The sequence below is a fragment of the Burkholderia sp. GbtcB21 genome, assembly GCF_019091065.1.
Lineage (GTDB): Bacteria > Pseudomonadota > Gammaproteobacteria > Burkholderiales > Burkholderiaceae > Burkholderia > Burkholderia pyrrocinia_C.
Map to the genome: position 1 here is coordinate 1 of NZ_JAGXKA010000010.1, position 57,671 is coordinate 57,671.

Annotated in this window: 44 protein-coding genes and 1 pseudogene (1 of these 45 running past the window's edge); 24 read left to right on the plus strand and 21 right to left on the minus strand. The window is 66.1% G+C overall.

Annotated elements, in window-relative coordinates:
* Window positions 1-381: 381 nt before the first annotated feature.
* Window positions 382-861, plus strand: coding sequence for a hypothetical protein (locus KVT39_RS21815; RefSeq protein WP_217590174.1), 480 nt, complete (start codon window positions 382-384; stop codon window positions 859-861).
* A 59-nt stretch (window positions 862-920) separates the two neighbouring features.
* Here KVT39_RS21815 and KVT39_RS21820 read toward each other — a convergent pair.
* Window positions 921-1,720: pseudogene (locus KVT39_RS21820) on the minus strand (IS5 family transposase).
* A 397-nt stretch (window positions 1,721-2,117) separates the two neighbouring features.
* On the opposite strand from KVT39_RS21820, the gene KVT39_RS21825 reads away from it, so the two are divergent.
* From KVT39_RS21825 to KVT39_RS21845, 5 genes are all read left to right on the plus strand, one after another.
* Window positions 2,118-2,624, plus strand: coding sequence for a hypothetical protein (locus tag KVT39_RS21825; protein ID WP_254640597.1), 507 nt, complete (start codon window positions 2,118-2,120; stop codon window positions 2,622-2,624).
* 57 nt (window positions 2,625-2,681) lie between these two features.
* Complete coding sequence (locus tag KVT39_RS21830) at window positions 2,682-7,220, plus strand: calcium-binding protein (RefSeq protein ID WP_254640598.1); 4,539 nt, start codon at window positions 2,682-2,684, stop codon at window positions 7,218-7,220.
* Window positions 7,221-7,322: 102 nt separating this feature from the next.
* Window positions 7,323-9,509: a type I secretion system permease/ATPase gene (locus tag KVT39_RS21835; RefSeq protein WP_217590175.1), complete on the plus strand. Its 2,187-nt coding sequence runs from the start codon at window positions 7,323-7,325 to the stop codon at window positions 9,507-9,509.
* The gene (locus KVT39_RS21840; protein ID WP_217590176.1) at window positions 9,506-10,849 is read left to right on the plus strand and encodes an HlyD family type I secretion periplasmic adaptor subunit; all 1,344 of its coding nucleotides are present in this window, start codon (window positions 9,506-9,508) and stop codon (window positions 10,847-10,849) included. Before KVT39_RS21835 ends, KVT39_RS21840 begins: the two co-directional genes overlap by 4 nt.
* The gene (locus KVT39_RS21845; protein ID WP_217590177.1) at window positions 10,821-12,278 is read left to right on the plus strand and encodes a TolC family protein; all 1,458 of its coding nucleotides are present in this window, start codon (window positions 10,821-10,823) and stop codon (window positions 12,276-12,278) included. Before KVT39_RS21840 ends, KVT39_RS21845 begins: the two co-directional genes overlap by 29 nt.
* 51 nt (window positions 12,279-12,329) lie before the next feature.
* On the opposite strand, the gene KVT39_RS21850 is transcribed toward KVT39_RS21845, so the two are convergent.
* Complete coding sequence (locus KVT39_RS21850; protein ID WP_217590178.1) at window positions 12,330-14,774, minus strand: DUF3772 domain-containing protein; 2,445 nt, start codon at window positions 14,772-14,774, stop codon at window positions 12,330-12,332.
* A 431-nt stretch (window positions 14,775-15,205) separates the two neighbouring features.
* Between KVT39_RS21850 and KVT39_RS21855 the strand changes: the two genes are divergently transcribed.
* The 4 genes from KVT39_RS21855 to KVT39_RS21870 all read left to right on the plus strand — a co-directional run bounded on the left by KVT39_RS21855 (window position 15,206) and on the right by KVT39_RS21870 (window position 20,767).
* Window positions 15,206-16,624, plus strand: a complete 1,419-nt coding sequence (locus tag KVT39_RS21855; RefSeq protein WP_217590179.1) for an MFS transporter — start codon at window positions 15,206-15,208, stop codon at window positions 16,622-16,624.
* A 390-nt stretch (window positions 16,625-17,014) separates the two neighbouring features.
* Window positions 17,015-18,352, plus strand: a complete 1,338-nt coding sequence (locus KVT39_RS21860) for a hypothetical protein (RefSeq protein WP_034180902.1) — start codon at window positions 17,015-17,017, stop codon at window positions 18,350-18,352.
* 161 nt (window positions 18,353-18,513) lie between these two features.
* Complete coding sequence (locus tag KVT39_RS21865; RefSeq protein ID WP_034180901.1) at window positions 18,514-19,626, plus strand: porin; 1,113 nt, start codon at window positions 18,514-18,516, stop codon at window positions 19,624-19,626.
* Window positions 19,627-19,714: 88 nt separating this feature from the next.
* Window positions 19,715-20,767: a nucleoside hydrolase gene (locus KVT39_RS21870; RefSeq protein WP_034180900.1), complete on the plus strand. Its 1,053-nt coding sequence runs from the start codon at window positions 19,715-19,717 to the stop codon at window positions 20,765-20,767.
* A gap of 27 nt (window positions 20,768-20,794) precedes the next feature.
* Here KVT39_RS21870 and KVT39_RS21875 read toward each other — a convergent pair whose 3' ends face one another.
* On the minus strand, window positions 20,795-21,706 hold the full coding sequence (locus tag KVT39_RS21875; RefSeq protein WP_034180899.1) for a LysR family transcriptional regulator: 912 nt from the start codon (window positions 21,704-21,706) through the stop codon (window positions 20,795-20,797).
* Between the two features lie 94 nt (window positions 21,707-21,800).
* On the opposite strand from KVT39_RS21875, the gene KVT39_RS21880 reads away from it, so the two are divergent.
* Together KVT39_RS21880 and add are read left to right on the plus strand one after the other, a co-directional pair.
* On the plus strand, window positions 21,801-23,150 hold the full coding sequence (locus KVT39_RS21880; protein ID WP_217590180.1) for an NCS2 family permease: 1,350 nt from the start codon (window positions 21,801-21,803) through the stop codon (window positions 23,148-23,150).
* Window positions 23,151-23,194: 44 nt separating this feature from the next.
* Window positions 23,195-24,295, plus strand: a complete 1,101-nt coding sequence (gene add, locus KVT39_RS21885; RefSeq protein ID WP_217590181.1) for an adenosine deaminase — start codon at window positions 23,195-23,197, stop codon at window positions 24,293-24,295.
* Between the two features lie 36 nt (window positions 24,296-24,331).
* On the opposite strand, the gene KVT39_RS21890 is transcribed toward add, so the two are convergent.
* Both KVT39_RS21890 and KVT39_RS21895 read right to left on the minus strand, forming a co-directional pair.
* Window positions 24,332-26,563: a transglycosylase domain-containing protein gene (locus tag KVT39_RS21890; RefSeq protein WP_217590182.1), complete on the minus strand. Its 2,232-nt coding sequence runs from the start codon at window positions 26,561-26,563 to the stop codon at window positions 24,332-24,334.
* 97 nt (window positions 26,564-26,660) lie between these two features.
* A complete protein-coding gene (locus KVT39_RS21895) occupies window positions 26,661-28,196 on the minus strand; it encodes a PLP-dependent aminotransferase family protein (protein ID WP_217590183.1) in 1,536 nt (511 codons plus the stop codon).
* 123 nt (window positions 28,197-28,319) lie between these two features.
* On the opposite strand from KVT39_RS21895, the gene KVT39_RS21900 reads away from it, so the two are divergent.
* Window positions 28,320-28,958 (plus strand): FMN-binding negative transcriptional regulator, encoded by a 639-nt coding sequence (locus KVT39_RS21900; protein ID WP_217590184.1) that lies wholly within the window; start codon window positions 28,320-28,322, stop codon window positions 28,956-28,958.
* Window positions 28,959-29,007: 49 nt separating this feature from the next.
* Here the strand turns inward: KVT39_RS21900 and KVT39_RS21905 are convergent, their stop codons facing one another.
* Window positions 29,008-29,589, minus strand: a complete 582-nt coding sequence (locus KVT39_RS21905) for a thioredoxin family protein (protein WP_217590185.1) — start codon at window positions 29,587-29,589, stop codon at window positions 29,008-29,010.
* Between the two features lie 219 nt (window positions 29,590-29,808).
* Between KVT39_RS21905 and KVT39_RS21910 the strand changes: the two genes are divergently transcribed.
* Entirely contained in the window at window positions 29,809-30,549 is a 741-nt protein-coding gene (locus tag KVT39_RS21910) for a response regulator (RefSeq protein ID WP_217590186.1), read from the plus strand.
* The gene (locus KVT39_RS21915; RefSeq protein ID WP_034180891.1) at window positions 30,546-31,868 is read left to right on the plus strand and encodes an ATP-binding protein; all 1,323 of its coding nucleotides are present in this window, start codon (window positions 30,546-30,548) and stop codon (window positions 31,866-31,868) included. The genes KVT39_RS21910 and KVT39_RS21915 overlap by 4 nt, the downstream gene beginning before the upstream one ends.
* Window positions 31,869-31,888: 20 nt before the next feature.
* On the opposite strand, the gene KVT39_RS21920 is transcribed toward KVT39_RS21915, so the two are convergent.
* From KVT39_RS21920 to KVT39_RS21930, 3 genes are all read right to left on the minus strand, one after another.
* On the minus strand, window positions 31,889-32,623 hold the full coding sequence (locus KVT39_RS21920; protein ID WP_217590187.1) for a metallophosphoesterase: 735 nt from the start codon (window positions 32,621-32,623) through the stop codon (window positions 31,889-31,891).
* A gap of 92 nt (window positions 32,624-32,715) precedes the next feature.
* Window positions 32,716-33,252: a GNAT family N-acetyltransferase gene (locus KVT39_RS21925; protein ID WP_175750112.1), complete on the minus strand. Its 537-nt coding sequence runs from the start codon at window positions 33,250-33,252 to the stop codon at window positions 32,716-32,718.
* Between the two features lie 12 nt (window positions 33,253-33,264).
* Window positions 33,265-33,897, minus strand: coding sequence for a LysE family translocator (locus KVT39_RS21930; protein WP_105390239.1), 633 nt, complete (start codon window positions 33,895-33,897; stop codon window positions 33,265-33,267).
* A gap of 303 nt (window positions 33,898-34,200) precedes the next feature.
* Here KVT39_RS21930 and KVT39_RS21935 point away from each other — a divergent pair, with 303 nt between their 5' ends.
* Complete coding sequence (locus KVT39_RS21935) at window positions 34,201-35,394, plus strand: porin (RefSeq protein ID WP_105390240.1); 1,194 nt, start codon at window positions 34,201-34,203, stop codon at window positions 35,392-35,394.
* Between the two features lie 100 nt (window positions 35,395-35,494).
* Window positions 35,495-35,926, plus strand: coding sequence for a GFA family protein (locus tag KVT39_RS21940; protein ID WP_217590188.1), 432 nt, complete (start codon window positions 35,495-35,497; stop codon window positions 35,924-35,926).
* Between the two features lie 167 nt (window positions 35,927-36,093).
* Here the strand turns inward: KVT39_RS21940 and KVT39_RS21945 are convergent, their stop codons facing one another.
* On the minus strand, window positions 36,094-36,273 hold the full coding sequence (locus KVT39_RS21945; RefSeq protein ID WP_217590189.1) for a hypothetical protein: 180 nt from the start codon (window positions 36,271-36,273) through the stop codon (window positions 36,094-36,096).
* 138 nt (window positions 36,274-36,411) lie between these two features.
* On the opposite strand from KVT39_RS21945, the gene KVT39_RS21950 reads away from it, so the two are divergent.
* On the plus strand, window positions 36,412-38,337 hold the full coding sequence (locus tag KVT39_RS21950; RefSeq protein ID WP_217590190.1) for an SMP-30/gluconolaconase/LRE-like region family protein: 1,926 nt from the start codon (window positions 36,412-36,414) through the stop codon (window positions 38,335-38,337).
* Between the two features lie 34 nt (window positions 38,338-38,371).
* Here the strand turns inward: KVT39_RS21950 and KVT39_RS21955 are convergent, their stop codons facing one another.
* From KVT39_RS21955 to KVT39_RS21980, 6 genes are all read right to left on the minus strand, one after another.
* Window positions 38,372-39,322 carry a c-type cytochrome gene (locus KVT39_RS21955; RefSeq protein WP_105390243.1) on the minus strand — a complete coding sequence of 317 codons (951 nt, stop codon included), beginning with the start codon at window positions 39,320-39,322 and terminating at the stop codon, window positions 38,372-38,374.
* Complete coding sequence (locus KVT39_RS21960; protein ID WP_034180883.1) at window positions 39,319-40,005, minus strand: c-type cytochrome; 687 nt, start codon at window positions 40,003-40,005, stop codon at window positions 39,319-39,321. The genes KVT39_RS21955 and KVT39_RS21960 overlap by 4 nt, the downstream gene beginning before the upstream one ends.
* A gap of 57 nt (window positions 40,006-40,062) precedes the next feature.
* On the minus strand, window positions 40,063-41,130 hold the full coding sequence (locus KVT39_RS21965; RefSeq protein WP_217590191.1) for a substrate-binding domain-containing protein: 1,068 nt from the start codon (window positions 41,128-41,130) through the stop codon (window positions 40,063-40,065).
* A gap of 8 nt (window positions 41,131-41,138) precedes the next feature.
* On the minus strand, window positions 41,139-41,930 hold the full coding sequence (locus tag KVT39_RS21970) for a transcriptional initiation protein Tat (RefSeq protein WP_034180882.1): 792 nt from the start codon (window positions 41,928-41,930) through the stop codon (window positions 41,139-41,141).
* A 208-nt stretch (window positions 41,931-42,138) separates the two neighbouring features.
* Window positions 42,139-43,413 (minus strand): MFS transporter, encoded by a 1,275-nt coding sequence (locus tag KVT39_RS21975; protein ID WP_034180881.1) that lies wholly within the window; start codon window positions 43,411-43,413, stop codon window positions 42,139-42,141.
* Between the two features lie 129 nt (window positions 43,414-43,542).
* On the minus strand, window positions 43,543-45,009 hold the full coding sequence (locus KVT39_RS21980; protein ID WP_217590192.1) for a mannitol dehydrogenase family protein: 1,467 nt from the start codon (window positions 45,007-45,009) through the stop codon (window positions 43,543-43,545).
* A gap of 158 nt (window positions 45,010-45,167) precedes the next feature.
* Between KVT39_RS21980 and KVT39_RS21985 the strand changes: the two genes are divergently transcribed.
* The 5 genes from KVT39_RS21985 to KVT39_RS22005 all read left to right on the plus strand — a co-directional run bounded on the left by KVT39_RS21985 (window position 45,168) and on the right by KVT39_RS22005 (window position 50,700).
* Complete coding sequence (locus KVT39_RS21985) at window positions 45,168-45,896, plus strand: GntR family transcriptional regulator (RefSeq protein ID WP_034181036.1); 729 nt, start codon at window positions 45,168-45,170, stop codon at window positions 45,894-45,896.
* A gap of 21 nt (window positions 45,897-45,917) precedes the next feature.
* Window positions 45,918-47,126, plus strand: a complete 1,209-nt coding sequence (manD, locus tag KVT39_RS21990; RefSeq protein WP_217590193.1) for a D-mannonate dehydratase ManD — start codon at window positions 45,918-45,920, stop codon at window positions 47,124-47,126.
* A 29-nt stretch (window positions 47,127-47,155) separates the two neighbouring features.
* Window positions 47,156-48,187: a Zn-dependent oxidoreductase gene (locus KVT39_RS21995; protein WP_072443811.1), complete on the plus strand. Its 1,032-nt coding sequence runs from the start codon at window positions 47,156-47,158 to the stop codon at window positions 48,185-48,187.
* Between the two features lie 82 nt (window positions 48,188-48,269).
* Window positions 48,270-49,286 carry a 3-dehydro-L-gulonate 2-dehydrogenase gene (gene yiaK / locus KVT39_RS22000; protein WP_175750119.1) on the plus strand — a complete coding sequence of 339 codons (1,017 nt, stop codon included), beginning with the start codon at window positions 48,270-48,272 and terminating at the stop codon, window positions 49,284-49,286.
* A 124-nt stretch (window positions 49,287-49,410) separates the two neighbouring features.
* Complete coding sequence (locus KVT39_RS22005) at window positions 49,411-50,700, plus strand: MFS transporter (RefSeq protein ID WP_175750120.1); 1,290 nt, start codon at window positions 49,411-49,413, stop codon at window positions 50,698-50,700.
* A gap of 36 nt (window positions 50,701-50,736) precedes the next feature.
* Here KVT39_RS22005 and KVT39_RS22010 read toward each other — a convergent pair whose 3' ends face one another.
* Window positions 50,737-52,926 carry a TonB-dependent siderophore receptor gene (locus tag KVT39_RS22010; protein ID WP_034180875.1) on the minus strand — a complete coding sequence of 730 codons (2,190 nt, stop codon included), beginning with the start codon at window positions 52,924-52,926 and terminating at the stop codon, window positions 50,737-50,739.
* A gap of 412 nt (window positions 52,927-53,338) precedes the next feature.
* Between KVT39_RS22010 and KVT39_RS22015 the strand changes: the two genes are divergently transcribed.
* Entirely contained in the window at window positions 53,339-53,785 is a 447-nt protein-coding gene (locus KVT39_RS22015) for a hypothetical protein (RefSeq protein ID WP_217590194.1), read from the plus strand.
* A 20-nt stretch (window positions 53,786-53,805) separates the two neighbouring features.
* Here KVT39_RS22015 and KVT39_RS22020 read toward each other — a convergent pair whose 3' ends face one another.
* The 4 genes from KVT39_RS22020 to KVT39_RS22035 form a co-directional block, all read right to left on the minus strand.
* A complete protein-coding gene (locus KVT39_RS22020; RefSeq protein ID WP_217590195.1) occupies window positions 53,806-54,900 on the minus strand; it encodes a porin in 1,095 nt (364 codons plus the stop codon).
* A 101-nt stretch (window positions 54,901-55,001) separates the two neighbouring features.
* Window positions 55,002-56,345, minus strand: coding sequence for an MFS transporter (locus KVT39_RS22025; RefSeq protein WP_217590196.1), 1,344 nt, complete (start codon window positions 56,343-56,345; stop codon window positions 55,002-55,004).
* Window positions 56,346-56,501: 156 nt separating this feature from the next.
* Window positions 56,502-57,563, minus strand: a complete 1,062-nt coding sequence (locus tag KVT39_RS22030) for an aromatic ring-hydroxylating dioxygenase subunit alpha (RefSeq protein WP_034180871.1) — start codon at window positions 57,561-57,563, stop codon at window positions 56,502-56,504.
* Window positions 57,564-57,611: 48 nt separating this feature from the next.
* Window positions 57,612-57,671, minus strand: the 3' portion of a protein-coding gene (locus tag KVT39_RS22035) for a PDR/VanB family oxidoreductase (protein WP_105390259.1). 906 nt of this gene lie beyond the right edge of the window; the window shows 60 of its 966 coding nt (coding positions 907-966); its start codon lies off the right edge, out of view; it ends in the stop codon at window positions 57,612-57,614.

A 57,671-nucleotide genomic window follows, 5' to 3' on the forward strand; every position in this document is an offset into this window, starting at 1 on the left:
TCGTAGACCATCACGTACAGGATCGGTGCGAACGTCTCGCGCTCGACCACCGCCGATTGCTTCGGCATCCGCACGATCGCCGGACGCACGTAGTACGCATATAAGTTTATGAAGTGCTTTTGAGGTATTGCCGTTACTGTCCGCGAATTTTTACTTTGCACATTTTCGGTGCGCTGATCGCATGGTCTGCTCCTGCTGATATCCTGACGGGATGCTGCATTGTTGAAAATTTTGCGTTTTGTGTTGGTCGAATATTTACGGTTTTGAATGAGGCGATGGAAGGGTTTGCTTTTGTTATTGATGGGAAGATTTACAATTTTATTTTGCGCATTGATCGCATTTACAATCTCGGCATGTGCCCCCCCCCTTTCCGTGAATGAGATGCCTGTTCGTGAGCGGCGGAAATTTATTCAAGATGTAAAAAATATCGTTGATTCAAATAATCTAGCCGACGTTGATGCGGTCGGCAGGATCTTGCGTGTCTATTTTTCACTGACGGAGGATGCTAATTATGTGGCGTCTGGAGCATCAACGGTTTCCGGGCGCCGGCTGGTTCGGCGAGCCGAACGTCAGGCGAAAGAATTCGAAAAAGATTCGGCGGTTTATCACGAAATGTTTTTTGAGGGTGCTGGTGAGCCGGTGAGGGTTCAAATTCGATTCAAATTGAATTCTGATGTGGTGTGCGTGATGGATGTCGATCTGCTGGATGTTTTTAATGGCAAGGATAGGTATTTGGTCGGTTTCGGCGGAGAGTATATATACCGCGGTGATTCGACGGCGATCGTTCAGGCCTATTTTAGATTTGGCGGCGATAGGTGCCTCATTGAGGTGGGATTGAGTCAGGGATTTATGGGGAGGTAGTGCTATGTTCATGATATCTGGTCGTGAAAAAATGTTTTCCAAGCTGCATCTTAGAGTCGCTAACACAAGTCATCCACGAAGCGCGAACAGATGACGGCGGCGGCTAGGAAGAGAAGCACGACATGAATATCGAGCCGCCGCTCGAAGCGAATACGAAGTTTGCCGAAACCCGCAAACCATGCGTGCGCTCGACGACCCACCGATGTCGCCCGAGCCGCTCACTGCTTTCCACGCCACGGCGGGCGATACGGGCCTTGATGCCACGGTGCTTCAGATAACGCCGGCAGCGAGCGAAGTCATAGCCCTTGTCTGCATGCAACTTGCCCGGACGTTTGCGGGGCTTGCCGCTCAAGCCCGGCACCGCCGGGATGGCATCAAGCGTGGGCTCGAATGCCATCGAATCGTGTCGATTGGCGCCCGTGACCGTGACAGCCAGAGGGATGCCGCGTGCGTCTACGACGATGTGCCGTTTCGAACCAAGCTTTCCCCGATCCGTCGGGTTGGGGCCGGTTTCCTGCCCCCCGGGGCTGGAGACACTGGCGCCATCGAGGCTTGCGCGCTCCCAATCAATCTGGTCGTGTTCACGTAATCGACGAAGCATCGCCAGATGCAATCGCTCCCACACGCCCGCGGCTTGCCAGTCTCGTAGACGTCGCCAGCATGTCATGCCACTGCCGAAACCAAGCTCCTGCGGCAAGTCTTCCCACGGGATACCAGTTTGCAGGACATACAAGATGCCATTCAAGGCTGCGCGGTCATCGACCGTTCGACGGCGACCGCCTTTGGGCGACGGTGTAAAAACCGGGACCAGCGGTTCCAGCGTTGCCCACAACTCTTTGCTAATTTTGCGTCTCGCCATTCCGCGAGGATATGGCGTGTGCAGCCTCATGACCAGGTTGTGTTAGCGACTCTAAGTAATCGTACAAGTACGGAATTTCCGAATTATTTTTAACGTTTCGTATGTGTATGAAAATAAGTGGATTTCTTGTTTTCTTTCAATTCTTTCTATATCTTCATAGCGATTGCATATCGCTGGCGGTTAGTGTGAATTGTGGATTTGGTTTGGTAACGTTTAGACACATTGATTAGGTATCCATATGGTAAGGCGATGGGGAGTAAGAGGGAGTGCTCGTGCTGACTGGCGAGAAAAGGAGAGAGCACATCGCAGGCCACTATTGACCGCGAAAGGAGACGGCAATGGGCCTCGCAATATCTTTGGATTCTTGATCGAGTTCTATCGACGGAGTCCTGCACTCATGGCTTTGCATCTCGCGGGCGCGCTGATCGCGTGGTTTGCACCTGATGACGCGCTGAAGCGTTGGCCTGTGCTGAAGCCAGTGGTGACCGCCATCGGAGAAGTATTTCCATTACTGCCTAAGGCAATCGAGAAATCTCTGTTTCCGGATGTCACCGAGCTCTATTTCGCACTGATGTTGGCCGCGATACCTCTCAGAATCTTTGAGGCTTTCCGTCTTTGCTATGCGGAGAGGGAGGAAATAGTTGCTGGGTACTTCGACTACTCATGGAAAAGAAAGGCTTTTGCATTTCTGGTTGCGATCTTGTTTTTTTCTGGGAGTGTGTTTCTTCTGATTTTTCATGGTCAATATTTTGACTGGAATTTCATGTCTGTTGGAAAGTCGAGATTCTGGCTTGGAATGGTTGGGCCATTGTTTGCTGGTGGATATTTGGTTATTTGCTTCGTTGTAGCGAGTGTTGCGATTATTTCTTTGTTGTACTGCATATTTTCTGATAATTGGAGATGAAATATGGCTTGGTATGAGCTCGATGAGTGGAGTGCATTGGGTGCGTCCGGAGAGGGAATGAGGGTAGCCTTGCAAAATATCGCTACCCAATTAGAGAAAGTCTCAGAAAGTTCCGCAAAGCTATCCACTGATGCCGCTGCGCGCGCAGAATATGCGCGAATGATGTGGAAAAATATCGACGCGCTCAGTGTTGGGGCGATCAAGGCGCTCGATAGCGTAGATCGTAGTCAGCTTGATGCTCAAGTAATTTCGCGAGTCGAAGCTATGCGAGCAGAATTGGGCAAGATGCGCTCATTTGCAGAAATTGCTCAGGAGAATGGCACATATGCGAAACGGATGACTGCTATTGGGGGGCAGTTGGGCGGTATTATTTCTGCCGTTCAATTGCTGTGGGTTGTCAAGAACCCAAACGCGTCCTCTTATGAGGTAGTTGACACCGCAGTTGGAATATTGGGCGGCCTTGTTGGTGGCGCCGTGGTCACTGCATTACTACCTGCCTCCATTTCCGGCTTTGCCGTGGGCGTCGCCACTGTGGGGGGCGGTATGTTTTTGGGAGCCTTGGCTAGAGGCGCTTGGGAGGAATATATCGCACCGAACGTCCTTGGCCTGACCGCTGACAACAGCCCGCTTTTCCGCGATGAAGTGTCGCGCACCATCGACCGTGTGATGGGAGTGTCGTCGTCCGGCATTACCGTGGCTAGCACTCGTACCGACGGAGACTGGAAGATCACGACGTACAGCAACGGTGTCGAGATAAAAATGTCCATGCTGCCGCTCGAAGATTATCGCCCGGGGTTCGAGCCAGGATACATTGCAATCGGGAATCAGTGGGAAGGATATTCGATCCAGGTCACCACGCCGAACGGAAGGGGCGGTCATACTGTCCAGTACATCGGGCAATCCGGCACGGTCACGAAAACCGACACGAACGGCGATGGCGTATTCGACCATGTCAAGAAAGAAACCCGCCTCGGCGACGGCGCCAGCGTAATCCGTGAAGACACCAACGGCGACGGCGTTGCGGACCGCAATTTCGTCGTGAACGGCGGCCAGCGTTACGACTTGTCCAACGTCCGCGATGCCGCCTTTGCCGACAGCCTGCTGTCACGATATCGTGCGACAGGGCTGCTGAGCGGCACGAGTTTCCTCGACCTGAGCCAGATCATTTCCAGAACGCTGACCTATGGCGGTCGAAACGACTACGGTTTCACGATGCCGTCCGGCTGGTACAACCCGATCGGTGCATTCTACGAAGCCAAAAGCGCCGCATTGGACAATGCCGCCCCCATTGCCGACAAGACACCTGTCCTGCTCGACGCGAACCGATGGGGTGTGGGCGTCAGCACGCTCCAGTCGCGCGACGCGAACCGCGACGGTAAGCTGTCCGGCGCGGAACTGGACGGGCTACAAGTCTGGATCGATGCAAACGAAGACGGTATCGGCGACGCCGGTGAATTCAGGTCGCTGGCGCAAGCGGGGATCACCGAGATCCGCGCAGTCGACTATGACGTCATCACGCGGGGTAACAACTACCACGCATCGGCACCGGTCGCGGCGCCGTGGAAGCCCTGGGAAGCATCGCAACCCGGCCGCATGTATCTGGCCCCGGCCGTTCCGCTGTCGAACTACCGAACGCTGCGCGATAACGACAAGGTCTACTGGATCAACTCCAGAGACTTCATTATGTTCGGGCCGACGCAGATCAAGGTCAGTCCTTCCAATCGGAGCTACCTCATCGGTACCGACGGGGACGACGTATTCGATGCGAATTACTACGCTGCATATGGCCATTGGATCGACAGCAGTCTGCTCGTCAACTTCCTCGCGGGCGATGGCAACGACATGATGGGCGGCAGCAGCCGCAACGACAATCTGTGGGGTGGCACCGGCAACGACACGCTGTTCGGCTATGACGGCGACGACAGGCTGTACGGCGAGGAGGGCGATGACGAACTCAATGGCGGTGCCGGCAACGACGTGCTCGACGGTGGTATCGGCAACGACAGGCTGTTCGGCCAGGTCGGTAACGACATCATGAACGGCGGCGACGGCGACGACATCATGATGGGCTTTACCGCATCGAACGAAAGCAAGCAAACCCTGGCCTGGGGCGAAACGGATGACGACGTCATGTACGGCGGCGCAGGCAACGACCGGATGTGGGGTGGCGTCGGCCACGACTACATGGATGGTGGCGACGGGGCGGACTTCGTGAGTGGCGGGGACGGAAACGATACGGTCTTCGGTGGCGCCGGGAACGACGAACTGCACGGTGATGCAGGCAACGACCGGCTTGTTGGCGACGCCGGTAACGATCGCATCTTCGGCGAAGCCGGCGACGATGTGCTCTGGGGCGGTGATGGCGATGACGTGCTGGTCGGCTTCACTGCCAGCAACGATGCCAAGCAAACGTTGTCGTGGGGTGAATCCGACAACGATACGCTGTATGGCGGCAACGGTAACGATGCGCTGTACGGAGGTCTTGGCAACGACTACCTCGATGGCGGCAACGACAACGATTTCCTCGACGGCGGCGATGGCGACGATCGGCTCTTTGGCGGCGCGGGCGACGACGAACTGAACGGCGGCAACGGCCACGACGCGCTTTCGGGGGAAACCGGTAACGACAAGATTTTCGGCGGCGCAGGCAACGACACGATCTGGGGCGGCGACGGCGACGATATTCTTGTCGGCTTTACGGCCAGCAATGACGCAAAGCAGTCGCTGGCCGCGTGGGAAACCGACGACGATACGATCTACGGCGGGGCCGGAAACGACCTGATCCTCGGCGGTCTCGGCAATGATCAGCTTCACGGCGACGCTGGCAATGATGAAATTCAAGGCGGGGACGGCCACGACAAGCTTTATGGCGGCGATGGCAACGACCGACTGTTCGGTCAGGTCGGGAACGACATCCTGTACGGCGGCGCAGGCGACGACTTGCTGGTGGGCTTCACCGGTGACAACGAGGCGAAGAGGACGCTGGCCCCCGGCGAGACCGACGATGACTATCTCTACGGTGGAGAAGGCAACGACACGCTCCTCGGCGGTCTGGGCGACGACTATCTCGACGGCGGTGCCGGTGCGGATCACATGGAAGGTGGCCAGGGTAACGACACCTATATCGTGAACAGCGTCAACGACGTGATTCTCGAATACGCGAACGAGGGTTACGACACGGTAATCAGCAGCGCAAACTACATTCTCAACGCCAACCTTGAAGAGTTGAGACTCGTCGACGGATTCAACATCAATGGCACGGGCAATGCGCTCGATAACCGGATCGTCGGCAACAGCGCAGACAACATCCTCGATGGCGTCACCGGCGCCGACACGATGATCGGCGGAAAGGGCAACGATACCTACTACGTCGACAATGTCGACGACCGCGTCGTCGAATTCGCTGGCGAAGGCATCGATACGGTGCAGAGCAAGATCAGCTATACGTTGGGCGAACACGTCGAGAACCTTAACCTGCTGGATTTCGGCAAGCCGGAGAAAGGGCTCGTCGATGGCGCGGCCGTTCACGTGTACGGGTACCCGAAAGCCAACGAGCTGGATTACATGCAAGGCGATGCGGTTCCGACGTTCCAGGGAACATGTGCGCTGACGTCGATCGCGAATTTGCTGACGCAGACCGGTACGCCGACGACCGAGGGTGACGTCGTCCGCCGCGCAATCGACAACCAATGGGCGGTCACCAGCCCTGCCGCAACGGACTACCAGCGAGGCGGATCGAATTACGTTCAGCAACAGGCACTGCTCAAGAGTTACGGTATTGCAAACAACCTGCTTGCCGGATACGACGAGCATGCGGTTGCGAATCTCATCCGCAGTGGTCGTGGCGTGATACTGGCGCTGAACTCGGGTCGGCTTTGGGAAGACAATGCTTATCTCGATGGCGGCGGCGTGAATCACGTCGTAACCGTGACGGGCGCGGTTTATGGAGACGCTGATGGCGAGCTCAAAGGCTTCTATATTGCCGACTCGGGCCGCCGGCGCGTCAGCGACATGACGCGCTACATCAGCCTTCAGGAGTTCCGGGCGGCCGCCAACGTACCGAATGCCTACGCGATCTACACGGCCGAGGCGCTGAAACTGTGGAACGAGGACATCGACGGCACGGGTAACGCACTCGACAACACGATCATCGGCAACCGGGGCAACAACGTGCTGGATGGCGGTGCCGGCAATGACATTCTGGTCGGTGGCCTGGGCAACGATACCTATCGATTCGGTCGCGGGTCCGGCCGCGACACGATCCGGGACGACGACGAAACGCTCGGCAACAGCGATGTGATCAGCATCGGCGCAGGCGTATCTGCGGATCAATTGTGGTTCCGTCACGTCGGCAACGACCTGGAGATCAGTATCCTCGGCACCAGCGATACCGCGACGGTTCGGGACTGGTACCTGGGTTCACGGTATCAGATCGAGCAGTTCCGGGTAGACGACGGTCGGACGCTCGTCAACGCCGATGTCGAGAAGCTGGTACAGGCCATGGCGGTATGGTCGCCGCCGGCCGCGGGGTCGGTCACGCTGTCCCCTGAGCATCAGGCCGCGCTTGCGCCGACGCTGGCGACGAGCTGGCGTTAATTCCGGTTCCCGAAGGTCGATCCGTCCGGTTGCACATTACGTGCGACCGGACGGCCTGCTGCCGGCCGTATCGCATTTTCTTCCTCGCCTCGCGTTCCCTTCATGGACAGTTCCATTCTCCGGCCTCCGGCGTCGTCTCCGACGCAGGATGTCGACTCCGGTCTCGCCGTCGTTCTGACGATGGCCAGCCTGCACGGCATCGCAGCCGACGAAGCCGCGTTGCGACATGAATTCGGCTTCGGCCGTTTCGATACTCAAACAATCCTGCGAGCCACGCGTTCCCTCGGCATGACGGCCAGGGCCGTTCAACAGAACATCGAACGACTGGATCGGGCGCCTTTGCCCGCGGTCGCGCGGGCGAAAGGCGAAGGTGGCTATTTCGTGGTCGCGCAGTACCAGGCCGCGGATGGAACACGTGCGCCTCGAATGCTTGTCCAGTTTCCGGGTGAGGCGCCTACCGTCCTGACCCGCGAGCGTCTTCTGGAGATCTGGACCGGCGAGCTCATCTATTTCACGAGCAAGAGCAGCATTGCGGGTACCCTGGCGCGCTTCGATTTCAGCTGGTTCATTCCGGCAATCGTCACGTACCGGAAGCTGCTGGGAGAAGTTCTCGCGATCTCTCTGGTGTTGCAGTTGATTGCGCTCGCCACGCCGCTCTTCTTCCAGGTGGTGATGGACAAGGTGCTGGTCAATCACGCGATGAAGACGTTGAACGTGATCGCCGTGGGGCTGATTTGCGCGACGCTGTTCGAAGCGGCGCTTTCGGGGATACGAACTTGGGTTTTTGCGCATACGAGCAGCAAGATCGACGTCGAGCTCGGCGCACGGCTCTTCCGTCATCTGTTGGCATTGCCGCTGGCGTGGTTTCAGGCGCGCCGTGTCGGCGATTCTGTCGCCCGTATTCGCGAGCTGGAGAACATTCGCGCGTTCCTCACCGGCAATGCCGTGACGCTGGTGATGGACCTCGCGTTTTCGTTCGTTTTCCTCGGGGTGATGCTCTGGTACAGCGCGTGGCTTACGTTGATCGTCGTTGTTTCGATTCCACTCTACGTGCTGTTGTCGGTCGTGTTTACGCCGATCATTCGGCGGCGTCTGAACGAAAAATTCAATAAGGGCGCCGAGAATCAGTCGTTCCTCGTTGAAACCATCAGCGGGATCGATACGGTCAAGGCGATGGCGCTCGAACCGCGCTGGACGGATCGATGGGACCGTCAACTGGCCGCTTATGTGAGTTCGGGCTTGTCGGCGACCAACGTTGCCACGATTGCAAGCGGCGGCGTGACGTTGATCAGTAAGCTGGTGACCGCGGCGATCATGTGGCTGGGCGCCACGCTGGTGATCGACGGCAAGTTGACCGTCGGCGAGCTCGTCGCGTTCAACATGCTGGCCGGGCAGGTGTCCAGCCCGATACTGCGTCTCGCTCAGCTGTGGAACGACTTTCAACAGGTAGGGATTTCGATGGGGCGCCTCGGGGATATCCTCAACACGGCGCCCGAAACCGCAGCCAAAAAGACGCGAGTACCCCGTCTCGAGGGCGCGATCGAATTCGACCAGGTATCGTTTCGCTACCGGCCGGATGCGAGCGATGTCATCCGGCAGATCTCCGTCAGGATCGCGGCGGGCGAGGTCATCGGAATCGTTGGCCGCTCCGGGTCGGGCAAAAGCACGCTGACCAAGCTCGCGCAGCGGCTCTACGTGCCGGATCGCGGGCGAGTGCTGGTCGACGGGCACGATATTGCAGTGATCGATACGGCGAGTCTGCGCCAGCAGATTGGCGTTGTTCTGCAGGAAAACACGCTGTTCAATCGTTCTGTGCGGGACAACATCGCGCTGGCTCGACCCACTGCGTCGATCGACGCAGTGATCGATGCAGCGAGGCTGGCCGGCGCACACGAGTTCATCTGCGAGCTTCCGGAGGGTTACGACACGCTCGTCGGCGGGCATGGCACGGGGCTCTCGGGCGGCCAGCGGCAGCGCATCGCCATTGCTCGCGCATTGATGACCGATCCACGCATCCTGATATTCGACGAGGCGACCAGCGCGCTCGACTACGAATCAGAAGCCGTCATACAGGCCAACATGCGGGATATCTGCGCGCGGCGTACGGTGCTGATCATTGCGCATCGGCTTTCGGCGGTGCGCGATGCCGACCGGATTCTCGTGATGGATCGCGGGCAAATCGTGGAAAGCGGCACGCACGACACACTGCTGCGCACGCAGAATGGAATCTACGCACACCTGTATTCGCTGCAACAGGGCGGTCGCGACGTAGCAAAGGCACGGATATGAGCATGCGACAGCAGGCAGGGGCCTGGCGTGAACTGGTCGGGCGTTACCGCGATGTCTGGCGTCACTGCTGGAAGCGGCGCCATCGGATGACGCTGCCGACATTCAATGCGAACGAGGCCGAGTTTCTGCCGGCGGCGCTGTCTGTCCAGGCGACACCTGTCTCGCCGGCAGGCCGGTGGGTCGCACGCATTCTCATCCTGCTCGTAATGACGGCGATCGTCTGGTCGTATTTCGGGAAAATCGACATTGTTGTCGACGGCGGCGGCAAGATCATTCCATCCTCCCGGACCAAGACGCTGGCGGCGGTCGAGGTTGCCAGCGTGCGAGCGCTGCACGTGCGCGACGGACAGGTCGTGAAGGCTGGCGACGCACTGATCGATCTCGATACGCGCGTAATCGACGCCGAACGTCAACGGGCGGACGGCGACCGGCTGAATGCGGTACTGCAAGCCGAGCGTGCGCGGGCGTTGATCGACGCGATCGACACGGGGCGACAGCCTCGACTGGCGGGTGTGGAGGGCGTGTCGCCCGAGCGCCGGCGCGAGGTCGAGCGGCACCTGCTGGATCAATGGCGCGATTTCGTCGCGCGACGGGACCGTCTCGACAGCGAAATACACAGGTACGGTCAGGCCGCTCCGCTTGCGGCGCGTCGTGCGGACGATTACGCCAAGTTGATGGAGACCCGTGACGTTGCGGAGCATGCGTGGATCGAGGCCGAGCAGCAGCGCATCGATACGGCGGGACAGCTTGCGGATGCTCGTCACCAACGCGCGGCTCTCGTGGCAGAGACGCGAAGGAATACCCAGGATGCGTTGAACGATGCGCAGCGTATCGTGGACGCGTCGTCGGGCGACATGCGGCGTGCGGAGGCACACGGGGAACTGCTGCGCCTGACCGCGCCGATCGACGGAACCGTCCAGCAGCTTGCCGTCCATACCATTGGGACAGCGGTGCCGGCCGCACAGCCGCTGATGCAGGTTGTGCCGCGAGAGGGGGCGGTAGAAATGGAAGCATTCGTCGACAACCGGGATATCGGCTTCGTCGAGGAAGGGCAGGCCGCCAGCGTGAAGATCGATGCATTCGAGTACACGAAATACGGCACGTTGTCGGCGAAAGTGAGTCATGTCTCGCGCGATGCGATAGACGACGACAAGAAGGGACTCGTCTACTCGGTCAGGATCCTGCTTGATCGTTCGGCGCTGGTGGTAGACGGTCGCGAGATCGCACTGTCGCCTGGTATGTCGGGTAGTGCCGAGATCAGAACCGGTACGCGGCGGGTGATCGAGTATGTGCTGTCGCCGTTGCTGCAGCATGCGCGGGAGAGTTTGCGTGAGCGCTAGGAGCTTGAAAGATGGCGTGTGTCCGTGGGTCTTCGGCCTGATGTTGGTTTCAATTGCATGCAATGCCGAAACACGCGGGATTCCGGATGGCCTGGCCGATCCGTTGCTGACCCGTCCACCGGTGCTGGATGCGGGGCAGCGATTACCGGGCGATGACATGCCAGTTGTATGCGCTTCGACGACTGGCCCGGCGAAGCCGCTGACGCTCGGTGATGCGGTTGATCTTGCGCTATGCCACAACCCCCGTATTCGAGCGGCGTGGGCATCGATCAAGATCCAGGCCGCTGCGGTGGGTGAGGCCAGATCGGCATGGCTCCCCACCGTCAACGGGGCGATCAGCCAATTGACGACTTATAACCGGTATTCCGATGCACCATCGATGAATACGCGCGGCGTCGGTCGAACGTCGAACGCGACGTTGAACTGGCGGCTACTCGACTTTGGTGGGCGAGCAGCAAACAGCGCGGCGGCACAGCAACTGCTGACGGCAGCGCTGGCGGGCCACGACGCAGCGATGCAAAAGGCGGTCGTGGATGTCATCGGGAGCTATTTCGATGTTCAGAATGCTCAAGCGGCGTTTGCAGCGCGTACCGAGTCCGCGACTTTGGCGGAATCGACGCTGCGTGCGTCGCGTAAGCGGCTGGCCATGGGCGTTGCATCCCGAGCAGACGTATTGCAGGCGGAAACAGCGTTGGCCAAGGCATTGCTCGCTGCACGACGAGCGGGCGGGGAGGTGGCTCGGGCCCGCGCCGAACTGGTCTTTGCGACCGGTCTGGCCGCCGGCACGCGGGTCGAGGTCGAGGAGGCAGTCGTACCGGTTGCGCTGGACGCGGAGCGCCAGCTAAGCGACTGGCTTCGCGCGGCCGAAGGTTCTCACCCCGAGATCCGGGCGGCGCGGGCCAAATGGAAGGCTGCGCAAGCGAAGGTCACGGCCGTGCGGTCCGACGGAATGCCGACCCTAGATCTAAGCGGCACGCTGTCGCGGAACGGATATCCGAATCAGGGATTGCAGTCAGTGCGGGCGACGCAAACCAGCATCGGCCTGACTTTGACGATTCCGTTCTTTGACGGCTTTTCTCGTACGTATCGGATTCGCGGCGCGCAGGCTCAGGCCGAACTGGCACAGGCACAGCTTCTCGATACGCAGCAGCAGATTCTGCGTGACGTGCTGAAGGCCCATGCCGACGCGGAGACGACGGCGGACAACCTGGATGCGTCTGCACGCTTGCTGGCTGCCGCGGAAGCGGCGCTGACATCGGCGCGCAATCGTTACGCGTTCGGCGCAGGAGATATTCTGGAACTGCTGTCGGCACAAGCCGCGCTTGCCGATGCCCGCCAGGAACGGGTGCGAACGCTGGCCGAGTGGGAGGCGGCACGGCTGCGGCTGTTTGCCAGCACTGGCGTCATCGGACGATGGGCATTTCGGTAGTACTGGAGACGGTCGTCGCGATAGCCGCAGTACGCGACCGGCCGTCTTTGTTCACTTCTCCACCGTCGGCATATTCTGCACGACCAGCATCTGCGGGCTCGACAGCGTGATCCCCGCCGCGCGCAACTGCTTCAGGATCTCGAACAGCAGATCGCTCTTCGTCGAACTCGCGATCCGCGGGCTCGACACGTAGCCCGTCACGCTCAGCGTGATCCCGTCCGGCGCGAGCTGGCTGAACGTCACCGACGGCGCCGGTTTCTCGAGAATCGCGTCATGCGTGCGGTACGCATCGAGCAGCAGGTCGCGCACCTGCTCGGGATCGGTGTTCAGCGGGAACGTCAGCACCAGCGTCGCGACGCCCTGCGTGCTGTTGCCCATCGTCACGTTGCGCAGGTTCTGCGAGATCAGTTGCGAATTCGGCACGATCACCGTCGAGCGGTCGCTGAGCTGGATCTCGGTCGCGCGCACGTTGATGCGGCGGATGTCGCCTTCGACGCCCGCGATGCTGATCATGTCGCCCACCTTCACCGGACGCTCGGTCAGCAGGATCAGCCCCGACACGAAATTCTTCACGATCTCCTGCAGGCCGAAGCCGATACCCACCGACAGCGCACTGACGATCCACGCGAGGTTGTTCCACCTGACGCCGAGCAGGCCGAGCGTCATCAGCACGAGCAGCACGTAGCCGACGTTGGTGAACAGCGTGATCAGCGACACGCGCATCCCCGTGTCCATGCCGAGCGCGGGCATGAACTCGCCGTCGAGCCAGCGGCGCAGCGAACGCAGCAGGTAGAAGCCGATCGCGAAGCCGATTACCGCGTTCAGGATCCGGTCCGGCATGATGTTCAGGCTCTGCAGCCGCTGGCTGCCGATCATCGCGACCGCGCTGTCGAGCAGGTCGCTCGGCGTCGTGCCGAAGCCGCCCGTCAGCAGCGCGATGGCCGCGATCAGCATCAGCAGGCTCGTGCCGAATCCGGACAGGACCGTGCGGGCCTGGTCGAGGTGCCGGTCTTCGAGCGCGAACAGGTTCTTGATCTGCTGGCCCGTCGACAGGCTCGCGGAGAACAGGCTTTCGCTCGCATCGCGCGTCAACTGGATCAGGATGTAGGTGGCGCACAGCACGATCTCGAACCACACGAGCTCGTAGGTGATGAAGCGCGCGACCGTGATGTAGCCGATCAGGAGTGCGACCAGCGACACGACGATTGCCAGCGTGACGCCGGCGTGGATCAGCCCGGCGAGCGTGGAGCGCTGCTCGGGCGCCTCGCCAGCCGCCGCGAGCGCGCTGCGCGCGCGGTTCGAGCGCAGCAGCGACGCGCCGACCGTCAGCGCGACGACGAGCGATACGATGCCGCGGCCGAACAGCGTGACCGACAGGCTGGTGTCGACGATGCGGTTGATCGATTCGAGCGTGCCGGACATCAGCAGCAGCGCGGCCAGGATGCCGGGGAACGGCTTCATCGCGAGCGCGACGGGATCGGCGAGCGCCGGCAGGCGCCACGACGGATGCTTCGTGCAGAGCAGCGCGCGGCCGAGCCCGGCGATCAGTGCGCAGGTCGCGGCAAGCTTCGCGAACTGGTCCCACAGATCGGTCAGCGACGGCGTGAGCTCGTAGTGGCGCGCGACGGCGAGGTAGAGGATCTGAACGGCAAAGGCGGTTGCCAGGAATGTCGACAACGCGGTCGATAGCGCCAGTGCGCTGCGGCGCAAGCGGGTGGGCGGCAGGCGGTTCAGGCAGATCCACGCGAGCCCGCGCTCGATGAGCCGGCGGCCGCCGAGCCACATCGCGAACGAGGCGATCAGCAGCAGCGTGGTGATCGCCCGTTGTCCGGGCACCCACGACGAGCGCAGCATGTCGCGCAGTTCGTCGTTGAAATCCTCGAGCCGCTGGATGTCGTCCGGCGACCGCTGAAATAGCGGCAGCCAGAATTGCGCGCTGAAGATGCCGCCCGAACGGAACGCGAGCTGGTTCTTCAACTGGCTGCGATGCAGCTTCGCGAACTGCTCGGTCAGGTTCGCGAGATTGGTCTTCTGGTCGGCGGCCTGTTTCAGTGCCGCGTCGAGTTGCGTCTTGCGCGCGGTCAGTGTCGCGCGCTGCTTCGCGACGGCCGGTGTTTCCGGCGCGGCGCCCTCGGCAGGCGCCGGGCCGAGCACGTCGAGTTGGGCCTGGACCTGCGTACGCTGCGGAGCGAGCTCGCTCTGCAGCTTCGCGACGTCGGTGCTCAGCTCCTGCGTCGCTTCGTCGAGCGCGTCCAGTTCCTTGCTGTTGGACGCGGTCGAAGTCTGCTGCTTGATGCGGTCCTGTTCGGCCTGCATCTGCTTGAGCTGCGCGACGGCGTCGTTCAGCGAGATGGCCGGCACGGACGCGTCGGTGCCGCTCGCCCCCGGGGCGGAAGCGGCCGCCGGAAACGCCGACGCGGTCGCGATCGCCGCGAACTGCAGCAATGCGATCAGCGCGATCCGGCGGGCGTACGTGGATAGTCGTTGTATGAACATGGAATGCTTACGATTTGCCGACAATGCCGGTCGCCGAAAGGCGCCCGGAAGCCGGTAGTTGGCCCGGTAGCATGTTACCGGGGCGCGGAACGCGTGGTTGTACCGATTGCGTACCCCGTTTGCAGCGATTCCGGCGGCGCGTGCCCGCGCGAAACGGCGCGGCAGGCCCGTACCGTCGGGCCGGCGCCGCCGAGGCTCGGCACGGGCGGCGCCGGATCGTCGTTCCGACGCTTTTTCCATACCCGACAGACGGTTACGCAATTTACATATTGTCCGGCGCGAAATCGGGGTGTCCGAATCTGGTCGGTGCGGGCAGCGCGGCCGGCCCGCAGGACGGGCGTGCCGGTACAATGCAGCGATTCGCCCGACGGCGGCTCGACGGTCGCCGGACAACAACACACAACACGACACGATCAGGAGACGCGCCCAAGATGGCCTCAACGGACAGCCTTTCGCAGGCACCTGCCCAATCCCCATCCGTCGATCCCGGCTCGATCTCGGCCCGCCTCGACCGCCTGCCACCCACCCGCAGCGTCTGGAAGCTCGTCGTACTGCTGAGCCTCGGTTTCTTCTTCGAACTCTACGATCTGCTCTACAGCGGTTACGTCGCGCCCGGCCTCGTGAAAAGCGGCATTCTTTCGGCGACGACGCACGGCCTGTTCGGCACCACCGGCGTCGCGAGCTTCATCGCCGCGCTGTTCTCCGGGCTCTTCATCGGCACGATCGCATGCGGCTTTCTCGCCGACCGCTTCGGCCGCCGCGCGATCTTCACGTGGTCGCTGCTGTGGTACACGGCCGCCAACGTCGTGATGGCGTTCCAGGACACCGCGACCGGGCTGAACTTCTGGCGCTTCGTCGTCGGTCTCGGGCTCGGCGTCGAGATGGTGACGATCGGCACGTACATCTCCGAACTCGTGCCGAAGCAGATCCGCGGCCGCGCATTCGCGTGCGAGCAGGCGGTCGGGTTCGTCGCGGTGCCGGTGGTCGCGTTCCTCGCGTATCTGCTCGTGCCGCATGCGCCGTTCGGCCTCGACGGCTGGCGCTGGGTCGTGCTGATCGGCGCGCATGGCGCGCTGTTCGTATGGTGGATTCGCCGCGAGCTGCCGGAAAGCCCGCGCTGGCTCGCGCAGCAGGGCCGGGTCGACGAAGCCGACCGAATCATGCGCGCGCTCGAAGCGAAGGTCGAAGCCGAATACGGGCGGCCGCTGCCGCCGCCCGCGCCGGCCGAACCCGTGCCGCCGCGCGGCAGCTTCCGCGACATGTGGGTGCCGCCGTATCGCAGCCGCACGATCATGATGACGATCTTCAACGTGTTCCAGACGGTCGGCTTCTACGGCTTTGCAAACTGGGTGCCGACGCTGCTGATCAAGCAGGGCATCACGATCACGTCGAGCCTGATGTATTCGAGCGTGATCGCGCTCGCGGCGCCGATCGGCCCGCTGATCGGCCTCGTGATCGCCGATCGCTTCGAGCGCAAGTCGGTGATCGTCGCGATGGCGGCGGCGATCGTCGTCTGCGGGCTGCTGTTCAGCCAGACGACGGTGGGCGCATTCCTGATCGTGCTCGGCATCGGCCTCACGCTCGCGAGCAACATCATGTCGTACAGCTTCCACGCGTATCAGGCCGAGCTGTTCCCGACGTCGATCCGCGCACGGGCCGTCGGTTTCGTCTATTCGTGGAGCCGCTTCTCGGCGATCTTCTCGTCGTTCGTGATCGCGGCCGTGCTGAAGGGCTTCGGCACCTTCGGCGTGTTCGCGTTCATCGCGGGCGCGATGGCGATCGTGATGGCCGCGATCGGGCTCATGGGGCCGCGCACGAAGGGCATCGCGCTCGAAACCATCTCGAAGTAGTCGGTGGTTGCGCACGCGTGTCGCATGGTTCGTGCGGCATGCGTGCGATGCGGTTTTCTCGGAGGGAAACGGCATCGCCAAAATGATTTGGCATGCGAATTTGTTTGGTGGAAAAAATCGTTGCGGGCGGAACGCACAAGCCTGTCGGGCGCATGCTTTGAAACGTGCAACTTATAAGATTGACACGCAACGAAGCCGCAAGCGGCAACGAGTTGAAACAAAGCGTGACGAAGCGCAAATCCGCCGCGAAACCGCGACTTTCGCCGCTGCCGATTCCTGCGCTGGCGCGTAGAATGAAGGGCCTGACGACTCATTAGCCGCCATCGGACCGCACGCGTTGCATCAGCGAACGGCTCCACCGCGAAGAGGCGTCGGCGCCGGGCGCACGCGATGTGCCGGACGTGTCGATGGCTCGCGCGGAAGATGCGCCGCTCGCAACAGCAGCATGCGGCGGCCGGATCGGCCGATGGCTTCGAACATATGATGCTTTCCAGCCTGACGCGGCAATTTGCGAAGCCGCGTTGCCGTACCCGCGCTGTCGCCGCGTATGTGTGGCTCGCTGCCATGCTGCCGATTGCCGCTCTTGCCTGGCGGCCTGCCTTTGCGGCATCCGGCGCTCCGTCGTCTGCTGCTACGTCATCCTCATCAGTTGCATCGCCGGCGTCGGCGGCTTCCCGTGTGCATCCGGCGTCGCACGCGCATGCATCGTCGGGTGCGTCGGCCGCGCAGCCCGCGCCTGCGGCATCGCATGTGCATCATGCGGAGCCTGCCAGCGCGGCATCGGGCGCATCCGCGGGTTCCGCCGCGTCCGTCGCAGCGCCTGCATCGGCGGCTTCCGCCGCGTCCACTGCCGAACCTGCGTCGGCCGCGTCCGCCGTACCGGCCAGCGAGGCCGAGCCGCCCGTGCCGACCCCGCCGCGCCGGCATCCGCCGCTGTCGGCCGACGAGGCGAAAAACGCGACGGCACGCGCGATCGACATGCGCAAGCGCTTCACGCAGGAAGTGACGCGGCGCCTGAACGTACCCGTAAGCGAGCAGCGCGCATACGGCGAGCGGCTCCAGAAGGCGCTCGCCGATGCGGACCTCGGCGACCTGGCCGGCGAATACGTCGCGATGGTCGACCGCGCGCCGAATGTGCAGGCGCTCTTCATCTACTTCCGCGCGACGCCGGCCAATGCGTGGCTGATGATTGGCGCATCGCCGGTCGGCACCGGGCTGCCGGGCAAGTACGATCATTTCGTGACGCCGCTCGGCGTGTTCCATCACTCGCCCGACAACATGGATTTCCGCGCGGAAGGCACGACGAACGACAACGGCATTCGCGGCTACGGCCGCCGCGACATGCGCATCTACGACTTCGGATGGGAGGACGGCGAGCGCGGCTGGGGCAAGGGCGGCGTGTCGCCGATGCGCTTCCAGATGCATGCGACCGACCCCGACCGCCTCGAACCGCTGCTCGGCATCCGGCACTCGAAGGGATGCGTGCGGATTCCCGCGTCGCTGAACCTGTTCTTCGACCGGCACGGCCTGCTCGACGACGACTACCAGGCGCGCGTCGAGGCTGGCAGGTCGCTGTGGGTGCTACGCCGCGACCGCGACATCACGCCGATCGCAGGCCGCTACCTGGTCGTGATCGACAGCGCACGCAAGACGCGCCCGGCGTGGTCGCCGATGCCGGGGCGCAACGCGTGGTCGAAGCTGCCGAAGGGCGGTGACACCGCGGACTGACGGCCGCCCCGGCGGGCACGGGAGGCACGAGGATGAGAATAAATCCGTTTTATTGACACATAAGAAAAGCAAACTTTTATTATCCGATCCGGGTTCGTATAGTCGAGGCCAGTTTCGCGGAACCCTGCCGCGCCTGGACCACCACCGATCACACGACCCGCATGAAAACTCTCTACAAGCTCGCTCCGCTCGCGATGCTCGGCGCCTTCGCGACCCATGCCGGTGCGCAAAGCAGCATCACGCTGTACGGTCTGATCTCGGCCGGCGTCGGGTTCGCGACGAACCAGGGCGGCAAGAACGCCTGGCAGGCGCTGTCCGGCACGAACCAGAACCCGCGCTGGGGGTTGAAGGGCAAGGAGGATCTCGGGCAGGGGTTGTCCGCGATCTTCCAGCTCGAGAACGGCTTCAACGTGATGACGGGCACGGCCGCGCAAAACGGCCGCGAGTTCGGGCGCATGGCCTACGTCGGCCTTGCCGACCGCACGTACGGCTCGCTGACGTTCGGCCGCCAGTACGACGCGATCCACGACTACATCGGGCCCGTGATCATCGCGAGCAACGGCGTGAACATCGGCGACAACGACAACGGCTACAACGACATCCGCGTGCAGAACTCGGTGAAGTACGTGAGCCCCGTCTACTACGGCCTGAAATTCACCGCGCTGTACGGCTTCAGCAACGCGACGGGCTTCGCGAACAACAGCGCATACAGCTTCGGGCTCGGCTACGAGCGAGGCGCGCTGCGCTGGAGCGCGGTCTACGCGCAGTACAACCATCCGTACAGCAGCACGAACCAGGACGGCGCGATCGCGAACGACTACGCGTCGCCGCTGCTGATCTTCAGCAAGAGCGCGATGACGCCGGCGGCGTACGCGAGCCGGCAGCGGATCGCGGGCACGGGCGGCTTCTACACGATCGGCCGTGCGCAGTTCGCGGCGATGTTTACCGACGTGCGCTACGATTACCTCGACAATTCGCACCTGCACCTGCAGAACCTCGGCGTGAACATCGTCTACACGATGACGCCGCAGCTTTTTCTCGGCGCTGCGTATGCGTTCACGAACGGCAAGTACGACGTGATCGACAAGCGTCCGAAATGGCACCAGGTGAACCTGCAGGCTGACTATTTCCTGTCGAAACGCACCGACGTCGCGCTGACGGTGATCGCGCAGCAGGCGGCCGGCGACGCGGACCATGCGCAGATCTTCGCGTACGCGCGCTCGACCGGCACGCGCCAGATGATGGCGACGCTCGGCGTCAGGCACGTGTTTTGAGCGCCCCCAAACCTGCCGCTTCGAGCCAGGCCCCCCGAGGGGGTCAAGAAAACTTGGGGCGGCCCGGCGTTTTCTTGAGAGCCCGACCATGACCCATCCGATCGCATCGCGCCGCACCTTCCTGAAACTGTCCGCCGCGCTGGCCGGCACCGCGCTGCTGCCCGAAACGGGTGCGTTCGCCGCCGGCGGCGACGCCGCGCGCCGCACGGTGATCATCGATACCGACCCGGGGCAGGACGACGCCATCGCGATCCTGTTCGCGCTCGGCGCGCAGGACCGGCTCGACGTGCGCGCGCTGACCGCCGTCGCGGGCAACGTGCCGCTCGACCTGACCGAACGCAATGCGCGAATCATCCGCGACTGGGCCGGCCGCACGAAGACGCTGCCCGTCTACGCGGGCTGCCCGCGCCCGCTCGTGCGCGAGCTCGTGACGGCCGCGAACGTGCACGGCAAGACGGGGCTCGAAGGCGTCGAACTGCACGAGCCGCGCGCGCCGCTCGCGACCGGCCACGCGGTGTCGTACCTCGTCGATACGCTGAGCCGCGCGGCGCCGAACAGCGTGACGCTGTGCGCGCTCGGCCCGCTGACGAACATCGCGACCGCGCTGGTCGAAGCGCCGCAGATTCGCGGCGCGCTGCGCGAAATCGTGCTGATGGGCGGCGCGTTCTTCGAGCGCGGCAACATCACGCCGGCCGCCGAGTTCAATATCTACGTGGATCCGCAGGCGGCAGAAGTGGTGTTCGGCAGCGGCGTGCCGATCGTCGTGCTGCCGCGCGACGTCGCGGTGAAGGCGCCGATCACACCGGCGCGCGTTGCGCCGTTTCGCGCGCTCGGCAACCGCTGCGGCGCGATCGTCGCGGACATCATGACGGCCGAGCTCGCGTACAACAAGAAGCGGCGCGGCGTCGACGACGCGCCGATGTACGACCCGACCGCGGTCGGCTATCTCGTCGATCCGACGATGTTCAACGGACGCAAGGTGAATGTCGCGATCGAGACGACCGGGCAGTGGACGCTCGGCGAGACGATCGTCGACTGGAGCGGGCGCAGCGGCCGCGCCGCGAACGCGACATGGATCAACGAGGTCGACGCGGACCGCTTCTACGCGGCGCTGGTCGAGCGCATCGCGAAGCTGCCCTGAGCGCGTGACGTCGCGCGGCGAACGGAATCAGATGTGCTTGGCGATCCACTCGCGGCACGCGCGCACGTGCGGGCCGCGATCGTCGGCGGCGAGCGAGATCAGCGAGATCGCGCGCGTGACGCGCGGTTTGTCGACGCGCAGCGCGACGAGTTCGGGATCGTGCAGATGCATCGTGTAGAGGCTCGGCAGCACGGCGGTCGCGAGGCCGTTGCGCGCGAGCGCGTAGAGCGGCTCGGTGTATTCCATCCGGTACGTGACGTTCAGGCGCAGCTTCTCGGCGCCGCCGGTGCGATGCAGCGATTCGCTGACGCTGCCGCGCACGAACACGGCCAGTTCGCGATCGACGAGCTTCGCCCATGTGACGCTCTTCGCGCGGGCAAGCGGATCGTCGTGCCGCACGACGATCACGATCTCGTCCTCGAACAGTTGCCGGTAGCGCAGCGTGCCGTCGTCGCTGTCCGGTTCGCGCACGCCGATGCCGAGATCGGCGACGCCGTCGCGCACCGCTTCGACGAGCGCGCTGTTCGGCAGGTCGGTGAGCGTGAAGCGCAGCGTCGGATGCGTGCCGCGCAGTGTGTTGAGCGCGGGCAGCAAGCGGCCCGCGACCGACGGGATGAACGCGATCCGCACGGTCTGGATGCGTTCGCCGATGAGCCGCGTCATGTCGTCGAAGGTGCCGCGCGCCTGGTTGAGCAGGCGTTCGGCGAGCGGCAGCACGGCTTCGCCCGCGGACGTCAGCGTGAGCCGGTGCGCGGAACGCGCGAACAGGCGCCCGCCGAGCAGGAACTCGATCTGGCGGATCGACGCGGTGAGCGCGGGCTGCGTGAGCGACAGCGCCTGCGCGGCCTGCGTGAAGCTGCGTGCGTGGGCGAGCACGACGAAGTGCTGGACCTGCCGCAGCGTGAGCGCGGGCAGCAGCGACGAGCGGTCGGACGACATCGGGCAATAACGGTCGGGATGCGGTACGCGGCAGTATAAGACCGCGCTGCATGAATCGGCACAGGACAATATTCGGAATCACAGGAGAACCACCATGTCAGCGACTGACACGATGCCGGCGCGAGCGCCGGCCAACTGGCTCGAACGCCGCTTCGCGCTCGCCGCGCGCGGCACGAGCGCGCGCACCGAGACGATCGCGGGCGTCACGTCGTTTCTCGCGGCCGCATACCTGCTCGTCGTGATCCCGTCGCTGCTCGCGACAGGCGGCATGGAGCGCGGCGCGGCGACGACCGCGACGATCGTCGTGTTCGTGCTGTTCACCACGCTGATGGGGCTCTATGCGAACCTGCCGTTCCTCGTCGGCCCCGGCATCGGCGGCTCGGTGATCGTCGGCGTGACGCTCGCGACGACGGAACACGTCGGCTGGCAGACGGGCCTCGGCATCGCGTGCGTGTCGGGCGTGCTGTTCTTCCTGCTGACGATCCTCGGCGCGCGCGGCGTCGTGGTGCGGCTGATTCCGGTGCAGATCAAGCTCGGGCTCGGCGCGTCGATCGGGCTGTTCGTCACGATGCTCGGCCTGCGCAATGCGGGGATGGTCGTCGCGAACGCGAAGACCAACGCGTTCGCGCTCGGCGACTTCTCGCGGCCGGGCGCGCTCGTCGCGCTGATCGGCCTGGCGGTTGCGGTCGTGCTGCAGGCGCGCAAGGTGCCCGGCGCGATCCTGATCGCGATCCTCGCCGCGGCTGCGGCCGGCGTGCCGCTCGGCGTCACGCACCTGCCCGCGTCGTTCGTGTCGCTGCCGCACAGCATCGCGCCGATCGCGTTCAAGCTCGATATCGGCAGCGCGTTGAGCCTGGCGGCCGCGCCGTATCTGTTCGCGTTCTTCGCGGCGGAATTCTTCTCGACGCTCGGCACCGCGCTCGCGGTCGGCGCGAAGGCGAACCTGCTCGACGAGCACGGCAACCTGCCGGACATCAACCGGCCGTTCCTCGTCGATTCGCTCGCCGCGACGATCGGGCCCGTGTTCGGCATCCCCGCGTTGACCGCGCTGATCGAATCGGCGGCGGGCGTCGAGGCCGGCGGCCGCAGCGGGCTGTCGTCGCTGGCCGCGGCCGTGCTGTTCGCCGCGATGCTGCTGTTCGTGCCGGTCGCGCTCGCGATCCCGAAGGAGGCAACCGCACCGGCGCTGATCCTGATCGGGCTGTCGATGTTCGCGACGATCCGCCATACGCATTTCGACGACTTCACCGATGCGCTGCCCGTGATGTCGATGGTGCTGCTCACGCTGATGTCGAACAGCTTCGGCACCGGCATCGCGGGCGGGCTGCTGTGCTACGTGCTGGTCAAGCTGCTGGCCGGCCGCTGGCGCGACGTGTCGTGGGGGCTCGTCGTGCTCGCGATTCCGCTCGGCTATTACTTCTGGACTGTCGTGAAGCCGCACTGAGAGACGGCTTTCGCGACGCAACCGCAATACCCAAAGAGAAAGACATGAAGGGAACACCAGGCAACGTCCCGGCCGCGCGCACGGGCATCGAGATCACGCCGGCCCATCGGGCCTTCTTCCACGCGCTGCCGAAGGTCGAGCTGCATTGCCACCTGCTCGGCGCGGTGCGGCACGACACGTTCGTCGCGCTCGCGGAACGCAGCGGTGCACCGATCGAGCGCGCGGAGATCGATGCGTTCTATGCGCGCGGCGACAAGCCGGTCGGCGTGCTGCACGTGCTGCGCGCGCTCGACCAGTATCTGCTCACGCAGCCTGACGATTTGCGAAGGATTGCATACGAGTATCTGGAGGATGCGGCCGCGCACAACGTTCGTCATGCGGAATTCTTCTGGAATCCGACCGGCACGGTGCGCGTATCGGGCATCGCGTATGCGGACGCGCAAGCTGCTATCGTGACGGCGATCCGCGATGCCGCGCGCGATTTCGGGATCGGCGCACGCCTGATCCCGAGCATCGACCGCGAGCAGGATCCCGATGAGGCCGTAGCGATCGTCGAATGGATGAAGGCGAATCGCGCGGATGAAGTGGCGGGGCTCGGGATCGACTATCGCGAGAACGACCGGCCGCCGGAACTGTTCTGGAAGGCGTATCGCAACGCGCGTGAGGCCGGTTTCCGCACGACCGCGCATGCGGGCGAGTTCGGGATGCCGTGGCGCAACGTCGAGACGGCCGTCGATCTGCTGCAGGTCGACCGCGTCGATCACGGTTATACGATCGTCGATAACCCCGAGCTGTGCGCGCGCTATGCGGAACGCGGGATCGTCTTCACCGTCGTGCCGACGAATTCGTACTATCTGCGCACACTGCCGCCGGAGCAATGGGCGGAGCTGCATCCGATGCGCAAGATGCCGGGCCTCGGGCTGAAGATCCATCCGAACACCGACGATCCGACGCTGCACAAGGTCAACCCGAGCGAGGCGTGGGAGCTGATGTTCAGCCATTTCGGCTTCACCGTTGCCGAGCTGAAGCAGTTCATGCTGAACGGGATCGACGGCGCGTGGGCGGACGACGCGACGAAGGCCGCGTGGCGTGCGGCGTGGGCGCCGGAGTTCGATGCGCAGGCGGCCACGCTCGCGGCGGGCTGAGCGCAGTTGTATGTATATGTTCCGCTGGCGGCACGCTCAGCGGAACAGCTTCAGCCAGTCGAACAGGCCGGGATGCGGGCGCCGCCTCGGCGCCGGCGCCGGTGCGCTGCGCGGCCGGAAGTCGGGCGAGAACTGCGCACGCGGATCGATCGCACGCGCGCGCAGCGCCGCATCGTAGAAACTGCCGACGATCGGCAGCGCGCTGTGCGCGCCCGCACCCCAGTAGTCGCTGCGAAGCGTCACGCTGCCGTCGTCGAAGCCGACCCATGCGCCGGCCACCAGTTGCGGATGCATCAGGATGAACCAGCCGTCCGTGTTGTCCTGCGTCGTGCCCGTCTTGCCGGCCACGTCCACGCGAATCCCGTAGCGCGAGCGGATGTCGGCGCCGGTGCCGCGATCGACGACATCGCGCATCACGTCGACGAGCGTCTGCGCGGCAGGCGCCGGCAACGCGCGTTCGGGCGGCGCGCTGCCGAATGCGGCGAGCACCTTGCCGTCGCGATCCTCGATGCGCGTGATCGCCTGCGGCGCGACGTACACGCCGCGGTTCGCGATCGTGCCGTACGCGGACACCATCTCCTTCAGCGTGACGGGGCTCGTGCCGAGCGCGAGCGACGGCACCGCGTCGAGCGGACTGTCGCGCACGCCCATTGCGCGCGCGAGCTGCGCGACCTTCGCGGCGCCTTCCTGCTGCATCACCTGCGCGGTGATGCGATTGCGCGACAGCGCGAGCGCGTCGCGCAGCGTCATCGGCTCGCCCGTCGGCGGCTCCTCGTCGGTCGGGCGCCAGACCGCGCGGCCGTCGATCGGAATCGCGACCGGGCGGTCGATGAACGTATCGCCCGGCCGCATGCCGTCCGCGAACGCGGCGCCATAGACGAACGGCTTGAACGTCGAGCCCGGCTGGCGCCGCGCCTGCGCGACGTGATCGAACGGCTCGCTGCCGAAATCGGGGCTGCCGACCCATGCCCTGATCGCACCGTTGCGCGGATCGATCGCGACGAAGCCGGCCTGCACCTGCGTCTTGCGCTCGCACAGCGCATGCATGAACTCGCGATTCGCGCCGAGCTGCTTCAGCGCCGCTGCATCGGCGAGCCCCGCGTCGCGGGCGCTGCGATAGTCGGGTGTCTGGCGGATGAAGCCGCGGAACAGGTCGTTGCGCAGCCCGCAGCCGGACGGGCCGCGCCATGCGCTGTCGGCGATCGCCTGCAGCCGCTCGGTCTGCTGCGTCAGCGCCTGCGTCGCCATGTCCTGCAGCCGCGCATCGAGCGTCGTACGCACGACGAGGCCATCCGAGTAGAGGTCGTAGTTGTTGCGGTCGGCCCACGCGATCAGCCACTTGCGAAGCTGCACCGCGAAGTGCGGCGCGAGGCCGGGCTGCGCCGTCTGCGGCTCGAAGTCGACGCGCAGCGGCTGGCGCTGCAATTTCGCGAGCTGCCGCGGCGACAGCATGCCCATCGTCGCCATCCGGTCGAGCACGATGTTGCGCCGCTGTACCGCGCGTTCCGGATTCAGCACCGGGTTGTAGTAGCTGTTGCCCTTCAGCATCCCGACGAGCGTCGCGCTTTCGGCGATGTCGAGCTGGTTCGCCGATTTGCCGAAGTAGGTGCGCGCGGCCATTTCGACGCCGAACGCGTTGTACAGGAACGGCACGGTATTCAGGTAGGTTTCGAGGATCTCGTCCTTGCTGTACACCGTCTCGATCTTGAACGCGGTGATCAGCTCCTTCACCTTGCGCGTGAGCGTCAGCGAGCGGCCGACTTCGTCCGGGTACAGGTTGCGCGCGAGCTGCTGCGTGATCGTCGAGCCACCCTGGCGCGCACCCGAGAACGTATGCAGCCCGGCCGCGATCGTGCGGCGCCAGTCGATGCCGTGATGCGCGTAGAAGCGGTGATCCTCGGTCGCGATCAGCGCGTCGACCATGTGCGGCGAGATCTGCTTGAGCGGCACCCATTCGCGGTTGACGGGCCGGAACTCGGCGATCAGCTCGCCGTCGGCCGACAGCACGCGCGCGGGGCGGTCGATGCGTGCCTTGCGGATGTCGCCGATGCTCGGCGTGAACGGAACGAACGCAAGCAGGACCAGCAGGCCCAGCACCGGTATCGCGGCGAGCGTCAGTGCCACGCCACGCCGCGTCGGATGACGCAGGCGATGCAGCGCGCCGGCGCACAGCGCGCGGGTGCGCGACCGGCAGGCGGCGGCGAGCGGCGCGACACGGGCGCGGCAGCGGAGCCACGCGTCTCGAAGAAACGGCACGAAGCGATTCACGGCGGCAGGGGCGTGGACGGAAGAGGCGCGATCCTAGCAAACGGCGCACGCTTGCCGGCGGCCGAAACGGCTGTTTGCTTGCAGGATTTACAGACGATTACGTTTGTTGCCTGCGGACAACCTTTTGCGGCGCGACCGGCCGCGATTCTTCCGACGAAACCACGTCCGCGAGCCGCTGCGCGGCCGCCTCCATCTGCGCACGGCCGAACCCGCCGAAGCCGAGCACGAGCCCCGGGCGGGCCGTGCCCGGCGCGAACATCGGCGACACCGCGCGCACCGCGACGCCGGCCTGCGCGGCGCGCGCGACCACGTCGAGATCGTCGATCCCTTCGGCGAGCCACAGCACGACGTGCATCCCCTGGTCGCCCGGCTGCACCCATGCGCGTTCGCGCGGCAGCCGCGCGCCGAGCGTGTCGATCAGCAGCGCGCGCTGCTCCGCGTACACGCCGCGCACGCGGCGGATGTGGCGGTCGAGATGGCCTTCCGCGATGAACGCGGCCAGCACGTGCTGGTCGGCGGTCGGCGCATGGCGATCCATCAGCACGCGCGCGCCGCAGAACGCGGGCACGAGATCGTCGGGTGCGATCACGTAGCCGAGCCGCAGCGACGGAAACAGGATCTTGCTGAACGTGCCGAGATAGATCACGCGGTCGGGCGCGAGCCCCTGCAGCGACGGGAACGGATAGCCTTCGTAGCGCAGTTCGCTGTCGTAGTCGTCCTCGACCACCCACGCGTGCTGCGCGCGTGCCCACGCAAGCAGCGCGTTGCGCCGCGCCATGCTCAGCGGCATGCCGAGCGGGTACTGGTGCGATGGCGTGACGAATGCGGCCCGCGCATGCGGCGCCAGGCGGATGCCCGCGTCGACGTCGATGCCGTCGGCGTCGACCGGCACGCGGACCATCGCGTCGCGTCGCCCGGTGCTTTCGAGCAGCGCGGTGATGCCGCGATAGGCCGGATTCTCGACCCACGCCTGGTCGTCCGCACCGAGCAGCACCTGGCTCGCGAGATGCAGCCCCTGCTGCGTGCCGCTCGTGATCACGACCTGGTCGGCCGTGCAGCGCACCGAGCGCGACCGGCGCACGTAGTCGGCGATCGCTTCGCGCAGCGGCAGCGCGCCTTGCGGATCGGCATAACCGGACGGCGCGCCGGCGCCGCGTGCGCGCAGGCGGTTGCCGAGCCGGCGCCAGATGTCGTCGGGTGCGGTGAGGCCGACCGGCACCGAGATCGCGAACGGCATGGCCGGCAGCGGAAGGAATTCGCGGGCGATCCGCGCGAAGGTGGCGGCCGGCTCCGGCAGCCCGGCGTGGGCCGGGCGCCTGCGTTGGGCGGGCGGTTCGGGCTCGTCGACGGGCGGCGGCTCGGCCAGCGCGTTCGCGACCCGCGTGCCCGCGCCGCCGCGCGATTCGAGGAAGCCTTCGGCGACCAACTGCGCATATGCGTCGACGACGGTGCCGCGCGCGACCTGCAGCGCGGCCGCCAGCAGCCGCGTGGATGGCAGCGTATCGCCCGGACGGACATCGCCGCGGCGCACGGCGTCGCGCAGCGCCTGCGCGAGCTGGCGGCTCAGGTCGCCGGCCGCGCGGTCGAGCGCGCCGAGCGACGGGATTTCGATGTTCCGGGCCGTTCTTGCCATGATTCTGGTCTGCTGAAAATGTTCCAAACCGGCTCTACAGCATAAACCAGTTTGGGGTAACAATTTGCGCAAGACGGGCCAGCGCCCGAGCCATTTCAACCGCCGCACGACCGTGGAGCCGACATGTACGTCCCCGCCGATTTCAACGAGCCCAACCCCGACGCATTGCGCGAACTGATCGTGCAGCATCCGTTCGGCAGCCTGATTACGCACGGGAAGAGCGGACTCGACGCGAACCACATCCCGTTCGAGCTGCTGCCGGGCGACGGCGGGCTCGGCGAGCTGCATGCGCACGTCGCGCGCGCGAATCCGGTCTGGCAGGACGTTGCGAACGGTGACGAGGTGCTCGTGATCTTCCGCGCCGGCGACGCGTACATCTCGCCGAACTGGTATCCGAGCAAGCACGTCGCGCACCGGCAGGTGCCGACCTGGAACTACGTGGTCGTGCATGCGCACGGCCGCATCACGGTGCGCGACGACGAGAAGTTCGTGCGCAGCGTGGTCGCGCGCCTGACGCGCACGCACGAAGCGTCGCAGCCGGTACCGTGGAAGATGGGCGACGCGCCGGCCGATTATCTCGACACGATGCTGCAGGCGATCGTCGGGCTGCAGATCGAGATCACGCGGCTCGTCGGCAAGCGCAAGCTCGGGCAGAACAAGGCGGCCGAGGATATCCGCGGCGCCGGCGACGCGCTGATCGCGGACGGGAAGCTCGCGATCGGGGAAGCGATGCTGGCGGCGGCCGACGCGAAGCGCGAGTGAGCACATCGAGATACGCGTGGGCGAGAGCCCGCGCTCGCGTACCGGCTGGTTACTGCGTGCGCGTCGTTCCCTTCATCCCTTCTCCCGCCTGCGCGAGCGCACCGCGAATCGCCGCCTCGGTCTTGTCGTAACCGCCTTCGCCATAACGCGTATAGACGACCTTGCCGTTCGCATCGATCAGGTACAGCGCGGGCCAATACTGATTCCCGTACGCACGCCACGTGTCGTAGCGGTTGTCCTGCGCGACCGGATACTGGATCCCGAAGCGCTTGATCGCATCGGCGACGTTGCCCGCGTCGCGCTCGAACGGATATTCGGGCGTATGCACGCCGACCACGACGAGCCCCTGGTCGCGATACTTCCGATACCAGTCGTTCACGTACGGAATCGTATGAATGCAGTTGATGCACGAGTACGTCCAGAAATCGACGAGCACGACCTTGCCGTGCAACTGGTCGAGCTTGAGCGGCGCGCTGTTGTGCCAGCGGTCGATGCCGGTGAAATCGGGTGCCGGCGTGCCGGCCAGGGACGCCTGCATGCCTGCGCCGTCGCGGGTGCCGGCGAAGGCGGCGAGCCCGGCTGTGGCGGCGAGGGCGATGACGAGGGCGGCGGTCTTGAGGCGGGGCAGCATGGCGTTCTCCTGATCGGGAGGCCGCCGCTCGGAGCGGCGGCCGGACGAGTTTCGACAGGCCCCATTAGGCTGCGCCGACGTATCCGAGATATGTCCGGCAAGCCGCGCGTGTGCAATGTTGTGTGTCGTCACGGCGGCGCGATACATTGGGATACAAACACATGCCCGCCGTGCGGTATAAAAGCGGACAACACCTGCCGAACTACCCGACACCGACTCATGGACAAGATCGACCACGTGCTGATCGTCGACGACGATCGCGCGATCCGCGAACTGATCGCGGGCTACCTGGAGAAGAACGGCATGCGCGTGTCGCTGGCCGCGAACGGCCGCGAGATGCGCAACGCGCTGGACGACGGCGCGCCCGACCTGATCGTGCTCGACCTGATGCTGCCGGGCGAGGACGGCCTGACGCTGTGCCGCGACCTGCGCTCCGGCAAGTTCCGCACGGTGCCCGTGCTGATGCTGACCGCGCGCGGTGAGGAAACCGACCGCATCATCGGCCTCGAGATGGGCGCCGACGACTACCTGGCCAAGCCGTTCGCGGTGCGCGAGCTGCTCGCGCGGATTCGCTCGGTGCTGCGCCGCGCGCGCATGCTGCCGCCCGGCATGCAGGTGACGGAAACGGCCGAGCTGCTCGCGTTCGGCGAATGGCGGCTCGACACGACGGGGCGCCACCTGCTCGACGCCGAAGGCACGCTGGTCGCGCTGAGCGGCGCCGAATACCGGCTGCTGCGCGTGTTCCTCGACCATCCGCAGCGCGTGCTGACGCGCGACCAGCTGCTCAACCTCACGCAGGGGCGGCAGTCCGACCCGTTCGACCGGTCGATCGACCTGCTCGTGAGCCGGCTGCGCCAGCGGCTGCGCGACGGTGCGCGCGAACCGCGCTACATCAAGACGCTGCGCAACGAGGGCTACGTGTTCTCGTCGGCCGTGACCGCCGTCGACGGTACGTCATGAGCGCGCGCACGCTGCGGCACTGGCCGCGCTCGCTGTTCGCGCGGCTCGCGCTGATCCTGTGCGTGGGCCTCGCGCTCGCGCAGACGCTGTCGTTCTGGCTCACGGTGACCGAGCGCGACCAGGCGACCACCAACCTGATGATGGGCTACATCGAGCGCGAGGTCGCGAGCTCGGTCGCGCTGCTCGACCACCTGCCGCCCGCCGAGCGCGCCGCGTGGCTGCCGCGCCTCGCGCGGCGCAGCTATACGTTCATCCTCGGGCCCGGCGAAACGGGCACGCCGCCGGAAGCGCGGCTGTCGGCGCGCGTCGAGCGGTCGATTTCCGACGGCATCGGCGGCGACTACCCGCTGACCGCGAACGCGCTCCCCGGCGACCGCGAACATCTGCAGGTGCACCTGCGGCTGACCGACGGGTCGCCGCTGACGATCGACATTCATCCGATGTCGACGGTGCCGCTGTCGGGCTGGCTGCCGGTCGTGCTCGTGCTGCAGCTCGCGGTGCTGGCCGCGTGCTGCTGGCTCGCGGTGCGGCTCGCGACGCGTCCGCTCAAGCAGCTCGCGCAGGCCGCCGACGCGCTCGGCCCCGACCTGAAGGGCGAACGCCTGAACGAAGACGGGCCGTCCGAGGTCGCACGCGCCGCGCGTGCGTTCAACGCGATGCAGGACCGCATCGCGCAGTACATGGCCGAACGCATGCAGATCCTCGCGTCGATCTCGCACGACCTGCAGACGCCGATCACGCGGATGCGGCTGCGTGTCGACGTGATGGACGACGACGTGCAGGGCACGAAGCTGCGCCAGGACCTGATCGAGATGGAGCATCTGGTGAAGGAGGGCGTCGCGTATGCACGGACGCTGCACGGCACCGAGGAAGCCGCGCGCCGCATCGATCTCGACGCGCTGCTCGACAGCATCGTGTACGACTACACGGATGCGGGGCAGGACGTCGCACTGCACAGCCGCGCGCCGCTCGCGCTCGTCACGCGGCCGAAGGCGCTGCGCCGCATCGTCGGCAACCTCGTCGACAACGCGCTGAAGTTCGCGGGCGCGGCCGAGATCGACGTGCACGCCGCGCCGGACGGCGGCGCGGTCATCGCCGTGCTCGATCGCGGGCCCGGCATTCCGGACGATCAGCTCGACGCGGTGTTCGAGCCGTTCCGGCGCGTGGAGACGTCGCGCAACCGCGAGACGGGCGGCACGGGGCTCGGTCTTGCGATCGCGCGGCAACTGGCGCTCGCGATGGGCGGCACGCTCACGCTGAACAACCGGCCGGACGGCGGCGGGCTGGAGGCGAGGCTGACGCTGAGGAATGCGGGGTGATGCGAGACGGTGCGGGCGTGTCAGCACCGGCCGGTGCGCAGCGCGACGGTCCAGTCGTCGCGCCCGCGCGATGCCGCGGTCGCGGCGGCCGTGTGCCAGTCGTATTCGACCGCATGGAATTCGACGTTCCAGCCGGCCGCCGTGCGCGACACCATCGCGTAGCGCGCATGCGGCGAGCCCGTCTCGATCCGGTGCGGATGCGGCCGGTCGTCCGCGTACGCCTGCAGCCCGACGCTGCCCGGGTTGACGATCAGCCGGCCGTCGGCGAGCTTCGCGGTGCGCGGCACGTGCGTGTGGCCGCACAGGATCAGCGACGCCGGCGCGTCGCCCGCGCGCTGCGCGATTTCGTCGGGCGTGGCCGCGCGGCAGCCGTCGGGCGTGACCGTTTCGAGGAAATAGACGAGGTCGCTGGCCGGCGTGCCGTGCACCATCAGCACGTCGTCGTCGAGCGTCACGCGTTCGGGCAGCGCGGCGATCCAGTCGAGATGGTCGGCGCGCAGCGCGTCGCGCGCCCAGCGATCCGACAGCCCCATCGACTCGCGATCGTCGGCGAGCAGTTGCCGTTCGTGATTGCCCTTGACGGTCGGCAGGTCGAGCGCGATCAGGCGGTCGGCCGTTTCGGCCGGATGGAGCGCGCCCGACACGATGTCGCCGAGATTGACGATCACGTCGGCGCCGCGGCGGCGGACGTCGTCGAGCACAGCGTCGAGCGCGGCGAGATTGCCGTGGATGTCGGAGAGCGCGGCGATTTTCATGGCGGACCGTCGAGGCAGGGAACGGCGATTGTCGCCAATTCGGCGCGGGCCGGTCAATCGCATCCGCGGTGAGGCCCGGTGCGATGCGTCAGTCAGTCGGTCGCGAGCCGCGCGTACATCGCGAAATCGCCCGGCGTGCCGCGCACCATCCGGTACGCGCGCAGCAGCCCTTCGTAGCGGTAGCCGCACTTCTGCAGCACGCGCGCGGAGCCGGCGTTGCTGGTCAGCACGACGCCCTGGACGCGCATGAAACCGCCATCGGCGAATGCCCACGCGGTGACGGCTTCGCACACTGCACTTGCGATTCCGCGCCCCCAGTGCGCCGGCGCAAGGTCGTACGCGATTTCCGCCGAGCGGTTCGCGGTGGACACCGTATGCAGCCCGATCGTGCCGGCGAGCGCGCCCGATGCGGTGTCGACGATCGCAAGACGCCGGATCGAATCGGGGTCGGCCGATTCGACGTTGTCGAACAGCGGCAGCAGATCGTCGCGCGAGCGCAGGTTCCAGCTCGTGTGGCGGATCACGTCGGGGTTCGACAGGTACGCGTACCACGCGTTGAGATCCGCGCGTTCGAGCTGCCTGAGCGACAGGCCCGGAAAGCCGGAGCAGGGCGGCGCGTCGACTCTCATCGGAACCCGCTCCTACGCGGCATGACGCCGGTACAGCGCCAGCGACCCGGCAAGCGCGAGCAGCATCGCGCCGCACGTGCGTTCGAGCCACAGCGCGCCCGAGCGCTTCAGCAGCCGCACCGCGCGTGCGCCGAGCAGCGCATAGCCGAACATCACCGCGCCGTCGAGTAGCGCGAACGTGACCGCGAGCGCGACGTATTGCGGCGCGAGCGGCGCGGACGGATCGAGGAACTGCGGCAGGAACGCGGAGAAGAACAGATAGCCCTTCGGGTTCGTCACCGCGGTCAGGAAGCTCTTCGCGAAGATCGACGCGTTGCGCCCGGGCGCCGCGCTGCCATGCGCGGCGGCGACGTCGAGCGAACCCTTCGACGTCAGCAGCCGGATGCCGACATACGCGAGGTACGCGGCGCCGAGCCACTTCACCACCGAGAACCAGAACGCCGACGCCATCAGCAGCGCACCGAGGCCGAGCGCGACCGCGACGATCAGCACGAAGTCGGACAGCATCGCGCCGGCGAAGCCGTATGCGGCGCGGCGCACGCCGTAGCGCGAGCCGTTGGTCAGCGCGAGCAGCACGGTCGGGCCGGGTGTCGCGATGCCGACGAACGCGACGGCGGCGAAGATCAGCAGGGTCGTTTCATTCATGAAGGAACTCCCGATGGATGGCGCGTGTTCGATTATCGGGGGCGTGCGCCCGTGCTGTACAGGCACGGCGATCGTGTGCCTGGCCGTGTTTTCGACTATCTCGATTTTGGCAAGAAACTGTTTTCATTATTGCGCTTTAGTCTGGGACCGGTTCCAACTACCATGGCGGCCGCAGCGGGCCTGCCCGCCGCGACGCCGCGCGCGGACGCCGCCGGCCTCGCACTGCCGGCGGATCTCGCCGCCCGCGCGCTACTCGCAACATCAAGCCAGAACAACGGGTTCACCGCCCGGAGACACAGAACCATGAACAAGCAACTGATCGCAGCACCGCTGCTGCTCTCGCTCGCGGGCATCGCTTCCGCGCAAAGCTCCGTCACGCTGTACGGCATCGTCGACGCGGGCGTGACCTATCGCAGCAACGAACGGGTCGGCTCGGCCGGCGCGTACACCGGGCATTCGAGCGTCGGGCTCACGACCGGCAACCTGTCCGGCAGCCGCTGGGGCATCAAGGGTTCCGAGGATCTCGGCGGCGGGATGCGCGCGCTGTTCGTCCTCGAGAACGGCTTCGACATCGCCAACGGCACGTCGGGCCAGGGCGGCCGCCAGTTCGGCCGGCAGGCGTTCGTCGGCATCGGCAGCGACCGCTACGGCTCGGTTACGCTCGGCCGGCAGTACACGTCGCTCGACGACTTCGTGAGCCCGGTCGGCCCGTCGTCGTTCATCGGCGGGTTCGGCGCACACCCGGGCGACATCGACGATCTCGACCAGACCGCGCGCGTCGACAGCTCGATCAAGTACACGAGCGCCAACTACGCGGGCTTCACGTTCGGCGCGCTGTACGGCTTCGGCGGCCAGCCGGGCAGCATGAAGCAGCGCAACACGTGGAGCGTCGGCGCGGCATACGCGGCGGGCCCGCTGCGCGTCGGCGTCGGCTACGAGCGCTCGGACAACAGCAAGACGGGCGCGACCGACCCGACGACGGGCAAATGGCAGAGCACCGACGACGGCCTGTTCAACTCGTCGATCAACGAAGGCTATGCGAGCGCGCAGTCGCAGCAGGTCATCGCGACGGGTGCGACGTACGACTTCGGCCCGGCCGTCGTCGGCGTGAACTACAGCAACGTGCAGTACCGCAGCGGCGACCGTTCGCTGTTCGCCGGCCACGCGACGTTCAACGTCGCGGGCGTGTTCACGCGCTGGAACGTGCGGCCGCAGACGCAACTGTTCGCCGGCTACAGCTATACGCGCGGCAGCGATGTCGATGGCGTCGACGACCGCGCGCAGTATCACAACGTCACGCTCGGCGCCGTCTACGACCTGTCGAAGCGCACCAGCGTGTACCTGCTCGGCGCGTACCAGCATGCATCGGGCATGACGCTCGATGCGCTCGGCCGGCCGGTGGCCGCGACCGCGTCGGTGTCAGACAAGGCGAATGGCCATTCATCGGACTCGCGGTCGCAGGCGATCGTCAGCCTCGGGCTGCGCCAGAAGTTCTGACGCGCAGCATTCGTTGCGGCCGCAACGTCGTTCGCAGCCGGTGCGGGCGACGTTGCACGCGTGCTCCTATACTGTCGCCTCTGTTCTTCGAGGAGACGACATGACCCGAACGCTTTCTGCGCGCTGCCTGTGCGGTGCCGTCACCGTCACGCTGCGCGGCGAGCCGGCGGCGCGCGCGAACTGCCATTGCGCGACTTGCCGCGATTTCTACGGCACGCCGATGCTGTCCGCGACCGCGTGGCCGCCGGAGCAGATTGCCGTCGACGGCACCGGCGCAACGTTCCCGCATCCGTCGAAGTCGATGTCGCGCACATGGTGCGTGTCGTGCGGCGAGATCGTGTCCGGAACGAACCGGTTCGGCATGCGAGTCGTGCCGAACAGCCTGACCGCGCGTGCGCACGGCGGGCAACTGCCGGACGACCTGCAGCCGACGATGCACCTGTTCTATCGGCAGCGCGTGATCGACGTCATCGATGCGCTGCCGAAATACCTCGACGGCTGGGACGGCCCGACGCTCGACAACGCGAACTGAACGATTGCGACCGCGTGCCGGCACGGCCGGTGCGCGGCTTGTTCCGCCGCATCCTTCTTCAGCTTTCCTTTCTTTCTTCCGCCCGCCCTTCGTCCCGCCGTGTTCGCGGCACGCCCGATACGCCAGTTTGCGAAACGCCGATTGCGCCGGATAATATTTTTTCTCTTTCATTTTAATTTCGATTTGTAATCATCGAGCCTCTTTCCGGCGGAATGAAATGGCAATGCGGGAATGTCAGAAAAAATGACGCATTCGCATTGGGCGACCCGGAAGAAAATGCCGGGGAAAGCGCCGAAATCGCGCTGCCGGCGGGCCGTTGCGGTGCGGCGAGCGGGTTTGACCATCATTGACGAAAAAGCGCCGGACGGCATAAAGCACGCGGTGAATAATTCGGGATGGCGACGAATGCGCTTTTGCCTGAATCACCAATATTTCATGCGTCGCGATTTACAGTGTCGACACACGATCGTCCGGGAGCATTATTCATGTCAATGAAACAAATTCGCGCGGCATTGCTGGGAATGTGCATCGCGGTGCTGGCGCCCGCGAGCCCCGCGCAGGCGCAATACTCGACGGACTGGCTCGCGAACACGTTCGGCACGCTGGCCGCGCACGTGGGCAACGGCGCGCGCTCGATGTGGGTCGCGCCCGAGGGCGTGATCTACACGGCGTCGCGCTGGGACGAGAACGCGGGCGGCGTCGCGATCTACCAGAACGGCCAGCCGCTCGGCACGATCGGCATCCACGACGAATTCCAGGGCGGCGCGATCACCGGCAATGCGTCGTCGCTGTTCGTCGCGCTCGGCTACAACCGCACCTTCGGCAGCGGCTCGGTGGGCCGCTACAACCGCGGCACGAACCAGCGCGACCTGCGCATCCCGGTCAGTGTGTGGACGGGCGTCCAGTACGCGGACGTGATCACGGGCCTCGCGACGGCCGGCAACCTGCTGTACGTGAGCGACTTCTACGGCAACCGCGTGCGCGTCTATACGACCGACGGCGTGTGGCAGCGCGACATCGGCGTATCGGGGCCGGGCGCGCTGGCGCTCGACGCCGCCGGGAACCTGTGGGTCGCGCGCAAGAGCGCGGGCGTCGTCGCGCAGTTCAGCGCGACCGGCACGGCGATGAACACGATCCAGATGGCGGCCGGCGCGCGGCCGGCGTCGCTGTACTTCGATGCGTCGATGGGCCAGCTGATGGTGGGCGACGAAGGGCCCGACATGAACATCAAGGTCTACAGCGGGCTTCTCGGCCTGCCGATGCAGGTCGGCACGTTCGGCGTGCAGGGCGGTTATCTCGACACGACGACGGGCATCAAGGGGCAGGTCGGCGACAAGCGCTTCACGCGCGTCGCCGCGCTCGGCAAGGATTCGGCCGGCAACCTGTACGTGCTGAACAACGCATGGGGCGGCGGCTGGGATCTCGGCCGCAACGGCAGCACCGACCTGCATTCGTACAGCCCGACGGGCGTGCTGCAATGGAAGCTGCAGGCGCTGAACTTCGAGGGGATCGCCGCGCCCGATCCGGTGACGGACGGCGCGTTCTTCTACAGCGGCAACAACGTGTACACGGGTTCGGCGGGCGGCACGTTCGTCGCGAACACGGTCGACCCGTTCACCTATCCGAAGGACCCGCGCCTCGACATGAAAGACTATCAGCGCGGCCAGCACTTCGGCCAGCTCGTGATGGTCGGCGGCAAACGGATTCTCGTCGCGACGGGCCAGAATCCGGGCAACTTCAACTTCTATTACTTCAACACGGCGAGCGGCTATATCGCGATTCCGGCCGGCTCGCTCCCGGGCAAGCCGTTCAACACGACGCTGCAGGTGACGGCCGGTTTCGCGATCGACGACAACGGCGACGTGTGGGCAGGGCTGGACGGATCCAACGCGATTTCCCGCTACCCGATGACGGGCTTCGACGCGACCGGCAAGCCATCGTGGGGCAAGCCGACGACGACGCCCGTGCCGAGCACCGTGTCGCCTGTCACGCGAATCATCTACCAGGCGGACAGCGACACGATGATCCTCGCGCAGGGCCTCGCGGGCAATTGGGACTGGACCGCGATGAACGGACACATCGAGGTCTATCACGGCTGGAAGAACGGCAACACGAGCGCGCCGAATCCGGTGATCAACCTGACGAGCGCGAACCCGAAATCGATCGCGGCGGCCGGCCACTACCTGTTCGTCGGCTACGTGCACACGGTGCCGAACATCGACGTGTTCGACCTGAACTCCGGTGCGCTCGTGACCACGCTGACGAATTCGAACACGTCGGCGATAGACGTCGGCAACGACGTCGACTCGATGTACGGCGTGCGTGCATACCTGCGCTCGACCGGCGAGTACGTGATTACCAAGGACAACTACAACGGGTCGAGCATCGTCGTGTATCGCTGGCGTCCGTGACCGCGCCGGCCGAGCTGGCCGGTGCGGCCTGGCGTCATGGTGCGCCGAGCACGCGGCCGTTCACGCCGAGCCCGTACATCGAGTCGGGCGAATCGTGGAACTTCGCGCGCGTGTCCTGCACGGAGCCGGTGAAGCGCGGGTCCTGCGGACGTTCGTGGCTGTCCATGAAGGTTGCGACATCCCACGCTTCCTGATCGGTCAGCGTGCCGCCGAGTCCGAGCGGCATGTTGGCCTTGATGAAGCCGGCCGCGTTGCGGATGTCGCCCATCCCCGCACCCCAGTTGAACGAGCGCGCGCCCCACAGCGCCGGGAAGGCCGGCTTGCCGCCGCTCGACTGCCCCTGGCCGTCCGCGCCGTGGCATAGCGCGCAGTGCTGCGTGTAGACGGCGGCGCCGCGCGCGTAGTCGGCTTTTTGCGCGGGCGGCGGCAGTTTCAGGAAGCCTTGCCCCGGCAGCTTCGTGCCGACCGGCGCGCCCTTCGCTAGCCAGTACGAATAGGTTTCGAGCGCGACGAGGATCGGGTCGCCGGCCGGCGGCGCCTTGCCGTTCATGCTGTATTGGAAACACCCCTGCAGGCGTTCGGCGAACGTGTTTACGTGCCCGTTCTTGCTGCGGTAGGCCGGATACAGCAGGTACGCGGCCCACATCGGGCTCGAATCGGGTCGGCGGCCCGCGTCGAGGTGGCAGCTCGCGCAGGTCAGCTTGTTGCCGACGTACTTGCCCGCGAACTCGGGCGTGTGCAGGAAGATCTGCTCGCCGAGCTTCACGGTCTTGCCGAAGCCGTCGGCGGGCATCGCGGATTCGGCGGGCGGCGTGAACGGCTTGACCGCTGTCGCCGCGGTTGTGGCCGGTGCCGGTGTGGCCATGGGTGCGGAAGCGGCGGCCGGCGCGTCCTGCGGCGCCGCCGCGAACGCGAGCGCGGGCATCCAGGCCGCACCGAGCAGTGCGGTGCGTGCGCGGCGGATCAGCGTCGTGCGGTCGATCATCGCTGGTCTCCTTGTGCGGCGCCGCCGCGCGCGTAGTAAGCGGCCACCGCGTCGATGTCGGTATCGGACAGCTTGCCGGCGATCATCGGCATCAGCGCCATCGGCCCGGGCGGGCGCGTGCCGTGTTTCCAGCCGTTCAACTGGCCGGCGATATACGCGGCAGGCTGCCCCGCGAGCGGCGGAAACGCGGTGCCGACGCCGAGGCCGCCGGGGCCGTGGCACTGCGCGCATGCGGGAAGGCCCTGCGACCAGCGCCCGCGCGTCGCGAGCCACGCGCCGGTGTTCGCGGCATCGATCGACGTGTCGTCGGCGGTGAAGACGCCGGCCGGTGCGGGCAGGCTCGCGAAGTACGCGGATACCGCGTCGCGTTCGTGCGGCGTCAGCAGTTTCGACAGCGGCTGCATGACGGGATTCTGGCGGCTGCCGTCCGCGAACGCGGCAAGCTGCGCGGACAGATACACGGCGTTCGTGCCCGCGAGGCGCGGGAAGCCGGCCGCTGGGTTGCCTTCGCCCTGGCTGCCGTGGCAGCCGATGCACGCGGCGACGCCCGTCGCCGAGCCTTGTGTCGCGAGCGTCTTGCCGAGCGTCGCGTCGTCCGCGTGCGCGTGGCCGGCCAGCAGTGCCGCTGCGGCAAGCAGCAGCGGTGCGATCCGGCGTCGCCGTGTGTCGACCATATCGTTCACGTGTCCCCTCCTTGTTGTATGTCGCGTGCGCGCCGCCATGCGGTCGGGCCTTTGCCGTCAGCCTGCGTCGGGCCGGTCCTGCCCCGGCGCGAGGTGCTGCACCGGGGTTGTCGCATCGTAGCGGCCGAAGCCGTAGCGCTGGAAAATCCGGAACGCTTCCGGCGACCGGATGAACGCGAGCCACGCGCGCGCGGCTTCCGGATGCGGCGCGTCCTTCACCATCGCGCCCGCATAGATCGCCGTCGTATTCTGCGCGGCCGGAATGTCGATGTGCATCAGCGGATGCCCGACCTGCTCCTGGAACGCCGCTTCGGATTGCCACAGCACGCCGGCGTCCGCGCGCCCCTGCATCAGGAACAGCGCGGTTTCCCGATGGTGGATGTGCGTGAGCTCGGTCGTGCCGGCGCGCACCTTGTCGTCATAGACGGTGCGCGCGAGCGCGTCGCCGCCGGCCTTCGCGAGCGACGCGTGGATCTGCCGCGCGACGCCCTCGAATTCCGGGTTCGGCATCGCGAGCTTCACGTCGGGCCGCGCGAGATCGTTCAGCGACGCGATGCGCTTCGGATTGCCCGCGCGCACCATGATCGTCAACTGGTTCGTCACGTACGGCACGGCGGGGCCCGCGAGCGTGCCGTCCGCGATCAACCCGTCGATCTTGCCGAGCCCCGCGAAATACGCGTCGGGCCTGACCGTCCACGTCATGTTGCCGACGGTGATCGTGCCGCCCGCGTGGATCTGCTTCACGAGCAGGCCGGGCGGGATCGTTTCCCAGTAGATGCGGCCGCGGTATTCGGGATGGTCTTCCTCGAACTTCGCGACGAGCGGCGCCATCGCGAAGAAGTAGTTGCCGCCGACGAACAGCACGAGCTTCGGCGCGGTGAGGTCGCCGTGGAAATCGGCGAGCACGTCGACCTGCGGCACCGTGAATTCGAGGCCACGATGAATCGCGTCGTTGTTGCGGCCGTCCTGCCAGGGCGGAAAGATGGTCGTGGCGGTGGCGGTGGCGGTGGCGGTGGCGGTGGCGGCGAGCGAAAGCGCGGACGCGCAGCACAGCCACGCGGCCAGCGCGGCGCGCAGCGTGCGCCGCCGGCGGCGCGACGGCGATTGCGAGTGGATCGAGGTCATCGTGGAGCTCATTTCGCGTACGTGAAACCGGCCTGCTGCAGCTCGGGCAGCGTTCCGACCGCGCCCGGCGTGACGATCGCCGACGGGATCACGTGGTTGGTCAGGTCGGCGGCGAGCGCGTCGAGCGGCAGCTTGTCGGGATTCGCGTTCGCGCCGTCGAGCCGTTCCGCGAGCTCCCAGATCGCGTTGTGGCACGACAGGAATACGACGCCGCGCTGCCGCAGCGCGGCGATGCTGTTGTCGTGCGACGAGAAGGCGCCGTCGGGCAACGCGTGATCCTGCGCGCCCTTCGATTGCGCGGGCTTCGCGTCGAGCAGCGTGTTGGCCGGGAAGGCGGCGCCGGCCAGTTTCGCGAGGCCATATTTGTCCCACGCGGCCTGGTCGAACAGCGCGAGATGCGCGCTGCCGTGCGTGGCCGACACGACGAGGAAATCCGGATGGCCGTACGACCAGATCTGCGCGTTCAGCGAATTGCGCATCAGGTTCAGCCACGGGCCGCCGAGCTCGGTGTTGTCCCACACCTGCTTCGGGCCGCCGCGATAGCCGATCACTTCGGCGAGCGCCGCGTGATCCCACTGGTCGGGGCGATCGAGGATCATCGGCACCGTCTTGAAGTCGCGCCTTCTGGGCACGGCCGCGAGGCGGCGCGTGAGGTCGGCGAGGCGCGCCGCGGCGCCGGGCAGCAGCGCGCCGGTTTCGGGCGCCGCCGCTTGAACGTGGCGCGTGGCCGCGAGCAGTGCGGTGCCGGCCGCGAGGCCGAGTGTCTTGAGCGCGCCTCGGCGCGCATGCCGGTCGGACATGGCTTATCTCCCGGGATCGTTTTTGTGGGGGCGTGTCGCGTTGCCGTGCAGCGGCGCAGCGTCGCCATCGCGTAGCCAGTCTAGGGGCGCGCGATCGATCCCGGAAATCGCGATATCGGATGGGAGATATTCGGGGGTCCGATGATTGGGCGGGAGGGGGCGACGCCGGCTGAAGCGGCGTCGCGTTGCGAATGTCGCGCGGCGGGCGTCAGTGCGCCGCCCGTTCGCGCAGGACTTCCGACGGCCGGCTGTTGCGCACGAATACGGCTGCCAGTACGGCGCCCGTCAGCGCGATCGCGCCGGCCAGCACGAATGCGGCCGCGAACGAGCCGCTGCGTTCGACGATGAGGCCGGTCACAGCCGGCCCGATCACGCCCGACAGGCTGCCCATGCAATGCAGGAAGCCGCTCACGCCGCCGACGCGCGCCGGGTGCACGACATCCTGCACGATCGCCCAGTAGATCGCGCCGGTGACGTACAGGAAGAACAGCGACACGGACATCAGCGCGACCGCGCCTTGCGTCGACTGCACGGTGCCCGCGATCGCGACGCATGCGCCCGCTCCGAGCAGGCAGGTGACGAGCACGATCCGGCGCGACAGCAGCAGGTTGCCGGTGAGCCGGTAGAGCGCGTCCGAGATCGCGCCGCCGCATGCGAGGCCGACCGTGCCGACGAGCCAGGGCACGACGGTGGCGATGCTCATCTCCTTGATGTTCAGGTGATGCGCGCGCACGAGATAGCTCGGGAACCAGCTCAGGAAGAAGAACAGCACGTAGTTGTAGCTGAAGAACGCGACCGCGGTTGCGAGGATGCGCGGCTGGCGCACGTAGTGCGACAGCGTGCGCGCGGGCGCCGATGCGTCGTCGTCACCCGCGCGGGCGGCGGCAGGCACGTTCGGCGCGTCGTTCACCGGCGTGGCCGGACGGTCCGACGTCGACGCCATCCATAGCACGACCCACGCGAGCCCGATCGCGCAGACGATCCAGAATGCCGGCCGCCAGCCGAACTGCGCGGCCAGCAGGCCGACGATCGGCCCCGCGATCGCGCCGCCGAGCGGCGAGCCCGCACTGAGCAGCCCCATCGCGGTCGCGGCGCCGTCGCGCGGCAGCCAGTTGTTGACCATCTTGTTCGCGGCCGAGCACAGCGGGCCTTCGGCCATGCCGAACAGCAGCCGTACGATCAGCAGGCTCACGAAGCCGACGGTCAGCGCGGTCATCCCGCAGAAGATCGACCAGAGCCCGACCGCCAGCACGTACACGAGCTTCGGCCCGAGCCGGTCGGACGCGAGCCCGCCGATGAAATTGAACAGCGCGTAGCCGACGAAGAACGTGCTGAACACGATGCCCATCTGCGCGGCGTCGATGCCGAGATCGGTCTGCACGATCGGCGCGACGATCGACAGCGCGACGCGGTCGAGATAGTTGATGCCATACACGATGAACAGCAGGAATACCGTGAACCATGCCTGCGACTTCTGCTTCATGTCTGTCTCCTTCGTGCCGGTGGGCCGGCCGTCATGTCTTTTCCATCGTTCGCCGCGTCGACACCGACATCGGCGGGCAGGGGCGTCACGCGGTTCGCGTCGGCGACGGCCAACCGGCCGTGCGGGCGGTCAGCGTGCGTGCAGCGGTGCGAGCAATGCGTCGGTGCCGTGCGCGCGCAGCGTCGACAGATGCGCGCCGACGCGCGCGACCAGCGCGTCGGGCCATGCGACCGGGCCGGCGAGCGCGGGACTGGCGAGCGCCGCACGCACCGCGCCGTTCGCGTCGCCGGCCGCGCCGAGCGTCGCGGCGAGCGCGGCCGTGCCCGGGTCGCTGATCGTCAGCGGCCGGCCGCAAGCGTCGCGCGCGGTGGTCAGGTAGTACAGCCAGAGCGCAAGCGCACGCTCCAGATACGGGCGCTCGACGCCCGCCGCAGCGCTTTCGGCGAGCGCGGGCAGCCAGCGCAGCGGCACCTTCTGCGTGCCGTCCATCGCGATCTGTTCGGTGCGGTGCGCGAGCGTCGGATTCCGGAAGCGCCGCACGAGCGTCGCGCAATAGTCGTGCGCGTCGAAGCCGGACGGCACGTCGACGGTCGCGAGCAGGTCGTGCGTCATCACGCCGTCGACGAACGCCGCGATCGCCGGATCGGCCATCGCCTCGGACACGGTCGCGCGGCCGCGCAACTGCCCTGCATACGCGATCGCCGAATGCGAGCCGTTCAGCAGCCGCAGCTTCATCGTTTCGTACGGCAGCACGTCGGCAACGAGGCGCGCGCCGGCGTCTTCCCAGCGCGGGCGCGGGCCGGCGAAGCGATCCTCGATCACCCATTGCGAGAACGGTTCGCAGACGATCGCGGCCGCGTCGCGCGCGCCGAGATGCGCTTGCGCCCAGTCGAGCGATTCGGGTGTCGCGGCCGGCACGATCCGGTCGACCATGCTGTTCGGGAATGCGACGTCGTCGCGGATGCGCCGCGCGAGCGCGCCGTCGTCGACGCATGCCGCGTAGTCGAGCAGCAGCGCGCGCAGCGTGTCGCCGTTCGACGTGATGTTGTCGCAGCAGACGACGGTGAGCGGCGCGCCGGCCGGCCGCTGCCGGAGGCCGGCGGCGATCACGCCGAGCGCGGTGCGCGGCGTGTCGGGCGCGGCGAGGTCTGCGCGGATCGCGGGATCGTCGTCATCGAGGCCGCCGCCGGGCCGGCGGCAATAGCCTTTCTCGGTCACGGTCAGGCTGACGATCGACACGCGCGGATCGGCGATCAGCGCGAGCAGCGCGGGCAGCGATTCCGGCGCGAACAGCGCGTCGTGCACGGCGCCGACGATCCGGGTGCGCGCGCCGTCGCCGTCGCGTTCGGTCACCGTGTACAGGTGGTCCTGCGCGGCGAGCAGGTCGACGGTATGGCGCTGCCGCAGCTCGACGCCGACGATCCCCCAGCGCAGGTCGCCCTGTTCGAGCACCGTTTCCGTATGGATCGCCTGATGCGCGCGGTGGAATGCGCCGAGGCCGAGATGGACGATGCCCGTGCGGACCGCGTGCCGGTCATAGCGGGGGCGGCGCGTGCCGGGCGGCGCGGTGCGCAGGAAGTCGGGTGCGGGTGGCATGACGATCGGTAACGGGTTGTACCATGGTAGATATCGGAGTGAGTGAAGGTTATTGCGGGTTTTTGCGAGAAGTTATTGGTGTAAACGCCAGTTCGATCAATTTCCTTGTGTTGTGTACCATGGTAGCTATCGAAATCGAGTCGGATGCATCGGCAAACATGAGCGAAACGGCAGCATTTGAGGAAGACGTCGTCGTCACGGCGTTGCAGGGGTTCTCGCTGGACGAGAGCCGGTCTTATACGGAGCAGGTGCACGCGCTGCTGCGCCACGCGATCGTGCGGGGCGCGCTGCCGCCGCATACCGCGCTGTCGGAGGCCGTGATCTCGACGACGATCAAGGTCAGCCGCACGCCCGTGCGCGAGGCGTTCGCGCAACTGGCCGACGAGCGGCTCGTGCAGATCCACCGGAAGGTCGGCACGTTCGTCGCGCCGATTCCGGTGTCGATCCTCGAGGAAGGGCGGTTCGCGCGCAGCACGCTCGAATGCGCGAACCACGTCGAGCTCGCGCAGAAAATCACGGCGGAACAACTCGCGGAGCTGTCGCGGATCATCGACGCGCAGCGCGCCGCGGTGGCCGCGCACGATGTCGAGGCGTTCTTCGAACTGGACGAAGCGATGCACGGCCGGATGTTCGCGTTCGCGGGCCGGCCGCACGTGTGGGAAATGCTGCAGCCGATGAAGCGCCAGTTCGACCGCGTGCGCTGGCTGCTGCTCGACCGCGTCGAGGATCATGCGCGCCGCGCGCTGCAGGAGCACGAGCAGATCCTCGCGCATATCGCGTCGCGCAACATGGCGCTGCTCGGCGCATCGGTCGCGACGCACGTCGACCGGATCGGCTCGCATCTGCCGGACGTGCGCAGCCGCGCGCCTCATTACTTTGTCGACTGAATCGCCCGCTGGAGGAGCGCAGTGAAAATCGAACGCTTGCAGACCATCGTCACGTGTCCGGGCCGGAACTTCGTGACGGTGAAGATCGTGACCGACGAAGGCGTCTACGGTCTCGGCGACGCGACGCTCAACGGGCGCGAGTTGGCCGTGCGCGCGTACCTGGAAGATCACGTGTTTCCGTGTCTCGTCGGCCGCGACCCGCGCAACGTCGAGGACATCTGGCAATACCTGTATCGCGGCGCGTACTGGCGGCGCGGGCCCGTGACGATGACGGCGATCGCCGCGATCGACATGGCGCTGTGGGACATCAAGGGCAAGCTCGCGGGCATGCCTGTCTACCAGCTGCTCGGCGGCAAGAGCCGCGACGGCCTGATGGTGTACGGCCACGCGAACGGGCGCGATCACGAGGAAGCGGTCGATGCGGTGCGTGCGCATATCGAGGAAGGCTTTCGCGCGATCCGCGTGCAGTCGGGCGTGCCGGGGCTCGACAAGGTGTACGGCGTCGGCAAGACCGCGGGCGCGTACGAACCCGCCGAAAAGGGCCTGCCGCCTGAAGAGCCGTGGGATACCGCGCTTTATCTGCGCCATACGCCGGAGCTGTTTCGCAAGGTGCGCGACGCGGTCGGCGATGCGCCGCACCTGCTGCACGACGCCCATCACCGGCTTACGCCGATCGAGGCCGCGCGGCTCGGCCGCGATCTCGAGCCGCATCGTCTCTTCTGGCTGGAAGACGCGACGCCCGCTGAGAACCAGGACGCATTCCGCCTGATCCGCCAGCACACGACGACGCCGCTCGCGGTCGGCGAAGTGTTCAACTCGATCTGGGATTGCAAGGACCTGATCCGCGACCAGTTGATCGACTACATCCGCGCGACGATCGTGCACGCGGGCGGGATCACGCACATGCGGCGCATCGCCGACTACGCGGCGATGTACCAGGTGCGCACGGGCTTTCATGGCGCGACCGACCTGTCGCCGGTCTGCATGGCGGCAGCGGTCAACTTCGGGTTGTGGGCGCCGAACTTTGGCATCCAGGAACTGATGCCGCACAGCGCGCTGACCGACGAAGTGTTTCCGCACAGCTACCGGTTCGAGGACGGCTACCTCGTGATGGACGACGTACCGGGCCTCGGCGTCGACATCGACGAGACGCTGGCCGCGAAGTATCCGTACGAGCGCGCGTACCTGCCGGTCGCGCGGCTGCGCGATGGGTCGATGTGGAACTGGTGAGCGGCGAAGAATCGAAGGAGAGAACCGAAATGTTGAGCGTCGTTGTCGATCGTCCGAACAGCATGGGTGTGCGCGAGGTGCCGCTGCCCGTGCCCGCCGCCGGCGAAGTGCGCGTGAAGGTCCGTTATGCGGGCATCTGCGGGTCGGACCTGCATATCTTTCACGGCAAGAATCCGTTCGTGTCGTATCCGCGCATCATCGGCCACGAATTCGTCGGGACGATCGAGTCGGTCGGCGAGGGCGTCGATGCGGCGCGGCTCGGCGAGACCGTCGCGGTCGATCCCGTGATCAGCTGCGGGCATTGTCATGCGTGCACGATCGGCCGGCGCAACGTGTGCCGGCACCTGACCGTGCTCGGCGTGCATCGCGACGGCGGCTTCAGTCAGTACACCTGCGTGCCGGCCGGCAATGCCTACCGGATTCCGGCGGAGATCGCCGACACGTGCGCGGCGATCGTCGAGCCGTTCGCGGTCGCCGCGAACGCGACGTCGCGCACCGGCGTGCTGCCGGGCGATGTCGCGCTGATCTACGGCGCCGGCACCGTCGGGCTGACGATCCTGCAGGTGCTCAAGCGCGTGTACGGCATCCGCGCGTTCATCACCGACCGGCTCGACGCGCGCCTGCAGCTCGCGCGCAAGTGCGGCGCGGCGGAGGACGAGATCATCAACACGAGCGTCGAGTCGTTGCCGGACGCGCTGGCGCAGCGCGGCGTCGACGGTGGCCCGACGCTGATCTTCGACGCGGTCTGCCATCCGTCGATTCTCGAGGAAGCCGTGCGGATCGCCGCGCCGGCGGGCCGGATCGGCGTGCTCGGCTTCTCGTCGGAACCGTCGGCGATCGTGCAGGCGGAACTGACGAAGAAGGAACTGACGCTCGCCGCATCGCGACTGAATTGCGCAATGTTCCCGCAGGTGATCGACTGGATCGGCCGCGGGCTGATCCAGCCGGAGCATATCGTCACGCACAAGGTGGGTTTCCGCGACGTCGCGCAGGCGTTCGAGATGGCCGAGCAGCGGCCTGCCGAGAGCTGCAAGATCCTGCTCGATTTCGCGGGCGGCTGATACTGGTTCGCGCCGCGAGCCGGGGCGGCGGCATCCGGTTCCGGATCGCACCGCACCACAAGAACTTCAGGAGACACGCAAGATGATCCGAATTCCGTTCGAGGAGTTGCAGGGCGCCATTTATCTCGCGCTCCTGAATGCGGGCATGAACGAGCACGACGCGGGTGTCTGCGCACGGGTTCATGCGGAGGCGACCTGCGACGGCGTCAATTCCCACGGCATCAATCGCGTCGCGCGCTTCGTCGACTACGTCCGCAAGGGCTGGGTGAATCTGCAAGGCGCCCCCACGCCGGTCAAGCGCTTCGGCGCGATCGAGATCCTGGACGGCAATCGCGGCCCCGGCATTCTCAATGCGTTGTCCGCGACCGAGCGCGCGATGGCGATCGCCAACGAGCAGGGCGTCGGCATCGTCGCGCTGCGCAACACGACGCACTGGATGCGCGGCGGGACGTATGGCTGGCACGCGGCGGATCGCGGCTACATCGCGATCTGCTGGACGAATACCGAATCCTGCATGCCGGGCTGGGGCGGCAAGAAACCGCGCGTCGGCAACAACCCGTTCGTGATGGCGGTGCCGCGGGACAAGGGCCCTATCGTGCTCGACATGGCCATGTCGCAGTACTCGTACGGCAAACTGCAGGCGACCCGCCTCAAGGGGAAAAACATGCCGTTTCCCGCCGGTTTCGACAGCGAAGGGAAACTGACCGTCGAGCCCGGCCCGATCGAGGCGTCGATGCGGATCCTGCCGATGGGGTACTGGAAGGGCTCGGGATTCGCGATCATGCTCGACGTGCTGGCCGCCGTGCTGTCGGAGGGGCTGGCGACGAACGGGATCGATGCCGTGCAGCAGGGAAGCTGCACCGGCTGCTCGCAGGTGTTCATCCTGATCGACCCGCGCAAGCTGGGCGGCGAAGCGTTCACGAACGAGGTCGCCGACGGCGTGGCCGATTACGTGAATACGTCGGAAGTCGCGGAAGACAGCGACGAGGTGCTGTATCCCGGGCAAAGCGCGCTGCGAACCCGCATCGAACAGCGGCGGCACGGCGTTGCCGTCGACGACGGAATCTGGGCCGACGTGCTCGCGCTTGCGGAGCGATGAGGCCGCAGAATCCGTGACGCGGCGCCGGCAGGCGACCCGGCCCGCCACGAGCATGCGAAACGTACCAGCGTACGGATCGATCCCGTCGCCGTCGAGGTTCCTGTATTAATCCGGAGAACTGATCATGAAGGCGGACGTCGCGCTTGCGCTCGGCGCAAGCACCGAAGCACTGCACGAAGATGCGTTGTACCGGAAGGTGATACTGAGGATCGTCCCGCTGTTTTTCCTCGGGTTCATCATGTCCTATCTGGACCGCGTGAACATCGGCTTTGCCAAACTGCAGATGGCGGCCGATTTCGGCCTGACGAATGCGTCCTTCGCACTCGGCGCGAGCGTGTTCTTCTGGGGCTACATGCTGTTCGAGATTCCGAGCAACCTGATCCTCCGGCGGGTCGGCGCACGCGCATGGATCGCGCGGATCATGATCACGTGGGGGATCGTGTCGACCCTGATGATCTTCTCGAGGAACGAGGCCGCGTTCTACTCGCTTCGCTTCCTGCTTGGCGTATGCGAGGCCGGGTTCGTTCCGGGCGTGATGTATTACACGAACACGTGGCTGCCCGTCCGGCGCCAGAGCGGCATGTATTCGCTGTTCCTGATGGCGTTGCCGATTGCCGTCGTGTTCGGTGCGCCGTTGTCCGGCGCGATCATGGAGACGATGGACGGCGTGGCGGGCGTCAGGGGATGGCAGTGGCTGTTCCTGCTCGAAGGGCTGCCGTCTGCAGTGCTGGGCGTCGTCATCCTGGCGCTGCTGCGGAACCGGCCGGCCGACGTCGATTGGCTGACGCCGCGCGAGAAGCAGATCATCGAAGCGAATGTCGCGAAGGAGGCGGCGTTCAAGTCGCATCGCGTCGCGGATGCGTTCCGGACACCGAAGATCTATGCGCTGATCGTCGTGATGATCCTCTTCAACACCGCATTCTATGGACTGACGTTCTGGATGCCGACGCTGTTTCATGACGCGGGCGTCGCGAACAGCCTGGATGTCGGGCTGTTCACGGCCATCCCGTTCGGCGTCGCGGCGATCTGCATGTACATGAACGCGAAGGTCGCGGAGCGGTCCGGGCGGCTGCGCAGGCACGGCGTGGTGCCGGTCGCGCTGGCCGCCGTCGGCCTGTTCGTCGCGACGGTGGCGCACGACAGCTTCTGGCTCGCGCTGATCATGCTGACCGTCGCGACGTCGGGCATCCTGTCGCTGATGCCGATCTACTGGACGCTGCCGGGACGCGTGCTGTCCGGTGCGGCCGCGGCGGCCGGCCTCGCGCTGATCAACGCGTGCGGGAGCCTGTCGGGGATCCTCGGCGCGATGATCATCGGCTATGCGGGCATCCGCACCGGCATGGCGATCCTTGCCGGCTTCCTGTTGCTATGCAGCGTCGTGTTCTATCGGGTCTGTCCGCCGACGGCGGAATGACGTCGAGCCGGGCCCGGCTTCCGGCTGCCCGGGCCGTCAGAACGACACCGTCGTCGTCAGCGTGACGAGTCGCGGCTCGCCGACCGCGACGATCAGGTTGTTGTTGCTCGACGGGTAGTAGGTCTTGTCGAGCAGGTTCTTCACGTTGAGCTGGAAGCGCGTCGGGAACTTGCCGATCGTCGTTTCGTAGGCCGCGAACGCGTCGACGGTCACGTAGCCGGGCAGCGTGAAGCTGTTCGCGGTGTCGCCGGAGCGTGTGCCGACCAGGCGTGCGCCGCCGCCGAAGCGCCAGCGGCCGGGCAGGTTCGCGATCGCCGTGTCGTACACCGCGAACAGGCTGCCCGTGTGGCGCGCGACGTTGACGAGCGGCGTATTGCTGTCGCGATCGGTCGCGTTCGTATACGCATAGCTGCCGATCACGCTCAGGTGGCGCGTGATCTGCCCCGCGACGTCGAGTTCGATCCCGCGCGAGCGCGCGGTGCCGATCGTCGACGTGATGTCGCCGTTCGTGACCGCGACGTTGCGCTTGTCGATCTGGTAGACCGCGAGCGTGCCCGTGATCGCGGGCTTCAGGCTGAACTTCAGCCCGGCCTCGAGCACGCGGCCGTATTCCGGCGCGAGCGGCGCGGCAACGTTCGTTGCGACGTTCGGCTTGAACGAGCGGCTCACGTTCGCATACGCGGTCAGCGCCGGCGTGAGCGCATACGCGAGCCCGAACTGCGGCAGCCAGACATTGCCGCGCGAGCGGTCGGCGAACACGAACGGCCGCCCCATCCCCGATTCCTGCTGCCAGTTTTCCCAGCGCAGCCCGCCGACCGCGGTGAGACGCTCGGTGAGCTTCACCGAGTCCTGCACGACCATCGAATACGCATGCACCACCGAGCGCGAATCGCTTTGCTTCGGGTTGGGTATGCCGCCCGGTGCGAGCAGGCCGTATACGGGATCGTAGAGATTGAAGCCCGTCGTTGCCTTGCCGCGGATCGTGTCGCCGCGGAAGCTGCGCTGCCGCTCGTATTCGCCGCCGAGGTAGATCGCGTGGTTCATCCCGGCAAGCGTCACGTTGCCGAGCAGGCCGAGCGTCGCGATCTGGTCGGAGTCGTTGCGCCCGAGGTTGGCATCGGACGAGCGCGTCATTGCGCCCGTCTTGCTGTTGAACGAGTTGCCGCGGGTAATGTACTGGTCGTAGCGGTCGCGGCCCCAGCCGTAGGTCGCGCGCACGCGCCACGCGTCGGAGAAGCGGTGCTCGATGCGCGCACGCAGCGTTTCCTGGATGCCGCTGCTCTGCGACCACGCTTCCTCGTAGCGGCGATAGCGCAGCGCATCGTCGAGCTGGCCGTTCACGAGCACGGTGCCGCGATCGAACGGCGTCGTGTAGTCGACGTACTGGTAGCTGACGTCGACCGACGTGTTCGCGTCGTGCCACGACAGCGCGGGCGCGATCAGCGCGTCGCGCTGGCGGCCGAAGCTGCGCCAGTAGCGGCTCGTGTCGTATTCGCCGGTCAGCCGGAACGCGAGCGTGCCGCCGGCGACCTGGCCGGGCTTGCCGAGCGGGCCCGTGAGATCGAACAGCGCGCTGCTGCCGCCGTGGCTCGTGCGCGATGCGGAGATCGAGCCGCCGAACGTGTCTTCCGGCTTGCGCGTGACGAGGTTGATCACGCCGCCCGGGTCCTGCATCCCGTAGAGCAGCGAAGCAGGGCCCTTCAGCACTTCGACGCGGTCGATCGTCGCGAGATAGCTGTGCAGCACCGGCGTGCGCACGCCGTCGACGAGCACCGAGCCGTCGTTGTTCGATCCGAAGCCGCGCTTGGTGAACGCGTCGCGCGTGCCGCCGAGCGTGTTGGTCTGCGTGACGCCGCTGATGTTGCCGAGCACGTCGTCGAGCGAGCGCGCCTGCTGGTCCTGCATCACGCTGCTGCTGACCACCGCGACCGATTGCGGAATCTCCTTGAGCGGGCGGTCGTTGCCGCCCGCGATGCTGGTGGTGCGCGGCTGATAACCGATCGTCGGATCGACGGCCGCCGATGCGTTGACGCTGATGGCCGGCAGTTCGTGTTCGGCGGGCGTCGTGGGCGTCGATGCGGATGCGGACGCAACGGGTTTGGCGTTGGCGGGTTCGGCGGCGTCTGCATGCGCGCCGCTTGCGACGCAAAGCGTGATCAGGGCAGGCAGGCTCGTGCGCCACGGACGAAGGGTCCGGGCGCGGTGGGTGGTTCGACGGGATGGCATGAATCGATGCGGGACGGCGTGCTAAGGATCGTGTCGCGGGCCGCAGCACTGCGCCGCAACCGGGATGCGGATGATATATGTAATGAGAATTATTTGCAATTGTAATGAGATGGTCGGCAGCGGGCGGGCCTTGGTTGCCGGGCCATCGGCCGTCTGCTACCGTAGCGGCCAAAATCAGACGCAGTGAAATTCAATGAGAGCCGGGGGCCGCACCATGTCATCTTCCTGTCACGTCGCGTTCGGCGCGACGCAACGTACCGCACTCGACCATGCGGGTGGTGAAGTGATCGCAGCCGTGTTCCGCCATTCGAACGATTAAAACGGAAGCGAATTCATCTGGCGTTATGCCGGGCAGCCGGCACCGCGCCGCTTTCAATCATTTCAACCACCAAGCCTGACGGGAGACCACCCAATGAAAAAGATTTCCGCGCCGTTCGTGACGGCCGCGCTTGCGGCGTGCGTGATGCTGGCGGGCGTTCACCAGAACGCCTGCGCCGCATCGTCGGACGAGCCCGCGATCGATGCGCGCTACAGCGTCGTGATCGAGGCCTATACGCAGGACATGGCCGCCGCGAAGACGAAATACGACGGCAAGCGCCTCGCGTTCGTCGGCGCGGTGATCCGGATGGGCAGCGATCCGGGCGGCACGTACTTCGGCGCGCTGACGACCGACGGCGGGCAGTTCGACACGCATTTCGACGTGGCCGACCAGGCCGCGCTGAAGCCGAAATTCCCCGGCGGCGAGATCAAGCCGTTCACGGCATCCGCGAACTTCCGCTTCAGTTGCGTGAACGAAGGCTATATCGACGCGCCGGTGCTGCCGGGGTTGAAGCTCTCGCACTGCCGGCTCGCCGATTGAGGTAGTGCGGGGGCCGGCATTCAGAACTTCTGCTGGATGCCGGCCATCACGCCGAGCTGATTCATCCCGGTGCCGACCGTCCCGCCGGCGGCGACCGCGTTCGCGGCCAGCGTGCTGTTGAACATGTAGCCCGCCGACGTATAAACGGTCGTCCGCTTCGACAGGAAATAGCTCGCGCGGCCGACGAGCAGTGTGGCGTTCGTGCCGCCTTCGCTGTTTTCGCGACGCTGCAGGTAGCGTACGCCCTGCAGGTCGAGCGCGAGGTAGGGCGTCGCGTAGTACGTGCCGCCGGCGAACACGATGTCGGCCTGCAGGTGTTCGGCCGCCGCGAGGTTGCGGCGGATCCACCCGGCGCCCAGTTTCGCGGGGCCGATCTTCACGTAGCCGGCGACGATGTCGCGCGTGTCGGTATACGCCGGATTGTTCAGCGGCGCGAGCGCGCTGCCGCCGCCGCGCATCACGTCGTGCGATGCAGCCAGCCCGAAATTGCTCGCGTCATAGGCGAGCATTGCCGTGTATTGACGACAGGCGACGATGTCGCCGGGCACCTGTCCGGCGCAGCCCGTCGCCGACGGTCCTGCCGGCCCGGCCGCGTCGCGGCCGAAACTGTAGGTGGCGCCGAGCGTCACGCCGTGGAACGTGCCCTTGTAGCCGATCGCATTGTCGCTGCGCGCGTTCGGCAGATAGGAGTCGAAATCCGCCATCGAATGAATCGACGGACCGATCACGTCGGCATTGGTCAGCACGATCATCGACATGTTCATCTGGCGGCCGAGGGTCAGCACGCCGAAGGGGCTGTTCACGCCCACGTTCGCTTGCCGCCCGAACAGGCGCCCGCCGTAGTTGAGCGCGCCGGTGCCGGGCTGGAAGCCGTTTTCGAGTACGAAGAAGGCCTGGTAGCCGCCGCCGAGATCCTCCGTGCCTCTCAGGCCCCAGCGTGACGGCACCTCGCCGGTCAGCGTCGGCATCCCGGTGAACGACCCGCCGTGCGCGGCGTTGTTGTAGTAGGACACGCCGGTATCGATGATCCCGTACAGCGTGACGCTGCTTTGCGCGCAGGCCGGTCCGGCCAGCGCCGTCGCCGTCGCGAGTGCGGCGCCCAGTTTCGTTTTCATTGCTGTCTCCAAACGTTATGTAGATATACTTATCGATTTTTTTATGCCCCGAACATGTCCGGGATACCGACGGGTATCGGCAAGACTGCGGGCGTCGCGCGTTACGACATCGCCGGATCGCGTTGCCGGCGCGGTGCCGCTGCACGCGCGCCCGCCACGGCGACGGCGATCGCCGCGCCGACCATCGGCACGAGGAACGCGAGATAGAGATGAGGCACGGACCAGCCGTCGTCCAGCAGCGCACCGACCGTCATCGGCGACAGGATCGCGCCGAGGCGGCCGATGCCGACCGCGAGGCCGATGCCGGTCGTGCGGATCTCGGCGGGATACGGTGTCGGCGACAGCGCATACATGCCGGCCACGCACGCATTGATCACGGCGCCGAGGAGCACCGCGACGGTCATCCCGATGCCGAGGGAGCCCGTGTTCGCACCGAACACGACCATCAGTGCGCCGCCCAGCAGCAGCGTCGCGCGCAGCAGGTTGCGCAGGCCGAACCGCGTCGACAGCAGGCTGAACAGCGAGGCGCCCGCAATGCCGCCGAGATTGAGCAGTACGCCGCCGGTCACGCCCTGCGACGCCGACAGTCCGGCCTGGACCAGCAGCTTCGGCGTCCAGCTCACGACGAAGTAGAAGCTGCCCATCACGAGAAAGAACGCGATCCACAGTGCGATCGTGCGACGCGTGAGCGGTGCGCGCAGCACGGCCGTCCAGCTCGACGCGGGGTTCGCCGTGTCGACGGAAGCAGTCGCAGCCGGCAGCGTGTCGATCGGTGCGTGCTTCATTCTTGCGAGGATGCGGTTGATTTTCTGCAGCGCGTTGTCCGGACGCCGCGCCAGCAGGAAGTCGAGCGATTCCGGCAGCAGCGCGAGCACCATCGGGATCGACATCAAGGTCAGGATGCCGCCGAACGCGAACACGCTGCGCCATCCCCACACCGACAGCAGATAGCCGGCGACGACGCCGCCGGCGGTGGCGCCGATCGCGTAGCCGGTCGACTGCATGCCGATCGCGGCGCTGCGCCATTTGTTCGATGCGTACTCGCCGCTGATGACGGTCAGGCTCGCCAGCATGCCGCCGATGCCGAGCCCCGTATAGGCACGCGCGATCGCGAGTTGCAGCGTGCTGTGCGTGGCCGCACAGGCGAGCATCCCGGTCGAGATCACGGCGAGGCAGAGCAGGATGATGCGGCGGCGGCCGACCCGGTCGGCCAGCGGCGCGATCAGCACCGAGCCGATGCCCATGCCGGCCAGCCCGGCACTCAGCAGCAGGCCGATTTCCTTGCCGCTCAGTTTCCATTCGGCCGCCAGGTGCGGCGCGGCAAACGCGATGGCCAGCACGTCGAACCCGTCGAGCATGTTCAGCACGACGCAGGCTGCGACAGCCGTCGTCTGGAACGCGCTCATCGGGGATTCGTCGAGCGTATTGCGGATATTTGCGCTCACGTCAAAGATCCTTCATAAAAAATAGTATGACTAATTGAATAGGGCGAAATCGAAGCCGGCAGTAGCGAATGGGACGAAAGCGGATGCGTGGGTTGACGGGCAACCAGGGAGCACCCGCCGCGACCGGCAGGCGCCGTTCGCGCGCCGGCGCGAGGGTTACGCGGGTTCGGGTTGCAGCAGCAGCCGCTCGATCACGCGCCGTGCGCGATTGGGCCCCGCGTCGACGTGAATGTCGATCTGGTGGCGGCCCGGAAACCGCATCTGGTTCCGGTATTGCGCTTCGATCACGGTCTTGTCCTCATCGAACGTCGCCGCGGATTGCTCGATGACCGTTTGCGCGACGCGTTCGACATCGTGTCGCGGATTGGTCGCGACGGTCCAGAAGTAGTGCGTCGTGGTGTCCGTCTCGGGCGTGATGCCGTGGAAGCCGCGCATGTGAAAGCCGCCGCGCGCCGGATCGAGCAGGTCGCCGGTGCCGGCGTCCATCGCGCCGGTCCAGATCCGGATATGCGACACGTGGAATTCGATTTCCTGCCAGCGATCGACGCGGCCCGCGAACGGCCATGCGGCGGTGTAGGTCGGCGGCGGGTCGGAATCCGGCATCCGGCGGACCAGCGTCACCGTGTCGCCGTCGGTGCTGACGCGGGTTTCCGCGCCCATGTGCAGCGGCGCGTTGCCGCCGATCGTTTTCAGATGGACATAGCCGAGGTGGCTCAGGTCCATCAGGTTGTCGTGAATCAGCTGATATGGTGCGTCGTAATGGTAGTTGCCGCCGCCGAACCGGTATTGCGGATCCGTGTGGAACGCATAGCGCGGCGGCGCGCAGGTCGGTTGGGCGTGCGCGTCGGCGCCGATCCAGATCCACACGATGGCGTCCTGTTCCTGCACCGGATACGCCGATACGCACGCCTTCGCCGGAATCCGGTCCTGGCCGGGAATCTCCACGCAGGTGCCGCCGCGGTCGAACAGCAGCCCGTGGTAGCCGCAGCGCAGGCCGCGCGCTTCGAGCGAGCCGCACGACAGCGGTAGCGACTTGTGGCAGCAGCGATCCTCCAGCGCGCCGACTTCCCCGGACGGCAACCGGAACAGGACGACCGGGCGGCCGAGCAAGGTGCGGGCGACGGGTTTGTCCGTCAGTTCGGATGACAGCGCGGCGACCCACCATCGGTCGATCGGGAATTTAGTTGTATTGATCGGTGGTCGGGCATCTTGCTCCATTGATCGTCTCCGGTATTGTGGTTGGCCGCCGCGTGTCGGGCGGTCCGTCTACAGATCGAGTACCAGCAGGTCGGTTCGGGATCGCGAACAGCACGGCATGAACTGGTC

Coding starts and splice junctions, on each gene's coding strand:
- KVT39_RS21970 (WP_034180882.1), bottom strand. CDS start 41,930: ATGTCCGACCGGCATGCGCGCCGAGGCGCGCTCAAGACACTCGGCCTC.
- KVT39_RS21940 (WP_217590188.1), top strand. CDS start 35,495: ATGACCCGAACGCTTTCTGCGCGCTGCCTGTGCGGTGCCGTCACCGTC.
- KVT39_RS21825 (WP_254640597.1), top strand. CDS start 2,118: ATGGCTTTGCATCTCGCGGGCGCGCTGATCGCGTGGTTTGCACCTGAT.
- KVT39_RS21950 (WP_217590190.1), top strand. CDS start 36,412: ATGTCAATGAAACAAATTCGCGCGGCATTGCTGGGAATGTGCATCGCG.
- KVT39_RS21935 (WP_105390240.1), top strand. CDS start 34,201: ATGAACAAGCAACTGATCGCAGCACCGCTGCTGCTCTCGCTCGCGGGC.
- KVT39_RS21880 (WP_217590180.1), top strand. CDS start 21,801: ATGTCAGCGACTGACACGATGCCGGCGCGAGCGCCGGCCAACTGGCTC.
- KVT39_RS21945 (WP_217590189.1), bottom strand. CDS start 36,273: ATGATGGTCAAACCCGCTCGCCGCACCGCAACGGCCCGCCGGCAGCGC.
- KVT39_RS22010 (WP_034180875.1), bottom strand. CDS start 52,926: ATGCCATCCCGTCGAACCACCCACCGCGCCCGGACCCTTCGTCCGTGG.
- KVT39_RS21815 (WP_217590174.1), top strand. CDS start 382: ATGCCTGTTCGTGAGCGGCGGAAATTTATTCAAGATGTAAAAAATATC.
- KVT39_RS21860 (WP_034180902.1), top strand. CDS start 17,015: ATGTGCCGGACGTGTCGATGGCTCGCGCGGAAGATGCGCCGCTCGCAA.
- KVT39_RS21910 (WP_217590186.1), top strand. CDS start 29,809: ATGGACAAGATCGACCACGTGCTGATCGTCGACGACGATCGCGCGATC.
- KVT39_RS21920 (WP_217590187.1), bottom strand. CDS start 32,623: ATGAAAATCGCCGCGCTCTCCGACATCCACGGCAATCTCGCCGCGCTC.
- KVT39_RS22020 (WP_217590195.1), bottom strand. CDS start 54,900: ATGAAAACGAAACTGGGCGCCGCACTCGCGACGGCGACGGCGCTGGCC.
- KVT39_RS21875 (WP_034180899.1), bottom strand. CDS start 21,706: ATGTCGTCCGACCGCTCGTCGCTGCTGCCCGCGCTCACGCTGCGGCAG.
- KVT39_RS22005 (WP_175750120.1), top strand. CDS start 49,411: ATGAAGGCGGACGTCGCGCTTGCGCTCGGCGCAAGCACCGAAGCACTG.
- add (WP_217590181.1), top strand. CDS start 23,195: ATGAAGGGAACACCAGGCAACGTCCCGGCCGCGCGCACGGGCATCGAG.
- KVT39_RS21895 (WP_217590183.1), bottom strand. CDS start 28,196: ATGGCAAGAACGGCCCGGAACATCGAAATCCCGTCGCTCGGCGCGCTC.
- KVT39_RS21865 (WP_034180901.1), top strand. CDS start 18,514: ATGAAAACTCTCTACAAGCTCGCTCCGCTCGCGATGCTCGGCGCCTTC.
- KVT39_RS21830 (WP_254640598.1), top strand. CDS start 2,682: ATGAGGGTAGCCTTGCAAAATATCGCTACCCAATTAGAGAAAGTCTCA.
- KVT39_RS21900 (WP_217590184.1), top strand. CDS start 28,320: ATGTACGTCCCCGCCGATTTCAACGAGCCCAACCCCGACGCATTGCGC.
- KVT39_RS21870 (WP_034180900.1), top strand. CDS start 19,715: ATGACCCATCCGATCGCATCGCGCCGCACCTTCCTGAAACTGTCCGCC.
- KVT39_RS21855 (WP_217590179.1), top strand. CDS start 15,206: ATGGCCTCAACGGACAGCCTTTCGCAGGCACCTGCCCAATCCCCATCC.
- KVT39_RS21985 (WP_034181036.1), top strand. CDS start 45,168: ATGAGCGAAACGGCAGCATTTGAGGAAGACGTCGTCGTCACGGCGTTG.
- KVT39_RS21850 (WP_217590178.1), bottom strand. CDS start 14,774: ATGTTCATACAACGACTATCCACGTACGCCCGCCGGATCGCGCTGATC.
- KVT39_RS21835 (WP_217590175.1), top strand. CDS start 7,323: ATGGACAGTTCCATTCTCCGGCCTCCGGCGTCGTCTCCGACGCAGGAT.
- KVT39_RS22015 (WP_217590194.1), top strand. CDS start 53,339: ATGAAAAAGATTTCCGCGCCGTTCGTGACGGCCGCGCTTGCGGCGTGC.
- yiaK (WP_175750119.1), top strand. CDS start 48,270: ATGATCCGAATTCCGTTCGAGGAGTTGCAGGGCGCCATTTATCTCGCG.
- KVT39_RS21965 (WP_217590191.1), bottom strand. CDS start 41,130: ATGACCTCGATCCACTCGCAATCGCCGTCGCGCCGCCGGCGGCGCACG.
- KVT39_RS21925 (WP_175750112.1), bottom strand. CDS start 33,252: ATGAGAGTCGACGCGCCGCCCTGCTCCGGCTTTCCGGGCCTGTCGCTC.
- KVT39_RS21995 (WP_072443811.1), top strand. CDS start 47,156: ATGTTGAGCGTCGTTGTCGATCGTCCGAACAGCATGGGTGTGCGCGAG.
- KVT39_RS21975 (WP_034180881.1), bottom strand. CDS start 43,413: ATGAAGCAGAAGTCGCAGGCATGGTTCACGGTATTCCTGCTGTTCATC.
- KVT39_RS21845 (WP_217590177.1), top strand. CDS start 10,821: ATGCGCGGGAGAGTTTGCGTGAGCGCTAGGAGCTTGAAAGATGGCGTG.
- KVT39_RS21980 (WP_217590192.1), bottom strand. CDS start 45,009: ATGCCACCCGCACCCGACTTCCTGCGCACCGCGCCGCCCGGCACGCGC.
- KVT39_RS21930 (WP_105390239.1), bottom strand. CDS start 33,897: ATGAATGAAACGACCCTGCTGATCTTCGCCGCCGTCGCGTTCGTCGGC.
- KVT39_RS21905 (WP_217590185.1), bottom strand. CDS start 29,589: ATGCTGCCCCGCCTCAAGACCGCCGCCCTCGTCATCGCCCTCGCCGCC.
- KVT39_RS21840 (WP_217590176.1), top strand. CDS start 9,506: ATGAGCATGCGACAGCAGGCAGGGGCCTGGCGTGAACTGGTCGGGCGT.
- KVT39_RS21955 (WP_105390243.1), bottom strand. CDS start 39,322: ATGATCGACCGCACGACGCTGATCCGCCGCGCACGCACCGCACTGCTC.
- KVT39_RS21915 (WP_034180891.1), top strand. CDS start 30,546: ATGAGCGCGCGCACGCTGCGGCACTGGCCGCGCTCGCTGTTCGCGCGG.
- KVT39_RS22030 (WP_034180871.1), bottom strand. CDS start 57,563: ATGGAGCAAGATGCCCGACCACCGATCAATACAACTAAATTCCCGATC.